Raw genomic sequence first — 56,920 nt, forward strand, 5'->3', positions numbered from 1 at the left:
TCAACGCCCACCGCTCCGGCACCGTGAAGGGCCTGGCCGCGGAAGTCGGCACCTCGGTCTCCTCCGGCGCCACGATCTGCGAAATCAAGGACTGAGTAACAGGATTCCGCTTGATCGGGCTGCGGAATTCTTGCACGGCCTGACAAAGCCCTGACACAAGCACCGTTGAAAACGCCTTACGGGCCTCGGATACTGAAATTGAATTGATGAGCAGTGAGGAGAGGGAAAGCATGCACAGCACTCTGATCGTGGCTCGTATGGACACCGCTTCCAGCATTGATGTCGCCAAGCTTTTCAGTGAGTTCGACGGCACCGAAATGCCTCACCGTATGGGTACGCGCCGGCGGCAGCTCTTCGAGTACCGGGGTCTGTATTTCCACCTGCAGGACTTCGACGAGGACCAGGGCGGACGGCAGATACAGGAGGCCCGGCACGACCACCGCTTCCAGCAGATCAGTGAGGACCTCAAGCCGCTGATCGAGGCGTACGACCCCGCCACCTGGCGTTCCCCGGCCGACGCGATGGCGAAGCGCTTCTACAGCTGGGAGGCCTCCGCGTGACCGGGCGACGCGTGGTCATCACCGGTATCGAGGTGCTCGCTCCCGGCGGCGTCGGGGCGAAGGCCTTCTGGGACCTGCTGAGTGACGGTCGCACCGCCACTCGGGGGATCACCTTCTTCGACCCGAGCCCCTTCCGTTCCAGGGTCGCCGCGGAGATCGACTTCGATCCCCGGGAACACGGCCTGGGGCCGCAGGAGATACGGCGCATGGACCGGGCCGCCCAGTTCGCCGTGGTGGCCGCGCGCGGTGCCGTGGCCGACAGCGGCATCGACCTGGAGGCCTACGACCCGTACCGCGTCGGGGTCACCATCGGCAGCGCCGTCGGCGCGACGATGGGCCTCGACGAGGAGTACAACGTTGTCAGCGACGGCGGCCGTCTGCACCTGGTCGACCACGAGTACGCGGTCCCGCATCTGTACAACTACCTGGTGCCCAGCTCCTTCACGGCCGAGGTCGCCTGGGCCGTGGGCGCGCAGGGCCCGAGCACGGTGGTCTCCACCGGCTGCACCTCCGGCATCGACTCGGTGGGCCACGCCGTCGACCTGCTCCGCGAGGGCTCCGTGGACGTGATGATCGCCGGTTCCTCGGACGCCCCGATCTCGCCGATCACGATGGCGTGCTTCGACGCGATCAAGGCGACCACCCCCAGGCACGACGACCCCGCGCACGCCTCGCGCCCCTTCGACGGCTCCCGCAACGGCTTCGTCCTGGGCGAGGGTTCGGCGGTCTTCGTCCTGGAGGAACTGGAGAGCGCGAAGAAGCGCGGCGCGCACATCTACGCCGAGATCGCCGGCTACGCCACCCGTTCCAACGCGTATCACATGACCGGTCTGCGTCCCGACGGCAAGGAGATGGCCGAGGCGATCGACACCGCCCTCGGCGAGGCGCGGATGAACCCGACCGAGATCGACTACATCAACGCGCACGGCTCGGGCACCAAGCAGAACGACCGGCACGAGACCGCCGCGTTCAAGCGGAGCCTGGGCGACCACGCGTACCGCACTCCGGTCAGCTCCATCAAGTCGATGGTGGGGCACTCGCTCGGGGCCATCGGATCCATCGAGATCGCCGCCTCCGCGCTGGCGATGGAGCACAACGTGGTGCCCCCGACGGCGAATCTGCACACCCCGGACCCGGAGTGCGACCTCGACTACGTACCGCTGGTGGCGCGGGAGCAGCTCACCGACGCGGTCCTGACCGTCGGCAGCGGCTTCGGCGGATTCCAGAGCGCCATGGTGCTGGCGCGCCCGGAGAGGAGTGCGGCATGACCACCTCAGTCGTAGTGACCGGCCTGGGCATCACCGCGCCCACGGGGCTCGGCATGCGGGACTACTGGGCCGCCACGCGGGCCGGTAAGAACGGAATAGGCCGGGTCACCCGGTTCGACTCCTCGTCCTACCCGGCGACCCTCGCGGGGGAGGTCCCCGGCTTCGCCGCCGAGGAGCTGCTCCCCAGCAGGATGCTGCCGCAGACGGACCGGATGACGCGTCTCGCGCTCGTCGCGGCGGAGTGGGCGCTCGCCGACGCCGGTGTGGACCCGAAGGGTCTGGCCGAGTACGACATGGGCGTGGTGACGGCCAGTTCGTCGGGCGGCTTCGAGTTCGGCCAGAACGAGCTGCAGAAACTCTGGAGCCAGGGCAGCCAGTACGTCAGCGCGTATCAGTCCTTCGCCTGGTTCTACGCCGTCAACAGCGGCCAGATCTCCATCAGTAACGGGCTCAAGGGCCCCAGCGGGGTGATCGTCAGCGACGAGGCCGGCGGCCTGGACGCCATCGCGCATGGCCGCCGGCTGATCCGCAAGGGCACCCGGATGATCGTCTCCGGTGGTGTCGACGCCTCCATCTGCCCCTGGGGCTGGGTGGCGCAGCTCGCCGCCAAGCGGCTGACCACCAGCGACGAGCCGACGCGGGCGTTCCTGCCGTTCGACGCGGACGCCTCCGGCTACGTCCCCGGCGAGGGCGGCGCGATCCTGATCATGGAGTCGGCCGATTCCGCCCGCGAACGCGGGGCGCGCGTCTACGGAGAGATCGGCGGCTACGGCGCGACCTTCGACGCCGCGCCGGGCAGCGGACGCGAGCCGGCGCTGCGCAAGGCCATCGAGATCGCCCTCGACGACGCGGGCGTGAGGCCGGAGGACGTGGATGTGGTCTTCGCCGACGCGGCCGGGGTTCCCGAGCTGGACCGGATCGAGGCCCAGGCTCTCGCGGACGTCTTCGGCGAGGAGGGCGTCCCGGTCACCGCGCCCAAGACGATGACCGGCCGGCTCTACTCGGGCGCGGCGCCGCTGGACGTGGCCACCGCCCTGCTAGCCATCGAGGAAGGCCTGATCCCCCCGACGGTCAACACGCGTCCGGCTCCCGAATACGGCCTCGACCTGGTCACCGAGAACCCGCGCACCGCCGATCTGCGTACGGCGCTGGTGGTGGCCCGCGGCTACGGCGGGTTCAACTCGGCCGTCGTCGTCCGTGCGGCGGACTGATCCGCCGTCGCACCCCATTGACCGCGCCCCCGCCCACGGGTTCATCCCCCGTACCCGCGGGCGGGGGCGCCCTTCTTCCCCCGTACGTGAACCGCCCCCCTCGAACCACCCGCACGGCCGGGCTCCGGCCCACTCACGCATGACCATGACGAAAGGACGATCCACATGACCACCAACGCTTTCACCCTGGACGACCTGCGGCGCATCCTCCTGGAGGGTGCGGGGGCCGACGAGCGCGTCGACCTCGACGGGGACATTCTCGACGTCCAGTTCGAGGCGCTCGGCTACGAGTCCCTCGCCCTGCTGGAGACCGGCAGCCGCATCGAGCGCGAGTACGGCATCGTCCTGGACGAGGACCTGCTCACCGACGCGGACACCCCGCGCGCGCTGGTCACGGCGGTCAACGAGCACCTCCTCGCGGTCCCGCGCGCCGCCTGAGACGGCCGGCGGCCGCATCTCCCCGCGTCCGGGCGGGGCGGAGACACGATCCGCCCCGCCCGGACGAACCGTCCCGACGAAACGCCAGGACGAACCACCCACGGAACATACGGAGAAGAGACATGTCGTTGCAGGAGAAGCGGGTCGCCCTGATCACGGGCGCGACCAGTGGCATAGGCCTCGCGAGCGCGCGGGCGCTGGGCGCCCAGGGACACCGGGTCTTCATCGGGGCGCGTGACGCCGCAAACGTCGCCGCCACCGTGAAGGAGCTACAGGCCGAAGGCATCGAGGCCGACGGAACGGTCCTGGACGTACGCGACTCCGCGTCGGCCGCCGCCTTCGTCCAGGCCGCGGTCGACCGGTTCGGGAGCGTCGACGTCCTGGTCAACAACGCGGGCCGGTCCGGTGGCGGTGTGACCGCGGACATCGACGAGGAGCTGTGGAACGACGTCGTCGACACCAACCTCAACAGCGTCTTCCGCCTGACCAAAGAAGCCCTCAACACCGGGGGCATGCGCCACAAGAGCCGCGGCCGCATCATCAACATCGCCTCCACCGCCGGCAAGCAGGGCGTGGTGCTCGGCGCCCCGTACTCCGCCTCCAAGCACGGCGTGGTCGGCTTCACCAAGGCGCTGGGCAACGAGCTCGCCCCCACGGGTATCACCGTCAACGCCGTCTGCCCCGGTTACGTCGAGACGCCGATGGCCCAGCGGGTCCGGGCCGGCTACGCCGCCGCGTACGACACCTCCGAGGACGCCATCCTCGACCGCTTCCAGTCCAAGATCCCGCTCGGCCGCTACTCCACCCCGGAGGAGGTCGCGGGCATGGTCGCCTATCTGGCCTCCGACACCGCCGCCTCCGTGACCGCCCAGGCCATCAACGTCTGCGGCGGACTCGGCAACTTCTGATCCGTACACCGAGGGTGCCGAGGCATCCGAAACCCCGAAGAGGAAGTCCCATGACAACCCGCGAGGTTGAGCACGAGATCACCATCGCCGCGCCCGCGCCGGACGTGTACCGGCTGCTGGCCGACGTCACCAACTGGCCGCGGATCTTCCCGCCCACGATCCATGTGGACCAGGTGGAGTCCGACGGCTCGCAGGAGCGGATCCGGATCTGGGCGACCGCCAACGGACAGCCGAAGAACTGGACGTCCCGCCGCGAGCTCGACCCGGACGGCCTGCGGATCACCTTCCGCCAGGAGGTCACAGCCGCCCCCGTCGCGGCCATGGGCGGTACGTGGATCATCGAGCCGCAGGCGGGGGAGTCAGCCCGGGTGCGGCTGCTGCACGACTACCGGGCCATCGACGACGACGCCCACGACCTGCTCTGGATCGACGAGGCGGTCGACCAGAACAGCCGCTCCGAGCTGGCGGCTTTGAAGGAGAACGTCGAGCGGGCCCACGCCACCGACGACGTCACCTTCTCCTTCGAGGACACCGTCCACATCAACGGATCCGCCAAGGACGCCTACGCCTTCATCGACGAAGCCGGACTCTGGCCCGAACGCCTCCCCCACGTCAGCACCGTCCACCTCACCGAGGACACCCCCGGCCTCCAGACCCTCACCATGGACACCCGCGCCAAGGACGGATCCGTCCACACCACCACCTCCCACCGCGTCACCTTTCCCCACCACCGCATCGCCTACAAACAGACCACCCTCCCCGCCCTCATGACCCTCCACACCGGCCTGTGGACCTTCACCGACACCGACAACGGCACCACCGCCACCAGCCAGCACACCGTCACCCTCAACACCGACAACATCACCAAAATCCTCGGCCCCCGAGCCACCACCCAAGACGCCCGCACCTACGTCCACACCGCCCTCTCCACCAACAGCCTCGCCACCCTCAACCACGCCAAAGACCACGCGGAGAAGAAGTACTGACATGGCAGCGGACCACCGGGGCGCCGCCCAGGACACCGCGCGGGCCCTGAGGACCGATGTCCTGGTGGTCGGGGCCGGCCCCGCCGGGCTCATGCTCGCGTGCGAACTCAGGCTCGGCGGGGCCGAGGTGCTGGTCCTCGACCAGCGACCCGGGCCCACCACGGAGTCGCGGGCCAGCACGCTGCACGCCCGCACCATGGAGATCCTCGACAGCCGTGGACTGCTGGCCGCCCTCGGCACGCCGCCGTGCGAGCCGCGCGGCCACTTCGGTGGCATCGGGCTCGACCTCACGCTGCCCAGCTCGCACCCCGGCCAGTGGAAGGTGCCGCAGGGCCGGACGGAGGAACTCCTCCAGGACCGGGCCGCGGAGCTCGGGGCGGACCTGCGCCGACGCCACCGGCTGACCGGACTGACCGCAGGACCGGACGGCGTGAGCGCCGACGCCGTCGGCCCGGACGGCCCGGTCAGGGTCTCCGCCCGCTATCTGGTCGGCTGCGACGGCGAGGAGAGCACCGTACGGCGGCTCGTCGGGGCGGACTTCCCCGGCCGGGACGCGGAACGCGAACTGCTGCGCGCCGACGTCGCAGGGATCCGCACCCCGGACCGGCGCTTCCTCCGGCTGCCCGGCGGCCTGGCCATCTCCGCCACCCGTGACGGCGTCACCCGGGTGATGGTGCACGAGTTCGGGGCGCCCGCACGCCGGCGTTCCGGCGCGCCGGACTTCGCGGAGGTCGCCGGGACCTGGAAGCGGGTGACGGGCGAGGACATCAGCCACGGCGTCCCGCTGTGGATCAACGCCTTCGGTGACGCCGCCCGCCAGCTCGACCGGTACCGCCACGGCCGGATCCTCTTCGCGGGGGACGCCGCCCACCGGCAGATGCCCAGCGGCGGACAGGCCCTCAACCTGGGTGTGCAGGACTCCTTCAACCTGGGCTGGAAACTGGCCGCCGAGGTCCGCGGCGACGCCCCCCGAGGACTCCTGGACAGCTACCACACCGAACGCCACGCGGTCGGCGCCGAAGTCCTGGCCAACATCCGGGCGCAGGCCCGGCTGCTGCTCGGCGGGCCGGAGATCGAACCGGTGCGCGCGATCGTGGCCGAACTGATCGCGCTCGACGACGTACGGATCCGCCTCGCGGGGACGATCAGCGGTCTGGCCGTCCGCTACGACCTGGCGGACGGCGGTGACCACCCGCTGCTCGGCCTCCGGCTGCCACCCGTCGAGCTGACGCGGAACACGGCCGGGGGCGGCGCCACGATCCGCACGGCGGAGCTGCTCCGCCGTGGCACGGGCCTGCTGCTCGACCTCGGCGCCGGGACAACCCCGGGCCCCGGCGGGACCTCCGGGGCGGCGTGGAGCGAGGACCGGGTCGCACGGGTCGCCGCACGGCCCGCCGCGGGCTCCCCGCTGCGCGCCGGCGAGGCACTGCTGGTGCGGCCCGACGGATACGTCGCCTGGGGCGGCCGGAACACCGGTGACCCCGCTCTGCGCACCGCGCTGCGCCGCTGGTTCGGGGAACCGGACCGTACGCGCACCGCCCACTCCACCGAAACCGCTGCCGCGCGCTGAGACGACGGCAGGAACCAGGAAGGCACACCCATGGATGCCGACGTCACGGACGCCGACGTAATCATCGCCGGCGCGGGGCCCACCGGGCTCATGCTGGCAGGGGAGCTGCGACTGGGCGGCGCGGACGTCATCGTCCTCGAACGCCTGGAGCGCCCCACCGGGCAGTCCCGGGGCCTGGGATTCACCGCACGCGCCCTGGAGTCCTTCGACCAGCGTGGCCTGGTCCCGAGGTTCGGGGGGCTGGAGACGAGCCCGATGGGCCACTTCGGCGGGGTGCAGTTCGACTTCACCGCGCTGGAGGACGCGCACTTCGGGGCGCGCGGCATCCCGCAGTCCCGCACCGAGGCGGTACTGGAGGAGTGGGCCCTTGAGCTCGGCGCCGGGATCCGGCGCGGCTGGGACCTGCTCGACCTCTCCCAGGACGCCGACGGGGTCACCGTCACCGCCGACACCCCGGACGGCGAACGCCGGCTGCGCGCCCGCTATCTGGTGGGTGCCGACGGCGGACACAGCCTGGTCCGAAGGACCGCCGGGTTCTCCTTCCCCGGCACCGACGCCACGCGTGGCATGTACCTCGCCGATGTCGTGGGCTGCTCGATCCCCCCGCGGTTCCTCGGCGAGCGGGTCCCGGCAGGCATGGTGATGGCCGCGCCGCTCGCCGAGGGTGTGGACCGGATCATCGTGTGCGAGCACGGCGCACCGCCCGCGGACCGTAGCCGGACGCCGGACTTCGCGGAGGTCGCGGCTGCCTGGCAGCGGCTGACCGGCGAGGACATATCCGGCGGCAGCGCCGACTGGGTCAGCTCGTTCAGCGACGCCACCCGGCAGGCGAGCGAGTACCGGCGCGGGCGTGTGCTGCTGGCCGGCGACGCCGCGCACATCCACCTGCCGGCCGGCGGCCAGGGGCTGAGCACCGGCGTCCAGGACGCCGTCAACCTGGGCTGGAAGCTGGCCGCGGTGGTGCGGGGCCAGGCCCCCGACGGTCTGCTCGACACCTACCACGACGAGCGGCACGCGGCCGGTGCGCGGCTGCTGGCCAACACCCTCGCGCAGGGCACGGTGTTCCTCGGCGGAGCCGAGTCGGAGCCGCTGCGGACCCTGTTCGCCGGGCTCATCGAGCTGGACCCGGTCAAGCGGTTCCTCGCCGGGGTGGTCAGCCACCTCGACGTCCGCTACGACCTGGGTGAGGGGGACCATCCGCTGCTCGGGCGCAGGCTCCCGCCGCGTGTCCTGGAGACCGCTTCCGGCCCTGTCGGCACCCCCACGCTGCTGCACTCGGCGCAGGGCCTCGTCCTCGACCTCGCCGACGACCCGGACGTACGGGAGGCGGCGGCGGGCTGGAAGGACCGGGTCTCCGTCGTCACCGGCACACTCCAGGATCCCGGCGTCTTCGCGGGTGCCGAGGCGGCCCTGGTCCGCCCCGACGGCTATGTCGCCTGGGCGGGCGCGAGCGCCTCGGAGCTCGGCGGCGCACTGCACCGCTGGTTCGGCGCCCCCGCCTGAACGGCCCCGCGCGCCACGGTTGTGCAGCCATTCCCAACAGGCACCAGGAGGAGAACATGAGCAGCGCCCCACATCTCACCCGCACGACCCGGGCCATGCCGTGAACGCGCCCGCCGTCGTGCCGGCCGCCGCACCCGCGATGTCGCCCGGGGTCCGCCCGGTCGTCCTGGAGGCCGGGCCCTGCCGGCTGTCCGCGCTGATCGCCCAGCCGCAGGGCACACCGCGTGCGACGGTCGTCGCGGTCCACGGCGGCGGCATGCGGGCGGGCTACTTCGACGGCCAGGCCCATCCCGATGTCTCCCTCCTCGCCCTCGGTGCCGCTCTCGGCTACACGGTCGTCTCGGTGGACAGGCCCGGATACGGCTTGTCCGCCGCCCAACTGCCGTACGGCCAGGACCTGTCCGGGCAGTCCGCCATGCTGGGCGCCGCGCTCGCCCACCTGGCCGGCCGCTATCCCACCGGCGCGGGGGTGTTCCTCGTCGCGCACTCGTTCGGCGGGAAGCTCGCCCTCACCTACGCGGCGGGCCAGGATGACGCCGCGCCGCCCCTCCTGGGGTTGGACGTCTCGGGCTGCGGCCGGGACTACGCCGTCGACACTGACGATCTGCGCGACCCCCACCAGCACGGCCACTGGAAGCGGAACTGGGGAGCCCTGCGCTTCTATCCGCCCAACACGTTCCGTGACGCCGCCGCCCTCGTCGCGCCCATGCCGGTGCGGGAGCGGGCGGAGGCGGCGCGCTGGCCCGCCAGTTTCACCGCGGCCGCCGCCCGGGTCCCGGTCCCGGTCCGGCTCACCTTCGCCGAGCGCGAACTGTGGTGGCGGCACAGCGAGGACGACCTCGCCGAACTCGCCGGTCTCTTCACCGCCTCGCCGTTCGTCACCGTCGACCGGCAGCCGGAGGCGGGCCACAACATCAGCCTCGGCTGGGCCGCCCGCGCCTACCACCTGCGGGCCCTGACCTTCCTGGAGGAGTGCCTGGCCCGTGCGGGTGCGCCCGCCTGAGCCGCGTACGGGCCACCCGGGGGTGAGGCCGCCGAAGACCGGCACCCGCCACCCGTGCACCGCCGATACAGACAGGAGACCCGCACATGCCGCCCGCGATATCCGACACACTCACCGAACGGCTCACCGGCCTGGAGTCCCGCAAGGACGAGGCCAGGCACGGTCTCGATCCCCGTGCCACCGAACGCCAGCACGCCAAGGGCAAACTGACCGCGCACGAGCGCATCGAACTGCTGCTGGACAAGGGCAGTTTCTCCGAGGTGGAGGCGCTGCGCCGGCACCGGGCGACGGGCTTCGGCCTGGAGGCCAAGAAGCCGTACGGCGACGGTGTGGTCACCGGCTGGGGCACGGTCGAGGGCCGGACGGTCTTCGTCTACGCGCACGACTTCCGGGTCTTCGGCGGGGCGCTGGGCGAGGCCCACGCCACCAAGATCCACAAGATCATGGACATGGCCATCTCGTCCGGCGCCCCGCTGGTGTCCCTCAACGACGGCGCCGGCGCCCGGATCCAGGAGGGCGTCTCCGCGCTCGCCGGATACGGCGGGATCTTCCAGCGCAACACCCGGGCCTCCGGGGTCATCCCGCAGATCTCGGTCATGCTCGGCCCCTGCGCGGGCGGCGCGGCCTACAGCCCCGCGCTGACCGACTTCGTCTTCGCGGTCCGGGACATCTCCCAGATGTTCATCACAGGACCGGACGTGGTCAAGGCGGTCACCGGCGAGGAGATCACCCAGAACGGCCTCGGCGGCGCCGACGTGCACGCCGGCAAGTCGGGCGCGGTCCACTTCGTCCACGACGACGAGGAGACCTGCCTGGCGGAGGTCCGGTACCTGATCTCCCTGCTGCCCTCCAACAACCGGGAACTTCCTCCCAAGGTGCTCAGCGGGGACGCGGCCGACCGCCCCGGCGACGCGCTGCTCGACCTGGTGCCCCTCGACGGCAACCAGTCGTACGACATCCGCGGCGTAGTCGAGGAACTCGTCGACGACGGCGACTACATGGAGGTGCACGCGGCCTGGGCGCAGAACATCGTCTGCGCGCTCGCCCGGATCGACGGACACACCGTGGGCATCGTCGCCAACCAGCCCGCCGCGATGGCGGGGGTCCTGGACATCAGGGCGAGCGAGAAGGGCGCGCGGTTCGTGCAGTTCTGCGACGCGTTCAACATCCCGCTGGTCACGCTGGTGGACGTGCCGGGCTTCCTGCCGGGCGTCGACCAGGAGCACGAGGGCATCATCAGGCGCGGCGCCAAGCTGCTGTACGCGTACTGCAACGCGACCGTGCCCCGGGTGTCGGTCGTGCTGCGCAAGGCGTACGGCGGCGCGTACATCGTCATGGACTCGCGGTCGATCGGCGCGGACATCGCGCTGGCCTGGCCGGCCAACGAGATCGCGGTGATGGGCGCGGAGGGCGCCGCCAACGTGGTCTTCCGCCGGGAGATCGCCGCGGCCGACGACCCCGAGGCCATGCGCCAGGAGAAGATCGAGCAGTACAGGCAGGAGCTCGTCCATCCGTACTACGCGGCCGAGCGTGGCCTGGTCGACGACGTCATCGACCCCCGGGACACCCGGTCGGTGCTGGCCCGCTCGCTGTCGATGCTCGTCGCCAAGCACGCCGACCTGCCGTGCCGCAAGCACGGCAACCCGCCCCAGTGAGCCGAGGAGCAGCCATGGACACGGATCCGGACATCCAGCCCGCCGGGCTCTCGTTGCGCGTCGTCAAGGGGAACGTCTCCCCGGAGGAACTGGCCGCCCTGACCGCGGTCCTGATGGCCCGTGCCGCCTCGGCGGGCGTCGAGCCGGACGACCTGGCCCGCCGCCACCAGGCGGTCGCCCTGTGGCAGCGACCGGACCGGGTCGCCGTCTTCGACGGCCCGCGCACCTGGCAGTCCGCCCCGCGACCGGTGGCCCGCGCGGCCTGAGCGCCTGTCGTGTGACCTCGACGGGCGGGCGTACGGCAGAAGCACCGAGGGGCCGGGGAGAAATCCCCCGGCCCCTCGGTGCTTCTGTGTGTCGCGCACCGGTGCTCAGGCCGCCCGTGTGCCGTCCCGGGTGCCGCCGACGACGTCGCGCAGCAGGGCGTGCAGGCCCGGCTCGACCGTGGCGATCCGGTCCGCGGCGTCACGGGCGTACAGGAGTGCTTCGGGTACGGACCGGATGAGGACGCGGCGGTCCCCGCTGCCCATGACCGCCACCGCGGCGATATGGCTCTCGCACAGCGGGAGATTGCCGACCACCCAGCCGTCGGGCCGGTGGCCGGTCCCGTACTCGCCCAGGTAGTCGAGATGGACACTTCGGCCCAGGCCGGTGCCCAGCCCCTTCAGATAGGCCTCCTTGCGTGTCCACAGCCGGCCGAACGCCCTGGTCCGTTCGGCGCCGGACATCCGGCCGAGCTCACCCCGCTCGGCCGGATGAAGGGACGGGAGAACGGCCTCGGCCGTCGCGTCGGACGGAAGACGCTGGACGTCGGCGCCCACCCGGGGTTCGGTCACCGCCACCACGGCGAGACCGTGGCTGTGCGAGAGGGAGAACTCCGGGGCGCCCGGCATCCCGAGCACCCGCGGCCGGCCGTGCCGGCCACCGGCCCCGTCGTAGCGCTCGCCCGCGATGGAGAGCAGCTGCGGCGCGATGCCGGTGTAGACGGCCAGCACGCGGCGCAGGCCCACGTGCGCGGCTGCGTACATCCGCTGGTTCTCGGCGGCGACGTACGCCGCGGCGCGCCGCTTCTCCAGCGCGTCGAGCTCGCCGATCGGTATGTCGCGGGGCGAGAGCGGCGGTGGCAGCAGCCACAGATGCAGCTCCCCCTCGCCGATGGACAGCACGTTGCCCACCGCCATCAGCGCTTCTCCGCGTGGTCTTTGGCGTGGTTGAGGGTGGCGAGGCTGTTGGTGGAGAGGGCGGTGTGGACGTAGGTGCGGGCGTCTTGGGTGGTGGCTCGGGGGCCGAGGATTTTGGTGATGTTGTCGGTGTTGAGGGTGACGGTGTGCTGGCTGGTGGCGGTGGTGCCGTTGTCGGTGTCGGTGAAGGTCCACAGGCCGGTGTGGAGGGTCATGAGGGCGGGGAGGGTGGTCTGTTTGTAGGCGATGCGGTGGTGGGGGAAGGTGACGCGGTGGGAGGTGGTGGTGTGGACGGATCCGTCCTTGGCGCGGGTGTCCATGGTGAGGGTCTGGAGGCCGGGGGTGTCCTCGGTGAGGTGGACGGTGCTGACGTGGGGGAGGCGTTCGGGCCAGAGTCCGGCTTCGTCGATGAAGGCGTAGGCGTCCTTGGCGGATCCGTTGATGTGGACGGTGTCCTCGAAGGAGAAGGTGACGTCGTCGGTGGCGTGGGCCCGCTCGACGTTCTCCTTCAACGCCGCCAGCTCCGCCGTGGCGCTGCCCGCGACCTCCTCGCCGGCCGTGTCCAGCTCCGCGTCGTCCCCTGACACCCGGAACTCGTGCAGCAGCCGCACCCGGGCGGACTCCTCCCCGAGCGGTTCGACGACCCATGCGCCGCCGAGGGAGGTGAGGGGTGCTTCGACGTGCAGCCTCTCGAAGTTGACGCGGAGTTCGGCGTCCTGGACGATCCGGCGCAGCCTGCGGGACCGCAGCGTTCCGCCGGCGGCCTCCCAGATGCGCAGGAGCTGCTCGCCCTCCGGTGCTTCGTCGTGCGCGACATGGACGGTGGCGGGGAACGTCCTCGGCCAGTTCTCCACATCGGCGATCAGCCGGTGGACCGTGGCGGCCGGGGCGGCCACGGTGATCTCGTGCGCCGTCCGGCGCACGCCCGCTTGACTCATGTTGGGACTCCTCGTCCTTGAAGGGCGCGGGGAGTACGGGCCGGATCACCCCATGGAGGCGTGGCCGTGGTCGCGTCGACTCGTGACAACGGCACGGCCCGGGGGAGCCCGGTGCCCGATACGCCCGCGAGGGAAAAACCCTGTACGTACGGTCCGTCCGGGAAGCCCGGCGGGCCGGAACCTGGACTGCCGCTGCCGGTCGGTGCCCGGCAGCGGCAGTGCGGGCGGTCTCGCTCGACGCCGCCCGAGGTGTACGTCTCCGTACGTGCGCCCGGCCGGAACTCCGGCCGGGCCGGCCGTCACTCGCCCGCGGCGCGGGTGTGGACGACGCGGTAGGTGTTGACGTCCTGCCAGGTCGACAGCGCGGCGACGCGGGCGTCGACCTTCTGACGCTCCGGGGCGCGGTCCGCCTCCGGCGCGTCACGGAAGGCGTCGTACGCCTCCTTGCTGTCCCACTGCGAGTACGAGACGACGAACTTGCCCTCGATGCCACGGGCGCGCAAGCCGCGCAGCACGGTGTGGGTGCGGTAGCCCGGCACGTCCTGGAGCCACTCCTGGGAGGATCCCAGCGCGTCGACGAGGTCCTCCTGCTCCTCCTCGGCCACGCCGAACAGCTCGATGGCGGTGTAGTCGTCGCGGTCCGGGGAGATCTCGGTGCCGTCCAGGCCGGGCTTCGACTGGGTGAAGGCGATCTCGTTCTGCAGCAGCCGGATCGAGGTGGTGATCTCGCCGAACAGCGGCAGCGTGCGGTGCTTGAACTCCTCGCCGGCGTAGCGGGCTTCGAGGTCCTCGCTGCTGTTCCACTGGATGAAGTTGGCGGTGCCCGGCTTGTCCTCGCCCGCGTGGACGGTGCTGGAGATCCAGCCCTGGTAGGCGGCGGAATCGACGATCTCACGCATCGCGGCGAGAAGCTTGACCTGCTTCTCGGGAGCGTCGGTCGAGAACAGGTTGAGAACAGTCAGATGCTGACCGTCGGCTGCAATCTTCGGCATTCTCTTCTCTTCCATTCGAGGAAAGGGGTTTGCGAACGGCCATAACCACTCGGGCCGGGTGTTCCCGTCACAGCCTGGCAGGGGAAAAGCGGGCCGGGAAAGGCCTCTCCCGTCATGATTCAGCGCGGTTCTGTCAAGTTTCCGGTTGCGCGCGTAAGATCTTCCGCATAATCGTCAGGTCTCTGAAAAGCGCCTTGGCCTGCCATTGGAATGGCGGCCATGCTCGGGTAATGCATCCAGGCCAGGCAATAGCCGACATACGTACGCTGCTTGACCGGTATCTCATCGGTCTCGACGACGAGGAACTGGACGACGCGTGGGCCGCCGCGCTGTTCACCCGTGATGCGCGGGTGGAGTTCCCCATGAGCGGCCACAAGGGCCTCGAAGGGCTCGCCGCCTACCACCGTGACTCGCTCGCGGCCTTCGCCGCCACCCAGCATCTGGGCTCGGCCGCGGTGGTGGACATCAAGGAGGAGGGGCGCGCGGTGCTGCGCGCCAACCTCGTCTCGACGCATGTGCACCGGCCCGGCGCCGCGGGCGGACCGCTGTTCACCGCCGGCACGCTGGCGACGGGCGAGGCCCGGCTGACCGGCGAGGGCTGGCGGCTCGCCGCGTTGTCGTTCCGGGTCCTGTGGACCGACGGCTCTCCGCCCGCTCCCCAGGAGTCCCGGTGAACGCATCGGCGGCCGGCGGCGTACAGGAGTCCACCCTCACGATGCTGCTGCTCGGCATCGGTGTGGTGCTGCTGGCCGGCGCCGCGCTCGGCCGGCTCGCCCAACGGCTGCGGCAGCCCGCGGTCGTCGGTGAGATCACCGCCGGCATCCTGCTGGGGCCGAGCGTTCTGGGGCTGCTGCCGGGCGACCTGCCCGGGCGTCTCTTCCCCGCCGAGGTGCGTCCGCTGCTGTCTGCGGTGGCCCAGGTCGGCCTGGTCCTCTTCATGTTCGTGGTCGGCTGGGAGTTCGAGAAGCGGCTGGTCCGGCCGCACGCCGGTCTCGCGGCCGGCGTCTCGCTGTCGTCGATCGTCCTGTCGTTCGGCCTGGGTGTCGCGCTCGCGCCCGTGCTGTACGACGAACACGCGACCGTGGCCGGCAAGGAGATCTCCTTCGTCGCCTTCGCCACCTTCCTCGGCACGGCCATGTCGGTGACCGCCTTCCCGGTGCTGGCCCGTGTCCTCTCCGAGAACGGGCTCCTGGGCACCCGGGTCGGATCGCTGTCCCTGGCCAGCGCCGCGGTCGACGACCTGCTCGCCTGGTGCCTGCTGGCGTATGTCTCCGCCCTGGTCACCTCGGACGGCGACTACTCCCAGCTGGCGCGCATCGGGCTGCTCAGCGTGGCCTACGTGGCTCTGATGTTCCTGGTCGTACGGCCGCTGGCGGCACGCCTGGTGTGGCGCTGGGCGGCGGCGGAGCGCTGGCCGACGCTGCTGGCGGTGCTGTGCGCGGGCGCGCTCGGATCGGCGGTGCTGACCTCGTGGATCGGCATCCACGCGATCTTCGGGGCGTTCCTCTTCGGCTTCGTGATGCCGCGCGAGCCCGCCCGCGTGCTGGCCGAGCACCTGCGCAAGCCGATGAGCAACGTCAGCACCGTCCTGCTTCCCGTCTTCTTCATCGTCACAGGCCTGGGCGTGAACCTCGGCGCGCTGACGAGGTCGGACTGCGTCGGGCTCGCCCTGATCATCGCCGTGGCCTGTGCGGGCAAGCTGATCGGCGCCATCGTGCCGGCCCGGCTGGCCGGCTTCTCGTGGCGGGACTCCAGGGACCTCGGGCTCCTCATGAACACCAGGGGCCTGACCGAACTCATCATCCTCAACGCGGCCGTCAGCCTCGGCGTCCTGGACGGGCGCATGTTCACCATGCTGGTGATCATGGCGCTGGTCACCACCGCGATGGTGGGCCCGCTGCTGTCCCGTCCCGCACCCCCGGCCGTACCCACCGCGCGCGGGCCGGAACCGGACGCACCGGAGAAGCAGCGCGTGCCGGAGGACGCCGCGCATCTCATCACCCCACGCACCTGAGAAAGGGCATGTCGTGATTCCTGTTCAGTCAGCAACCACCAAGAAACCGGCCCCGGTCGACGGACGCGCCCTGCGCGACGTGTGCGGGAACTTCGCCACCGGCGTCACGGTCATCACCTCCGGCTCCGGGCAGGAGGCGTCCGGCACCACGGTGAACTCGTTCACCTCGGTCTCGCTGGAGCCGCCGCTGGTGCTCATCTGCCTGCACCGCGCGTCCAGGCTGCTGCCGGTGGTCCAGGACGCAGGCGGCTTCGTGGTCAACTTCCTGACCCAGCATCAGCAAAGCCTGGCCTGGGCGTTCGCCGGCCGGAACTCGGCCCGGATGGACGACGTCGTCCACCACCGCTCGGAGGCCGGACTGCCGGTCCTCAGCGAGGCGCTCGCCTTCCTGGACTGCCGTCTGATCACCGAGTACGACGGCGGCGACCACGCCATCCTGCTCGGCGAGGTCGTCGAACTCGGGGCGCCCGCCACCGAGAAGGATCCGCTGATCTTCTTCCAGGGAACCATGCGGGAACTGGACGGCGATGCGGCAGCCGCACGGGCGAGCTGACGTGCCGGGCGCCGTGGTCCGCCGCCCGTCCGTCCGCTCGGCGACCGCGGCCGGAGGCCGTCTACTCCGCGGTGTCGAACTCCTGCCGCGCCTGCTCGACGCGCGGCAGGTTGTCCGCGGACCAGTCCGCGAGATGGGCGAAGAGCGGCGCCAGGCTGCTCCCGAGCTCGCTGATCTCGTACTCCACCCTGGGGGGCACCTCGGGGTGGTAGGTGCGCACCACCAGCCCGTCGCGCTCCATCTGCCGCAGACGCTGGGTGAGCACCTTCGGAGTGATGGTGCCGATGTTGCGCTGCAGCACGACGAAGCGCTGGCGGCCGAAGGCGTGGAGCGTCCACAGGATCGGCGTCGTCCACCGGCTGAAGACGATGTCGAGCACCGGAGCGATCGGGCACGCCTGCTCCGAGGTCACTCCGTGCACGGGGCCGGCTCCGGCGCCCGGCAGGGCGGTGCTGGTGTTCATGCGAACCCTCCAGGTAGTCACTTTCCTCTAGGTACCTACTTTACTCGGGATGCTAGCTTCCTGGAAGACGCCACAGAGCACCGCCGTCACCGGCCGTCAGCCATGCCGTTCTCCCCGCGCCACCAGGCTTTTTCCCAGTTCCAGAGGCTCAGGGCTCCGCCCCGGCTCCACCGGCTCCACCTGGTCCACCGGCTTCATCCGCTTTCCCTGTCCCGTCCCCTCATCCGTTCCGCGTTCTCCGAGGAGTTGTCATGTCAGTCCAAGAGTCCCCGATCACCTCAGCAGCGAAGCCGGACGGCGGGCCCGCCCGCCGCCCCGGCCTCATCCTGGCCTTCCTCTGCCTGGCCGGCTTCATGACGTTCCTCGACGTGTCGATCGTGAACGTCGCCCTTCCCACCATCGAGACCGAGCTCCACATCTCCCAGACGGCGCTGCAGTACGTCGTCACCACGTACGGCATGCTCCTCGGCGGTTTCCTGCTGCTGACCGGCCGGCTCGCCGACACCCTCGGACGCCGCCGGATGCTCCAGACCGGCCTGGTCCTCTTCGCCGTCTCCTCGCTGTTCGCGGGACTGGCGCAGAACTCGGCCATGCTGATCGGCGCACGTGGTGCGCAGGGTCTGGCCGCCGCCTTCATGGCCACCGCCGCACTCTCCCTGCTGACCAGCAACTTCGAGGAGGGCCCGGCGCGCAACAAGGCGCTCGGTGTGTGGGGCGCCCTCAGCGGCGTCGCCGCCGTCGCCGGTGTCACTCTGGGCGGGCTGTTCACCGACGGGCCGGGCTGGCGCTGGATCTTCTTCCTCAACGTGCCGATCGGTATCATCGGCGCCCTGGTCGCCCCGATGATCGTCGGTGAGAGCCGCTCCGCCGAGCGCACCCGCAGCTTCGACGTCGCGGGCGCCGTCGTCCTCACCGCCGGTCTGATCCTGCTGATCTTCACCCTCGGCCAGACCGTCGACGACTCCGATGTCCCCATGGCCCGTATCTACGGCGGGTTCGCACTCTCCGCCCTGCTGCTGGTCGGCTTCCTGTTCATCGAGCGCCGCGCCGCCGATCCGCTGATGCCTCTCGGCGTCTTCCGCAGGCCGTCCCTGCGTGCCGCCAACATCATCGCGATTCTGCTCCTGGGCACCTGCGTCAGCCTGTTCTTCTTCGCCAGCCTCTTCATGCAGCAGGTGCTCGACTACTCGGCCATCACCACCGGTCTCGCGTACGTCCCCCTCGCCCTGACCACCGCGGTCGGAGCGGGCATCGCCTCCCAGGTCGTCACCAAGGTCGCCGCCAAGCCCGTCCTGATGACCGGTCTGACCCTGGTCGGCACCGGCATGCTGCTGCTGTGGAGGGCGCCGTCCGACGCGGCCTACGCAATCGACCTGCTGCCCGCGTTCATCATCTGCGGCCTCGGCCTGGGTGCCTCCTTCGTGCCGCTCCAGATCTCCGCGTTCGCCGGCTCCGAGGAGCGCGAGTCGGGTCTGGCCGCCGGCCTCATCAACACCTCCCAGGAGATCGGCGGAGCCCTCGGCCTCGCCGTCGCCGCGACCTACGCCTTCCGCCGGATCGACGAGCTGGAGGCGCAGAGCAAGGGTGTGCCCGAGCTGGTCGACCAGGCCCGCACGACGGTCTTCCACGACGCCTTCCTCATCAGCGCCGGCTTTGCCGCGGCCGGCCTCCTGGTCACCCTGGTGCTGCTGCCCCTGACCCGGGCCAAGGACCTGCCGGCCGGCGCCCCGGTCGCCTGAGGAACGGAACATCCCATGGCACCGACACAGACACCGACGCCCGTACTGTCCGCCGAGGCACAGGCGTTCCTCACCGAGAACCACCTGTGCACCTTCACCACCCTCCGTCCCGACGGCAGCCCTCACACGGCGCCGGTGCGCTTCACCTGGGACAAGGACACGGGCCTGGCCCGGGTCATGACCGCGGTGACGCGGCGCAAGGCCAGGAACCTGCTGGCCTCGCCGGGCAGCCGGGTGTCGGTCTGCCAGATGGCCGGCTGGCACTGGATCACGCTGGAGGGCACGGCCGAGGTCTCCACCGATCCCGCCCGTGTCGCGGAGGGCGTGCGCCTCTACACCAAGCGGTTCTGGTCGCCGCCGCCCAGGCCGCCGGGTCTGGCGGTCGTCGAGATCCGGGTCGACCGGGTACTCGGCGCCTGATCCGAGGAACCGAGAGGGTGCCGGAAGCTGTGCTTCCGGCACCCTCCCGTGTCTCCCCGGAGCCGCTCCGGTCCACCGTCTGACACACATACCGGAGATCTGACGAACTTGTCAGAGCCCTGTACCGGCAACCGTTCAGCTTCCCCCGTCCCGTCGGAATACTGAAGAAAACACCAGCGGGAGAGGGAAGATGGACGACTTGAATGCCGATGTAATCGTTGCCGGAGCAGGTCCTGCGGGACTCATGCTCGCCGGCGAACTCCGCCTCTCGGGGCTTTCCGTCATCGTGCTCGACCAGCTCACCGAGCCCATGCAGCAGTCACGCGCCCTGGGATTCTCCGCCCGCACCATCGAGGAATTCGGGCAGCGCGGCCTCCTCGAGGAATTCGGTGAGCTGGACACCATTCCCGGAGGCCACTTCGGCGGCCTCCCCATCGACTACCGCATCGTCGAGGGCGGCAACTTCGGCGTACGGGGCGTCCCGCAGTCCCGCACCGAGGCCATCCTCCACAAGTGGGCCGCGGGGCTGGGAGCCGAGATACGCCGCGGTCACCAGGTCGTCGGCATGACCGAGAGCGCCGACGGCATCGAGGTCGACGCCGAGGGCCCCGAGGGTTCCGAGCGCCTGCGCGCCTCCTACCTGGTGGGCTGCGACGGCGCCCGCTCCATCGTCCGGCGGCTGGCCGGCATCGACTTCCCCGGCACCAACGCCACCATCGAGATGAAGATGGCCGACGTGACCGGCGTACCGCTGCGGATCCGCCCCACCGGTGAGGTCGGCGAGGCCGGCATGGTCGTGGTCCTGCCCCTCGGACCGCACGCCACCCGGGTCGTCGTCTTCGAGCGCGGGGCCGGGGTCCGCCCGTCCCAGGAGCCGCCCACCTTCCAGGAGGTGGCCGAGTCCTTCCAGCGGGTGACCGGCGAGGACATCACCGGCGCGACGCCGCTGTGGACCAGCTACTTCACCGACGCGAGCCGGCACGCCGCCGAGTACCGCAAGGGCCGGGTCTTCCTCGCGGGCGACGCCGCCCACATCCACCTGCCGATCGGCGCCCAGGGCATCAGCGCCGCCGTCGGCGACGTCGTCAACCTCGGCTGGAAGCTCGCGGCCGTGGTCAAGGGCCAGGCCCCCGACGGCCTGCTCGACACCTACCACGCCGAACGGCACCCGGTCGGCGCCATGATCGTCGCCAACACCCTGGTCCAGCGCTCGCTCTACCTCGGCGGCCCCGAAATGCAGCCGTTGCGCGACATCTTCGCCGACCTCGTCAAGATCGAGGAGGTGCGGCGTCACCTCGTCGGCCTGGTCACGGGCCTGGACATCACCTACGGCGCCGCGCCCGGCGACCACCCGCTGCTCGGCCGCCGCCTGCCCGACCAGGAGCTGATCGCCGGCGACGAGAAGACCACCACGTACGCACTGCTCCACCAGGGGCGTCCGGTCCTGCTCGACCTGCACGACAGCGCCGGACTGCGCGCGGCCGCCACCGGCTGGGCGGACCGCGTCGACATCGTCACCGCGTCCCGCGCCGACGCGGACGCCCCGGCCGCGAGCCTCCTGGTCCGCCCCGACGGCTATGTCGCCTGGGTGAGCACCGACGGCGCGCCCGACGGCCTCGAAGAGGCGCTCACCCGTTGGTTCGGCGTGGCTCAGCGCGCCGCCTGACCTCTACCGGACCGGCGCCACGTGAGCGCCCGTCGAACCCGAGAAAGAAGGAGTGCGGTCTTGTCCAGCAAGGATCAGGCAGTCAAGGCTCAGACGGTGAAAGAGGCCCCCGGGGCCGAAGAGTGGAACGAGTGCGACGTCCTGATCCTGGGATCGGGCCTCGCGGGCTCCATCACCGGCGCCATCCTGGCCCGTCAGGGGGCGAACGTCGCCCTCATCGACGCAGGCCAGCACCCGCGGTTCTCCATCGGTGAGTCGCAGAACCCGCAGCTCGTCGAGTGGCTGCACATACTCGCCGCACGCTACGACGTGCCAGAGATCAAGCACATGCTCGACGTGAAGGCGATCACCGAGCACATGGGGCCGCACCACGGCCGCAAGCAGAGCTTCGGCTTCGTCTCGCACCGGAAGAACCGCGAGCCGGATCCGCGCGAGGCCAACATGTTCGTGATCCCCAAGATGCTGACGGAGGCCGTCCACCTCTACCGGCAGGACACCGACTCGTACTACCTCAACGTCGCCGCGAAGTACGGCTGCACGCTGCGCCAGAACTGGCGCGCCACCGACCTGGACTTCGACGACGACGGCGTCACGGTCACGGGCACCAACGGCGAGGTCTTCCGGGCCAAGTACCTCATCGACGCGAGCGGCTTCCGCTCCCCGCTCGCCGAGAAGTTCGCCCTGCGCGACAACCCGCCCCGGCACAAGCACCACGCCCGTTCGCTGTTCACCCATTACGTGGGCGTCAAGCCGTACGACGACGTGTGCAACTACCCCGAGGCGCTGCGCCCGCCGGCCGAGTCGCCCTTCCACGGCGGCACCCTGCACCACCTCATCGAGCGCGGCTGGTTCTGGATCATCCCGTTCGACAACTACAAGGACTCCAAGAACCCGGTCTGCAGTGTCGGCCTCACCTTCGACGAGCGGCTGTACCCCAAGCCGAAGGACATGACGCCCGACGAGGAGTTCAACCACTACCTCGACATGTACCCGGCGGTGAAGCGCCAGTTCGACGGCGCCAAGCGGGTGCGCGAGTGGGTCTCGACCGACCGGATCCAGTACTCCTCCAAGCAGACCGTCGGGGACCGCTGGTGCCTGATGTCCCATGCCGCCGGCTTCATCGACCCGCTCTTCTCCCGTGGGCTGTCCAACACGTTCGAGGTGGTCGACGCCCTCGCCTGGCGCGTCCTGGACGCGCTGCGCGAGGACGACTTCAAGGCGGAGCGCTTCGAGTACGTGGAGCGGCTGGAGCAGGGGCTGCTGGAGTACAACGACAAGATCGTCAACAGCTCGTACATCGCCTTCAGCCACTTCCGTCTCTGGAACGCGGTCTTCCGCGTGTGGGCCTGCTTCACCACGCCGGCCACCATGCGGCAGATCCAGGCGCGCCAGGCCTTCGAGTTCGACGGCGACGACCGGCACTTCAAGGAGATGGAGAAGGCCCCCTACACCGGCCTCTGGTGGCCGGACAGCCATGCCTTCAAGCACCTCTTCGACATCACGGCCGAGACCTGCGAACGGTACGAGGCCGGGGAGATCGACGGGGACAAGGCGGCCGACATCGTCTTCGAGGCGATCCGCAACTGCGAGTCGGTGAACACTCCGTTCGGCTGGAAGGACCCCGAGGACCACCGGTTCTACCGCGCCACCACCCCCACGATGATGAAGTTCATGTGGTGGGCGAGCACCTCCGGCCCCAAGGAGATGCGCGACCTCGGCCGCTCCATGCTCAAGGGCGTCGTCAGGCAGGGCATGCGCGGCCGCAAGGTCTCCTGACCCGCCTGCCCCCTGTACGCGGCGCCGGGGCCGTCGGCCCCCTGGGGGTCCCGCACAGCGCGGGCCCCCGGGCCCTTCCCTCCCCCTGCGGGCCGGGAGCCGTGGCCCGGCGCCGCCCCCTCTCGCACGTCTCACCTCTTCCCAGTCCACCTCGACCCATGGGACACCCGTGATCACTCGCAGAGCACTTCTCGGTGCGGGCACGGCCGTCGCCGGCCTGGCCGCCCTGCCCAGCACGTCCGTCGCCGCCGCCACCAAGGGAGGCACGGCCCCCTGGGCCCAGCTCGCCCGTAACCTCAAGGGCACGCTGGTGCTCCCCGCCGACGCCTCCTACGGCGTGGCGAAGCAGCTGGAACTCGCACAGTTCGACGCGGTCGCGCCCAAGGCCGTCGCCTACTGCGCCGGTTCGGCCGATGTCTCCGTCGCCCTCCGGTTCGCCCAGGACAACTGCCTGCCCGCCGCCGTGCGCAGCGGCGGACACAGTTTCGGCGGCTACTCGACGACGCCGGGCCTGGTCATCGACGTATCCAGGATCAACGCGATCACCGTCGGGGACGGCTCGCTGAGCGTCGGCCCCGGTGCCAGGAACGTGGACATCCTGGGCGCGATCTCCCCGCACGGCCTCGTGGTCAGCGAGGGCGGCTGCCCGACCGTCGCGACCGGCGGTTTCGTGCAGGGCGGCGGTTTCGGCTTCCTGACCCGGTCGACGGGCATGGCCTGCGACGCCCTCACCTCGGCCGAGGTGGTCCTGGCCGACGGCCGGGTGGTGACCGCGTCCCCGACCCGGCACAGCGACCTGTTCTGGGCGATACGGGGAGGGGGCGGCGGCAACTTCGGCGTCGTCACCCGTTTCACGGTCACCCCGCACGTCGGCGACCAGATAGCCATGGCCAACCTCATCTTCCCGTACGACCGCGCGGCGGACGTCCTGGACGCCGCCTCCCGGTGGCTGGTCGACGCGCCCCGCACGATCGGCGGCGGCGGATACGTCGTGCAGCCGGACGCCGCCCCCGGCTCGGTGCCGAACGTCAACATCATGCTGGCCTCGCGCGGCACCCCGGCGGAACTGGCCGCGGAGACGGCCCGGCTGCTGTCCCTGACCGGTGCGCCCGTGAACCGCCAGGACGCGGTCATGACCTATCAGCAGCTGATGATGATGGTGTTCGGCTGCGGCGAGCTCAGCCAGGACGAGTGCCAGCGCTCCGGGAAGACCCCGACCGGGGTCCTGACCCGGCCGGAGTTCGGTCTGGAGCGGACCAGGATGGGCAGCACCCCGTACACCGCCGCCGGCTGGGCCGATGTGATGACGGCCTTCGACGCCGACCGGGCGGCGGGCCAGGCCCGCTACCTCGACCTGCACTTCTTCGGGGGAGCGGCCAACGACCCGGCCCGCACCGACACGGCCTACGTGCACCGCGACTCGCTGTTCTCGGTGAACTACCGGGCACTGATCAACGATCCGCAGCAGAACACCGCCGAGGCCAGGGCCGTCGCCACCCGCTGGGTGGACAACGGGTTCTCGGTCGTCGATCCGCTGTCCAACGGTGAGACCTACCAGAACTGGATGGACCCGTCCCTGACGGACTGGAAGCAGTCCTACTACGCCGAGAACTACTCACGGCTGGCCACGGTCAAGGCGGCGTACGACCCCGACCGGTTCTTCTCCTTCGCCCAGGGCATCGGATCGGCGGGCTGACCCCGGCCGCACCGGAAAGAGGGAAGGGCCGCCGTCACCGGACGGCGGCCCCTCCCCTCCGGTCCCGGTCAGGGACGGCGGCCGTACCAGCCCACCAGCTTGTCGATGTCGGGAGCGTCCTCGTGTACCTCGACCACCGGTCCGAACGGAACCTGTCCGCCACGCGGCTCGGCCGGCACGGCACGCTGCATGACGGCCAGCGGCGCCGCCAGCATCTCCGGGTCCCACTGCGGGCTCTGGCCCGTGGCCTTGGCCAGGTCCCAGATGTGCAGCACGAACTCGTTGGTGTAGATCACCGAGGCGACCGCCCCGGGGACAGGGCCCCACGGCAGAGCGATCTGCCGTCCCAGGACCGCGGGGTCGGACCACACGGCGTCGAACTCCTTGGCCGCCCCGGTCCAGGCCTCGGCCCAGGTGCCGTCGGCGACATCGGGGGCGAGGTTCGGGACGCTCATGAAGGAGCCGCCGCTGCCGAGCACGGTGACGCGTCGCAGGACCGAGACCAGGTGGTTGGAGAGGTCGCGGACCGAGTACTCCGGACAGGGAGTGCCCTGGTCGTACTGGTCGGGGCGGATGGCGGCGAGGACTCCGGTGGCCAGTTCGACGGCCTTGAAGAGGCCGCCACGGGGGTCGGCGGGCGGACGGGTGCCGGAAGCATTCGAGGTATCAGTCATAACTTCATCTTCCCTATAAAACAGGTCACCTCATGGCCTATTAGAAAGAGCTGGACAAAATGAAGGCAGACCGTCTGGTGGCTACCCTGCTCTTCCTCCAGGCGCGTGGGCGTGTGACGGTACGTCAGGTGGCGGAGGAGCTCGAGATCTCCGAGCGCACGGCCCGTCGCGATCTGGAGGCGCTGTCCACCGCCGGGGTCCCCGTCTACTCGCAGCGCGGGCGCGGCGGCGGATGGAGCCTGGTGGGCGGTGCCCGCACCGACCTCACCGGCTTCACGCAGCGCGAGATCGGGGCGCTGTTCCTGGCGGCCGGCCCGCTCTCCGCGTCCCCCGAACTCCGCGCCGCCCTGCGCAAACTGGTGCAGGCGGTCCCCGCCCCGATGCGGACGCACGCCGAGGCCGCGTCCAAGGCGCTGGTCGTCGACGGCCTCGACTGGTCACGCGCGGCGGTGCTCGCCGCGGGCGGACCGCACCACCACGCCCTGGAGCAGGCGGTGCTGGACCGGGTGCGCATCACCATCGGCTACGCGGACGAGGGCGCCCCGCGCCAGGAGCGGACGGTCGACCCGCTCGGCCTGGTCTGCAAGGCCGGCTGCTGGTACACGGTCGCCGCGGACGGGGAGGGGCTGCGCTCCTTCCTGCACACCCGGGTCACCTCCGTCACCGTCACGGGTGAGCCCGCCCGGCGGCCGGAGGGCTTCGACCTGGCCGAGGCCTGGCAGGGGCTCGCGGCCGAGACCGAACGCCGGCTGCGCGCCACGACCGTGCGCGCCGTCGCCGGGCCCGCCGCCGTGCCGGCCCTGCGTGAGCTGCTGGGGGGCCGGCTCCGGACGGGGGAGTTACGCCCCGACGGACGGTGCGACATCGAAGTGGACGGCCCGTCGGTCGATGTCCTGGTCGCGCAGCTTGCGGGCGCCGGAGCACATGTGGAGGTGCTCGGTCCGCCCGAGGCGCGCGCCCGTCTGGCGCTCCTCGGGCAGGAGCTCGCCGCCGCCCATGGCGGGGCTCCCCGAAGCGGCGCCGACACCTCCCTGGACACCCCCCCGGGTGCCTCCCTGGGCGCCTCCCAAAACGAAAGCCACTTTCCTCTAGGTACCTACTATGTTGAGGATGCTAGCGTCGACGGTGTCACGGCGAAGAGCACCGTGCGGCCGTCGCGGCGGCGTCCCCGAACAGCGGTTGTTTTCCCATCACGTCCCTTATCGAGGAGCTGTCTCATGATTGTTGTCACCGGATCCACCGGAAACGTGGGCCGCACGCTGGTCGCCGCCCTCACCGCCAAGGGCGAGGAGGTCGCTGCCGTCTCGCGGCGGCCGCTCCCCGTCGAGCTGCCCGAAGGCGCCCGCCATGTGCAGGCCGACCTGGGTGAGGCGGAGAGCCTGCGCGGTGTGCTGAAGGGCGCCGACGCGCTGTTCATCCTGCTGGCCGGCGAGATGCTGGCCGGCGGTGAGAGCGCGGAGACCCTGCTGGGCGTCGCCATGGAGGAGGGCGTGCGCAAGGTCGTCCTGCTCTCCTCGCAGATCACCGCGACCCGCCCCGAGGCGGGTTCGCACAACCGGCTGCGGGAGTTCGAGGACGCCGTCCGCGACTCGGGCCTGGAGTGGACGATCCTGCGGGCCGGCGGCTTCGCCTCCAACGCCTTCGCGTGGGCCGAGTCGGTGCGCGCCGAGCGCACCGTGCTCGCGCCGTTCGGCGATGTCGCCCTGCCGGTCGTCGACCCGGCGGACATCGCGGCGGTCGCAGCGGTCGTCCTGCGCGAGGACGACCACGCCGGGCAGATCTACGAGCTGACCGGCCCGGCCGCCGTCACCCCGCGCGAGCAGGCCGCCTCCCTGGCCGAACTCCTGGGCGAGAAGGTGACGTTCGTCGAGCTGACCCGCGAGGCCGCCTCCGCCCACATGTCGCAGTTCATGCCGGCGGGCGTCGTCGAGGGAACCCTCGACATCCTGGGCCTGCCGCTCCCGGCCGAGCAGCGCGTCAGCCCGGACGTCGAGAAGGTCCTCGGCCGCCCCGCCGCCCCCTTCAACGCCTGGGCGGAGCGCAGCCTCCCCGCCTTCCGGTAGAGGGTGCGCAGGCCTGCGGGCCGGCGGCCGCACCCCCCTCGGGGTCGCGGCGGCCGGCCCGTACGCATGTCCGCCGGACGGTAGCCGGTTGACGGGGGAGGGGCGCGGGCATAGCGTCGCCGCGTCGCTGAGCCAGTCCGCAGTGCGTCGAGAGGCCGTCCGTGCCGCACGCCGAACCCAGCATTCCGCCCGACCCGGCCGCCCTCGCCCGTATCGAGGCGTCGCTGACCGGCCCTGGGGCGCCCTTCGCCGTGGTGCGCGCCGAGCACGGGCCTCTCATCTACGCGAACGGCCCGCGCACCCTGCGCGAGTTCGTGGAGACCACCTGGGCGTTCGGCGACCAGCCGTTCCTGATCTCCGGGACGCGGACCTGTTCGTACGGCGAGTTCTTCGCGGCCGCCTCCTCGCTGGCCCGGCGGCTCACCGAGTCGTACGGACTCCGCCCCGGGGACCGTGCCGTGGTGGCGATGCGCAACCACCCCGAGTGGCAGATCGCGTTCTGGGCGGTGCAGCTGGCCGGCCTCGTCGCCGTACCGCTCAACTCCTGGTGGACCGAAGGGGAGTTCGCCCACGCCCTCGACGACTGCGAGCCGGCGGTGCTGCTGGTCGACGCGGAGCAGCTGCCGAAGACGGAGGGCTGGTGCCGCACGTCGGGGGCACGCCTCGTGGTCTTCCACGACGAGGGCGAGCTGCCGCCCGGGGCCGAGCGGTACGCCGACCTGCCGGAGCCCGATCCGTACGCGGCGCCGCCCGAGGTGGAGATCAGGCCCGAGGACGACGCCACGATCATCTACACCTCCGGCACCACGGGGCGGCCCAAGGGGGCGGTGGCCACCCATCTCGCGCAGGCGGGCGCGGCCCTCAACCCGCGCTACCAGGCGGCCGCCTCGGCGCTGAGCCGTGGAGTCGTCCCGGGTCAGGGGCCGGCACCGGTCACCCTGATGACGTTCCCGTTCTTCCATGTCGCCGCGTTCACCGGCCTGTACGCGGCGATGGCCGCGGGCGGCACCCTCGTCCTGATGCCGAAGTGGGACACCGGCGAGGCACTCCGGCTGATCCGCCGACACCGGGTCACCCACTTCGCGGGCGTCCCGGCCACCGCGCTCCAGCTGCTCGCGGAGGCGGAGCGCGCGGGCGACGGCCTGGAGAGCCTGAAGGGGCTGAACACCGGAGGCGCGGCGGCTCCGCCGGACCTGGTCGCCCGGCTCACGGCCCGGCACGGCGAGCGGATCGAGCCGCGCAACGGCTACGGCCTGACCGAGACCAGCGGCGGGGTGCTGGCCACCTTCGGCGCCGGGTACCGGGCGCACCCTGACTCCGTCGGCACCCCGACACCGGTCACCGAGGTGCGGATCGCCGGACCCGCGGGCGAGGCGCTCCCGGAGGGCGGGACCGGCGAGCTGTGGCTGCGCGGCCAGTCCCTGGTCCGTGGCTACTGGCGCGACGAGGCGGCGACGGCCGAGGCGTTCACCGGGGGCTGGTTCCGCACGGGGGACCTCGCCACCGTCCGGGACGGGCGGGTGTCCGTCGTGGACCGGATCAAGGACATGGTGATCCGGGGCGGCGAGAACGTGCACTGCGTGGAGGTCGAGGCCGCTCTGCACGACCACCCCGACGTCGAGGACGCGGCGGTGCTCGGCGTCCCGCATCCGGTGCTGGGCGAGGAGGTCGCGGCGGTCGTCAGGGTGCGCCCGGATTCCGGCGTCACGGCGGAGGCGCTGCGGGCCCATGTGGGTCTGGGGCTGGCCGCGTTCAAGGTCCCGGCCCATGTGCTGGTGACAGAGGAACCACTCCCACGGAACGCCACGGGGAAGATCCTCAAGCGGGAGCTCCGCGGCGTGGTCCAGGAGTACGCGCTCCAGGGCGGCCAGGCCTCTACGGGCGGGTGACCCGCACCCGGTAGTTCCCGTCGGCGTCCTTCTCCAGCACGGATATGCGTATGCCGTCGGCCCGGTCGGTGAACGTCTCGCCGGGTTCGAACGGGGCGTCGGAGAGCTCGGCGTGGACGTTCGGCCGCCGGGTGCAGCCGCCGCTGTCCTCGGTGCTGTCCTCGACGGAGACCGGACCCTGGCCGGTGTCCACGTCGGAGCTCACCTTGTAGATGAGGACGCCGGGCCGGCACACCGCTTCGTCGTTGCCCCCCTCGGTCCGCACCTCCACCGCGTAGCCGGACTCCGCGCTCACCGGCACGAAGGCCATCTTCGAGCCGCCCGTCGTGGCCAGCGGCCCGAGGGTGTGTTCGCTGGTGCCGGGCCTGGCGGCGCAGCTGATCTGGTCGTTGTCGAGCCAGCCGAGCTTCCACTTGTGCCAGCCCAGGAGGTCGTTGTTGGCCCCCCAGTCCTCGGACATGATGTCCCAGTGCCCCACGGAGCCGCCGCCCTCCATCGTGTAGAGGTCGGGAAGCCCGAAGACGTGGCCGTTCTCGTGGGGCAGGACCCGGTAGCCGGTCTCGGCGTACGAGCCCGATCCGTCGTCCTGGCGGCTGTAGACGAAGGACGTGTTGGCGAGCGGGGTGCCGTCGGCGAGCGGGGCGTCGTCATTGCCCGAGAAGGTCACCGACAGGACGGTGTCCAGCGCGGAGGGTCCGGCGTTCGGGGTGACCAGCACGTTGACCAGGTCGTACGCCGAGAAGTCGACCTTCGGATCGGCGACGGTCACGAGGTCCTTGACCATCTTGCGGTAGCCCGGTTCGTACGGTGAGCCGCGCTCGATCCCGTACTCGGAGAACGGCAGCGGCATCCGCAGCCAGTCCTTCACGGGTGTTTCGGGCAGGTAGGTGAGGCGGCCGTAGGAGCTGGTGCGGAACCAGTCGGAGGTCTGCGGGAAGAATTCCGCGAGCCGGTCCGCCGCGGGTTCCGTCGCCTGCGCGTCGGGGAAGTCGACCATCAGGTTGAGGGCTTTGATCCGGCCGGTGGAACGTGCGTAGCCGGGGGGCGTCGGCATGCCCTCCGACATCTGTACGCCCATGGCCGAGGGTATTCGGCACGGCGCGAGGCCCGTCCCCTGCGGTGTGGCAGCCGGTCCTGCGGAGGCGCGGCCGACGACGGGGAGGGTGGAGCTGGCCGATGCCATCGTGGCGATGACCAGGGCCGTCGCCCCGGCGAGCGCGAGGGGGCGACGGTATCCGCGTATCCGGTGGCGGGGCTGCTGCATAGGGCGTCGCCTTCGGTCCGCGGCAGTCGGCCGGCCCTGACTGCGCTCTGGCGATCAGCCTCTGCCGGGTGGTGGAGGACCGCTCGCTGGGTGCGCCGATGGAGGGTTTCTTCCGGACATGTCGTGTGATGCAGGTCACATAGGGCTGGGAAATAACCGGGGATCCTTTCCCCGTTTGAACCTGTGTCCCCGCTAAACGGGGAAACGGTCCCCGGTTGCACCGGAGGGCCGGTCACACGCCGGAAGGGAAGCCGTGAAGTCCGTCGCCGACATCGCCACCTGCGTGGCACAGCGCCGTACGCCCCGTCCGCGGGCCGACGCGCTGCGCAACCGGGAGCGGATCGTTTCGGCCGCGCGTGAGATGTTCGTCGAGTTCGGGCCGGATGTGCCGCTCGACGAGGTCGCGCGAAGGGCCGGCGTCGGCAACGCGACGCTCTACCGGAACTTCCCCGACCGGGCGGCTCTGGTCCACGAGGTCGTCCTCGCCGTCACCTCCCGCACCACGGACCGGGTGGAGGAGGCCGTCGCGGCCGAGTCCGACCCCTTCGCCGCCCTCAGCCGCTTCGTCCACGCGGCGGCCGACGAACGGATCGGCGCACTGTGCCCGATGCTGTCCGGCGGATTCGACACCGACCATCCCGAACTGCTCGCCGAGCGCCGTCGCCTCGAAGAGGCCGTCGAAGGGCTCGTGGAGCGTGCCATGTCCGCAGGGAGGCTGCGCACCGACATCGCCGTCGGTGACGTACTCGTCGCCCTCTCCCAGCTCACCCGGCCGCTGCCCGGCATCGCCTGCCCGGACATAGACCGGTTCACCCACCGCCATCTGCAGCTCTTCCTGGACGGTCTGGCAACACCGGCCCGCTCCGAACTGCCCGGATCGGCGGCGACCTTGGAGGACCTGCGCAGCGGGCGCTGACGCCCGCGCACCGGAGAACCGACCCACAAGCCCTCAGAAGGCAGCCTCCCGGCGGCCGCACCAGCCCTGACAGCCGGCCCGGACGTGACACGTCCGGCCGTCGGCACCGTTCGCCCTTTTTCGGTTTCGTGAGCGGGTCCGCTCATGGCCCGTTCACCGAACTCTTCGTGTCCTTAGGTGGCTACTCCCATGTCGAAAACAGCCGGAACCCTTCCGGATCCCAGCCGCTGGAAAGCGCTGGCCTTCATCGCCCTCGCCCAGCTGATGGTCGTGCTCGACGCGACCATCGTGAACATCGCCCTGCCGTCCGCCCAGACCGACCTGGGCATCTCCGACGGCAACAAGCAGTGGGTCATCACCGCCTACGCCCTCGCGTTCGGCGGGCTTCTCCTCTTCGGTGGGCGCATCGCCGACCTGTGGGGCCGCAAGCGCACCTTCGTCGTGGGCCTGATCGGCTTCGCCGCGGCCTCCGCGCTCGGCGGCGCGGCACAGGGCGAGGCGATGATGTTCGGTTCGCGTGCCCTGCAGGGTGTCTTCGGCGCACTGCTCGCGCCTGCTGCCCTCTCCCTGCTCGCCGTGATGTTCACGGACGCCAAGGAGCGCGCCAAGGCCTTCGGTATATACGGGGCCATCGCCGGTGGCGGTGGCGCGGTCGGCCTGATCCTGGGCGGATTCCTCACCGAGTACCTGAACTGGCGCTGGACCTTCGTCGTCAACATCCCGTTCGCGGTCATCGCCGCGGCCGGCGCCTACTTCGTCATCCGTGAGCCGGCCGGCGGCCGCAACCGCTCGCCGCTCGACATCCCCGGCGTCGTCCTGTCGACGCTCGGTCTGGTCTCCCTGGTGTACGGCTTCACCCGCGCCGAGTCGGCCGGCTGGTCGGACTCGCTGACCATCGGCATGTTCGTCGCGGCCGCTGTGCTGCTGCTGGCCTTCGTGGTCACCGAGTCGCGCGTGAAGTCGCCGCTGCTGCCCCTGCGCGTCCTGACCGAGCGCAACCGTGGCGGGGTCTACCTCTCGCTGGGCCTCGCCATCATCGCGATGTTCGGGCTCTTCCTCTTCCTGACGTACTACCTGCAGGTGGTCCAGGGCTACTCGCCGGTCAAGACCGGCTTCGCGTTCATGCCGATGATCGTCGGCATGATCACCGGTTCCACGCAGATCGGCGCCCGGCTGATGACCCGGGTCCCGCCGAGGCTGCTGATGGGCCCCGGCTTCCTGGCGGCGGCCATCGGCATGCTGCTGCTGACCCAGCTGGACATCAACACCTCGTACGCGGCCGTCATCCTGCCGGGCCAGCTGCTGCTCGGCCTGGGTATGGGCACGGCGTTCATGCCGGCCATGTCGCTGGCCACGCACGGCATCGAGCCGCGTGACGCGGGTGTGGCCTCCGCGATGGTGAACACCTCGCAGCAGGTCGGCGGGGCCATCGGCACGGCGCTGCTCAACACCATCGCCGCCGGTGCCACCACCGCCTACGTCGCCGATCACGTCGCCGGCGCGACCGACCCGAAGCTGCTCCAGCTGCAGGCCATGGTCGCCGGTTTCTCGAGCGCCATCTGGTGGGCGGTCGGCATCCTGGTCGCCGCCTCGGCCATCGCGGTGGCCCTGATCAACACCGGACGTCCGGGCACCGGTGCGGTGGACGGTTCGGGGGATGCCACGGACGGAGCCGAGGAAGAGCTCAGGATTCCGGTCGTCGCGCACTGAGTGGGACGACGAGCCGCCGGTCCGGACGCTCGTCCGGTCCGGACGCTCGTCCGGTCCGGCGCCGAGCCGCCCGGCGTGACGCCTGACGGCTGCTGACCGGCCCGTACGTCTGCCCTGGTTCCGCTCAGCGGAGCCAGGGCAGATCCGCGTCCGTGCCCTCCGGCTGTAGCCCGGCGGCGATGACCTGCATGATCTCGCCGAGGTTCTGTACCTGCTGCGGGCTGAGCCGGGCGAACATCGCCTGACGTACGGCTTCGACATGCCCCGGTGCGGACCGCGCCAGCATGGCGAGGCCGTCGTCGGTGAGGATCGCGTTCTGGCCGCGCTTGTCGGAGGGGCAGTCCTCCCGGCGTACCCAGCCGTTCTTCTCCAGCCGGGCGACGGCGTGCGAGAGGCGGGAGCGGGTGATCTTCGCGTCCTTGGCCAGCTCGGTCATGCGCTTCTGCCGTCTGGGGGACTGGGAGAGGTTGACGAGCAGTCCGTAGTAGACGTGCGGCATGCCGGCGTCGCGCTGCAACTGGCGGTCGAGGTGGTCCTCCATGAGCGTGGTGGCGTGGAGGTACGCGCGCCACACGCTCTGCTCTTCGTCCGTGAGCCACCGGGGCCCGCCGGGTGATGCCGTGGTCATGTACTCCACTGTACGACCTTTTCTTGAAAGTTGAACTAGATAAGGCTAAGGTCTCCGGTAGTTGGAACTTGAAAATTCAAGGACCTGGGTCCGAAGAGCCGGTCCGCCGGATCCCCGGTTCTCACGCAGGTGCCCGTTCCCGATGCCTGTAGAGAACACACATACCTTGATCGGCAGAGGAATGGGAGCGCCATGTCACTCACCGCGGAACGTATGCCCGCCCTCTACCTCTCCCACGGTGCGCCGCCGCTCGCCGACGACCCGGTCTGGCCCGGAGAGCTGGCCGCCTGGTCGGCGCGGCTGCCGCGCCCCAAGGCGGTCCTGATGGTGTCCGCGCACTGGGAGGAGGCCCCGCTCGCTCTCGGCGCCACCGAGGCCGTGCCGCTGGTGTACGACTTCTGGGGCTTTCCTTCGCACTACTACCAGGTGCGGTACGCCGCCCCGGGGGCCCCGGAGCTCGCGGACGACGTCCGCAAGCTGCTGCGTGGCGCCGGCACCCCCGTCCAGGACATCCCGGACCGCGGCCTCGACCACGGGGCGTACGTGCCGCTGGTCGAGATGTTCCCGGGTGCCGACATCCCCGTACTCCAGATCTCGATGCCGACGCTCGACCCGCAGAAGCTGATGGCCGTCGGGCGCAAGCTCGCCCCGCTGCGCGACGAGGGTGTGCTGATCGTGGGGAGCGGCTTCTTCACGCACAACCTGGCCGCGCTGAGGCACACCGGTGGCGGCGTCCCCGGCTGGTCGGCGGAGTTCGACGACTGGGGGCACCGGGCGCTCCAGGCGCAGGACGTCGACTCCCTGCTGGACTTCGAGCATGCGTCACCGGCGGGCAGGCTGGCGCATCCCCGTACCGAGCACTTCGCGCCGCTGTTCGTCACCCTCGGTGCGGCCGAGGGCGAGCTCGATCAGGGGCGCAGCGTCATCGACGGCTTCTGGCTGGGTCTGGCGAAGCGCTCCTTGCAGTTCGGCTGAGCAGCGGCTTCTCGTACCAGGCCACGTCCCAGTACCGGCCGAACTTCCGGCCCACCTCCGTGTAGGTGCCGATGTGCCGGAAACCGAAGGCGTGGTGCAGCCGGGCCGACGGCTCGTTCGGCTGCGCGATCCCGGCGTAGGCGCGGTGGAGGTCCTCGCCGGCCAGCGCCTCGAAGAGTGCCTTGTAGAGAAGCGTGCCGATGCCGCGCCCCGTGGCCTCGGGCGCGCAGTACACGCTCACCTCGACCGAGGTGCTGTAGGCGGCCTTGGGGCGGAACGGGCTGCTGGTGGCATAACCGAGGACATGCGGGGCGTTGTGCCGGGTATCCGGGTCCAGAGCAACCAGGAGCCGGTGGGGGCCGTCTTCCGGATGGGAGCGCAGCCACGGCAGGCGTTCGTCCGGGGTGAAGGCAGCCGTGTCGAAAGTGAGCGCGGTCTCACGGACGTAATGGTTGTAGATGTCCGTCAGGGCCTCCAGGTCGGCCTCCACACCGGGCCTGACCTGCACTTCTGTGGGTATCTGCACCTTGTGTCCTCGTGTTTTGGGGCGACAGGGTACTGCATGATCTCGAAAGTGAATGGCCCCCGTGGGAATTCTGTCCGGATTCCAGTCGTTGTTTCCATCGGATGCAGGGCACCCGGGAGGGTGTCGCGACCTACTCAGCAAGGGAGCACGCATGGCAACCCGTGCCGTCGCCCGTCGTTCGTCCGCCAGCACCGGCGGGACCGACCGGGCAAGCAGTGTTCGCGCCGTGGGCGGGGAGATCGCCGATCGCGACCTGGTCGGCATGTACCTGGACGAGATCGCTCGCACACCGCTTCTCGACGCCGCCAAGGAGGTCGAGCTGTCCCAGACGATCGAGGCGGGCGTCTACGCCCAGCAGATCCTCGACGGAGTCGTGGAGAGCGAGGCCGGCGGAGCGAAGCGTGAGGAGCTGGAGGCGCTGGTCGCCGAGAGCGAGCGCGCCAAGGACATATTCATCCGCTCCAACCTCCGTCTCGTCGTTGCCGTGGCCAGGCGCTACCCGAGGGCGGGCCTGCCCCTTCTCGACCTGATCCAGGAGGGGAACGCGGGCCTGGTGCGCGCGGTCGAGAAGTTCGACTACGCCAAGGGCTTCAAGTTCTCGACGTACGCCACCTGGTGGATCCGGCAGGCCATCACCCGCTCCATCGCCGATCAGTCCCGCACGATCCGGCTCCCCGTCCACCTCGTGGAGGAGCTGGGCAGGATCCGGCGTGTGCAGCGTGAGTTCAACCGTGAGCACGGGCGCGACCCGGACCACACGGAGATCGCCGCCGAGCTCGACTCCAACACCGAGCGCGTGGGCAACGTCCTGGACTGGGCCCGTGACCCGGTCAGCCTGAACATGTCCGTGGACGACGACGGCGACACACAGTTCGGTGACCTGCTGGAGGACACCTCCGCCGTGTCGCCCGAGCAGTCCGTGATGACGCTGCTGCGCAGCGAGGAGCTCGAGGAGCTCATCTCCAAGCTCGACAACCGCACCGCCTCCATCATCAAGATGCGGTACGGCATCGAGGACGGCCGCGAGCGGACCCTCACCGAGGTGGGCAAGCAGCACGGTCTGACGCGGGAGAGGATCCGCCAGATCGAGAAGCACGCACTGCTCGAATTGAAGCGAATGGCTCACGACACGGGTTTTGATGCTGCGGCGTGAGCCGATAGCCCGTAATCTCCCCATCAAGCCGGTTCGCACCGGCCCGACGACCGGTCTCCTTTCCGGTCCCCTGAGCTGAGTCCCGGCGCCCACCCCCCCCGGCGCCGGGGCTCATTCATGTCCGGCCCGGCGCTTCATATCCGTCCGCCGCCGGCCCGGGTGACGCGGCGCGCGTCAGACGAGCGCCCAGGCCGCTGAGGTGCTCCACCAGGTGCGCGGGTCCGTGCACATCGAACTCGCAGTCCACCAGCGCCAGCCGCAGCGCCACCCACTCCAGCGAGTCTGAGGAGGCCGTGCGCAGCCGGCAGCTCTGCTCACCCGTCGGTTCCACCGCGCCGAGCGTCGCGGGCAGCCGTTCCGTCACGAAGGGCGCCGGGGCCCGGAAGGTCACATCGAGGTGCAGCTCGGGCTGCGTACACGACATCGACCGGGCGAAGAACTCCGCCGCGTCCCCGCTCCCGGTGGGCAGCTCGCGCGGGGTGAAACGGGAACCGGTGGGGAACGGGGGATCGATGGTCGAACCGTCGCCGCGGGTGAGCGGCACGGTGGCGTTCTGCGGGGAGGAGGCCCGGTGCCGCAGCCGAGAGGGAAGTACCTGCTCCAGCTTGGCCGGCGCCCGCACGGATGCCTCGTCGACGCCGTCGAGCCGGACGGCCGCGCCCGGGTCAGCAGATCCGGGTGCGGTCCTCCATGGCCAGGCGCGCGGTCTGCTCGTCGTCGTACACCTCGCACATGTGCCGGCCGTCGGGGGTGGCCGTGTGCTCGACCTCCCACAGGCTCGTCTCGCTGCCGTCCAGGAGGAGGAAGGCGTGCTCGTAGAGCGTGAAGCCCGCGTCCCGTCCGTCGACGTGGTACTGGCGGCCGAAGACCTGGGTGATGTGGTGGGCGAAGGCGGCCCGCAGGAGTCCGGCCGTCGCGTCGCCCGGGCGGTCGCCGTTCTCCGCGCGGCGCAGGACGCGGCGGGCGTGGTCCGCCGAGTTGTCCGGGGCGTAGACGCGGGGCAGAGGGGCCGGAGGGACGGTCATGAGCAGGGTGAGCGCCTCCAGGTCCTCCCGCATGCTGTCGTCACCGAGCGCGGGGGTGTCCCAGAAGCTGCCGGCGAGGCGCGCGGCGGCGATCTGGGCGTCGCCCTCGTCGTCGTACAACTCGTGGCGGCGGGGGGCCGGGATGTCCCTGCCGCCGCCGTGCACCACTTCCCAGAGGGTGAGCGCGGTGCCGTCGGAGAGCAGGTAGGTGTGCCGGTAGGTCTCGCGGTGCAGCACGGCGCTGTGGTGGGACGAATGAAGGGCACTGCTGTGCGCCAGCGCCGTCCCGAGCCGGTCGACCGTGCTGTCGGACAGATCGAAGGAGTTGAGGGCGCATCGCAGGAGTCGCTCGAGGTGCTGCTCGGTTGTCTCGCACGGATCGCTCAAGGTGCTGTCTCCAGGCCGTCGCCGCGTGTTACCTGATGCGTGCATAACGTAGTCCCTGGGTCTGACATCAGGACCGGGGTTCGCGAAAAACGTACCGCACACGCAGAAAGTTCCCGGCTGACGGGGATCTCACGCAAGAGGTTCCCGGCCGCTCCGGGATGTGCCGTAGAGCTCGCTGTACGAGGGGAACGTGCCCCCGGGACCTTCGGCTCCCCGGGCCGCCCTGACGGCCTTCACGGTGGCGCGGGCCAGGGCGTCCGCCCCCGCCGCGAGGATGTCGTTGAGCGCGGCGGTGGGCTCCGGAGGCAACGGCAGCCGGCCGGTGGAGAGGGTGAAGACGGTGTCCCCGTCGGTGAGCAGGTGGACCGGCCGGACGGCGCGCGCCAGCCCGTCGTGCGCCGTGCCCGCGAGCTTCTGCGCCTGGGCGCGGGTGAGGGCGGCGTCGGTGGCGACGACGGCGATCGTGGTGTTGAAAACACCGCCCGTCTGTGCGTCGCCGGCCTGCGCCTCGTCCGTCCGTGCGCCGTCCCCGCCCGACGGGTTTCCGTGTGCGCCACGGATCTCCGCCAGCCGCCGGCGCGCGGCTTCGTGCACCGCGGGTGCGGGGTGCACGGGCGGCTCTCCCGCGCCGTACTCCCCGTACAGCACCCCGGTCACCGGATCGAGGACGGAACCCGCCGCGTTGACGACGGCGAGTGCGGCGACCGTGGCGCCGGAGGCCAGACGGAGGCTCGCCGTCCCGACACCGCCCTTGAGCTGCCCGGCCACTGCTCCCGTGCCCGCGCCCACCGTGCCCTCGGGAACCCGCGCACCCGGCTCGGAAGCGGCCGCGGCCTCCACGGCGGCACGGCCGGTCGAGGCGTCGGGGCGGGCCCGCCAGGCTCCTCCCCGGCCCAGGTCGAAGAGGCAGGCCGCCGGCACCACCGGCACCACCTGGGAGGGGTGCGGGCCGACCCGGACGCCACGCCCCTGTTCCTCGAGCCAGGCCATCACGCCGGACGCGGCGTCGAGTCCGTACGCGCTGCCGCCGGTCAGGACGACCGCGTCGATCCGCTGCACCAGGTTGCGCGGATCGAGCGCGTCCGTCTCCCTGGTGCCGGGCCCGCCGCCGCGTACGTCGACGGCCGCTACGGCCCCGCCCTCGGGGGCGAGGACGACGGTGGTCCCGCTCAGTGCGCCCTCACCGGGCACCCCGGCATGCCCGACGCGGATCCCCGCCACGTCCGTCAGCGCGTCCAGCGGGCCCCGGCCGGGCAGTTCCTCGGTCATGGAGAGCTCCTCGTGAGTGCCGTGTACCGCGAACGTACAGGCGGTCGGGGCAGGAGTCTCCCGGCACGGTTCGGGGGGATCCGGGTAGACTCGTCCCCATGGTCCGACCGTCCCGTGGCGACGCGCGCCCCGGGATGTGGCGGCGCGAGGTGGGCACCGTCGTGCGCCGGGTCGCACCGTTCCCCGAGCAGACGACCGCCCCGTTCGCCATCATCGCCGGGCTGCGGATTCCGAGCGTTCCCACGGAGTGGGCGCCCCACTCTCATTCTCTGCACGAGCTCGTCTGGGTCCGTGGGGGGACGCTGACGTCCCGGGTGGAGGGGCGTGTCTTCACCGTGTCCGAGGGGCACGGGCTGTGGATGCCGGCCGGCTTGGTGCACGGGGGCAGGGCGACGGCGGGCGCGAAGTTCTACGAAGCCTTCTTCGCCCCCGACCGCGCGCCGTTCGCCTTCGAGGAGCCGAGGGCGATCACGATGACGCCGTTGCTCGAGTCCCTGCTGACCCATCTGTCCCGCCCGGATCTCGACGCGGCGGCCAGGGTGCGGGCGGAGTCGGTCGTGTTCGACGTGCTCCAGCCTGCGGAGCGCCAGTTCGTGCTGCAACTGCCGGGCGACGCCCGGATCGACGCGATCGCCGAAGCGCTGCTGGACGATCCCGCCGACTGCCGCTCGCTGGAGGAGTGGGCGCGGCAGCTGGGGATCAGCGAGCGTACGATCACCCGCGCGTTCCGCCACGCGACAGGCCTGTCCTTCGCGCAGTGGCGGCAGGTGCTGCGGGTGCACCGGGCGCTGACGCTCCTCGCCGAGGGCCTCGATGTGACGTCCGTCTCCGAGACGCTCGGCTACGCCCAGCCCAGCACCTTCATCGCCTCCTTCCGGAGGGTCATGGGAACCACGCCGGGCGCGTACTTCGACGTGGACGAGGGCTTCCCCGGGGATGTCCGGAATCCCGTATTGCCTGTCCAAAACTCCTGATTGCCGACATGGCAAGCGGAACATACCCTTCTCGGAGTTAGGCGACCCTTAGTTCTTGCTTGCCGCGAACGGTGCTTCCGTGCGTGGGGAGTCCGCTGCCCGGCCGGTGAAAGCCGGGCGGAGGGTGCCGCAGTCCCTGCCCCTCCGAGCGTCCGGACCCACCGATGTTCACAAGCCCCTCCCGGCGCGCCGGTCGCTCCGTGGCCGACACCGCCACGCCGGCGGCCGCCCTCAACGGGCACGACCTGGTGCTGCGGTACAGCGGCACGCAGGTCGTCCACGGTGTCTCGCTGGCCCTGGAGCCCGGCCGTGCCACCGCCCTGGTGGGGCCGAACGGCAGCGGGAAGTCCACGCTGCTGCGCGCGCTCTCCCGGCTCCACCGGGTGGACGGCGGCCGGGTGACGCTCGGCTCCCCCGACGGACCTGACGGAGAGCCCGAGCGCGACACGGCCCTGCTCAGCGCACGTCAGTTCGCCCGCGAGGTCACGCTGTTCTCCCAGTCGAGGCCCGCGCCCCAAGGGCTGACGGTCTCGGAGGTGGTGGAGTTCGGGCGCCACCCGTACAGGCGTGGCTTCGCCGGGCCGGCCGCCGAGGACCGGAGCGCCGTCGACCGCGCCATGGGCGTCACCGGCGTGCGGGAGATGGCAGGCCGGCCGGTCGGGGAACTCTCCGGCGGGGAGATGCAGCGTGTCTGGCTCGCGGCCTGCCTGGCCCAGGACACCGGCGTCGTGCTGCTGGACGAACCGACCAACCACCTGGACCTGCGCTACCAGGTCGAGACGCTCGACCTGGTACGCGATCTCGTCGAGGACCACGGCATCGCGGTCGGGATCGTGCTGCACGACCTCGACCAGGCCTCCCGTGTCGCGGACACGCTGGTCCTGATGCGCGCGGGCCGCGTGCACGCGGCCGGAGCACCCGCCGACGTCCTCACCGCGCAGAACATCGGCGAGGTCTACGAGATCCGTGTCGACGTCGGCGTCGACCCGCGCACGGGCCGTCTCCGTATCGACCCGATCGGACGTCACACCGCCTGAGCGGCCGGACATCACCCCGCCCCAGCGACCGGACATCACGCGCCTGAAGCGGCACATCGGTCGCTGCAACTCACCGTAAGAAAGAGGATTTTTCATGAACCGTGCCCGTCGCCTGGCGGCCTCAGCCTCCACGGGGCTCATAGTCCTCGCCGCAACGGCCTGCGGCACGACCACCGTCGACAAGGCCGGCGCAGGCAGCAGCGCCTCCGCGTCGCCCGCGTCGGAGAGCTGTGCCCAGGACACCACGGCCACCTCGACGGGGCCGGTCTCCTTCAAGGACGGTGTGGGCCGGCAGGTGAAGCTCGACAAGCCCGCCGAGCGGATCGCGGTCCTGGAGTGGCAGCAGGTCGAGGACGCGCTGACCCTGTGCGTCACCCCCACCGCGGTCTCCGACGCGAAGGGGTACAGCACCTGGGTCAGCGCGGAGAAGCTGCCCGGTGGGGTGACCGACATCGGCACCCGTGAGGAGCCCGACCTCGACACCCTCTACGCGGCGAACCCCGACCTCATCGTCGTGGAGGCGTTCGACGCCGACGACGAGACCATCGCGAAGCTGGAGAAGAGGGGTGTCCCGGTGATGGCCACACGGGGGGCGAACCCGAAGGACCCGATCGGGAACATGCGGGAGGTGTTCAGCATGATCGGGAAGGCGACGGGGCGCACCGAACGGGCCGACCAGGTGCTCCAGGAGTTCGACGGCCACCTCGCGACGGCGAAGAAGAAGGTCACGAACGCCGATCTGCCGACCAAGGACTTCGTGTTCTTCGACGGATGGCTGGAGGGAGGCAACCTCACCGTCCGCCCCTACAGTGACGGCGCCCTGTTCACCGAGATCGGCAAAGAGCTCGGCATGAACCCCGCGTGGACCGACGACGTCAACAAGGCCCACGGTGACGGGGGCGTCGATCCCTCCTACGGTCTCGCGCAGACCGACGTGGAGGGACTCACCGCGGTGGGCGACGCCAACCTCTTCTACGCCAACGACGAAGGGGCCGGCGGATACGTCTCCGCAATGGAGAAGAACCCGCTCTGGAAGACCATCCCGGCCGTGAAGGAAGGGCGCGCGCACGCGTTCCCGGCACGGGTGTGGGGCGCAGGCGGTCCGCGCTCCTGCGCGCAGGCGATCGACGCCTACGTCGACGTACTCGACAAGAAGTGAGCACGACGCAGACATCGGCACCCCGGCGGGAAGCGCTGCCGCGCGCCGAGCACGGTGGCGGTCCCGCCGGGGTGGCCGTCCTCATGCTCCTTCTCGTCGTGACCGTACTGGTGGGCATGTGGCACCTGACGCAGGGGACATCGGGTGTCGGCTTCGGCGACCTGCTGCGGTACCTCGCCGGGGAACGGGAGAACACCGGCGGAGCGCCGGTCGGTGAGATCCTCACCGGGTCGCGCCTGCCACGCCTGTTCGCGGGCGTGGCGGTGGGCTTCGCTCTCGGATCGGCCGGCGCGCTGCTGCAGTCGGTCACGCACAACACGCTCGCCTCCCCCGACACCCTCGCGGTGACAGCAGGGGCCTACTTCACGCTCTCGCTCGTCGCCGCCTTCGGTATCGCCGTGCCGCTCTGGGCTTCGGGCGCCGTCGCCTTCGCCGGCGGACTGGCCGCGGCGGCGATCGTGCTGCTCCTCGCGGGCCGGGCGGCGGGCACCTCGGGGACCCGGCTCATCCTCGCCGGATCGGCCATCGCGATGGCCCTGGACTCGATGACCGCCATGGTCCTCATCCTGTTCAAGCAGAACACGACCGGCCTCTTCGCCTGGGGGAGCGGTTCGCTCGCCCAACTGAACATCGACGCGTCGATACGTGCCTTCCCTCTCGTGGCCGTGGTTCTGTGCGTCGCCCTGGCGCTGTCGCGGAAGCTCGACGTGATGAACCTCGGTGACGACGCCGCGTCCACCCTCGGGGTGCCGATCCGGGCCACCCGTGTGACCGCCGTGATCTGCGCGGTGCTCCTGAGCAGCACGGCGGTGACCCTCGCGGGCCCGATCGCCTTCGTCGGCCTCGGAGCCCCCGTCCTGGCCCGCCTGCTCGCGGGACGGGTCCGGGCACTGCGCCGGCATCTCCTCCTGGTGCCCGCGGCCGGGCTGCTCGGCGCGTTGCTCATCCTGCTCGCGGACGCCACGCTGCGCGCGGTGCAGGGTGCGGACGGGGCCGCCTCCATTCCCACCGGTGTGCCGACCGCGCTGCTCGGCTCCGTCGTGATCGTGGTCCTCGCGCTCCGCCTCCGTGACACGGGCGGGCTCCGGCAGCCACCGCACGCGCGGGTCGCCGTACGGTCGCGCCGCGCGTTCCTCCTGGTCGTGCTCGGCGCGGTGGTACTCCTGGCCGCGGCGGTCGTCGTGGCGGTCCTGGCGGGAAGCCTCTGGCTGCGTACGGGGGACATCGCGCTCTGGGCGCAGGGCGCCGCCCCCGAGCTGATCGGGCAGGCGCTCGACGACCGGGTCCCTCGCGTGGTGGCCGCGGTCCTCGCCGGCGCGGCACTCGGTCTGGCCGGATGCGTCGTACAGGGCGCGGTGCGCAATCCGCTGGCGGAGCCCGGTGTGCTCGGCATCACGGCGGGCGCAGGGCTGGGCGCGGCGGCCGTCGTCACATCGGGTCTGCCCGGCGGACGGCCTCTGCTCATCGTGGCGGCGATCGCGACGGGGCTCGCCACGTTCGGGTTGATCGCCCTGCTGTCCTGGCGAGGCGGCTTCCTGCCCGACCGGTTCGTGCTGATCGGCATCGGCTGCGGGTACGGCCTCAGCTCCGTCACCACCTTCCTCCTGCTGCGTGCCGACCCGTGGAACACGCCCCGGATCTTCACCTGGCTCTCCGGCACGACCTACGGGCGCACCTTCCCCGACGTCGTACCGGTCGCGGTGGCCCTGGCGCTCGCGCTCCCCGTACTGCTCGCCATGCGCGGCCGGCTCGACCTTCTCGCCGTCGACGAGGACACCCCGCGCATCGTCGGCGTCAGGCCGGCGCGGGTCCGCTTCGCCGCACTGACGATCGCCGCTGTGCTCGCGGCGCTCAGCGTGGTCGCCGTCGGTGTCGTCGGCTTCGTGGGGCTGGTCGCCCCGCACCTCGCCCGGTTGCTGGTGGGCGCCCGGCACGGGCGGTCGATACCGGTCGCGATGCTGTTCGGAGGAGTGCTGGTCTGTGTGGCCGATGCCCTCGGCCGCACGCTCGTCGCACCGGCGCAGGTGCCTGCGGGGCTGATGATCGCCCTGGTCGGTGCCCCGTACTTCGTCTGGGTGCTCCGGCGGTCCCGCGCATGACGCCGGGCGACGTGCCGCCCCCCATGTCCTTCGACCCGTCCTTCGATCCGCCCTTCGACCCGCCAGGAGCGCCGGAATGCCGTCCCCGCAGGAAACATCCGTGAAGAGTGTCGTCGTCGTCCCGTTCGACCGCGAGGCGTCGCCGGCCCCGCTGAGGCGGCTCGTGGACGAGGTGCCGGAGCGCTGGCACACGGTCGACCGTTCCGCCCACGCCCCCCACATCGTGGCCGTGCCGGGTGACGGCGAGGACTGGACCGCTGCCGCGCTCGTGACGGCACGCCCGCAGACGTCCTACCTGAAGATCGTGGATGCCGTCGGCGACGTCCAGGCGGCTGTGCGGGCCGTCGTCGCCCATGCGCGCGGCCAGGGGCTCGCGCAGGTCAAGTGGGAAGGATGGACGGCGAGCCCGGAGGCCGCCGCTGCCGCCGGCTTCGCCCCGCTGAGTCCTCCGCTCACGCCGGCGGAGGAAGGGGCGGGGCCCGATGCCGGTTACGTCCGCTGGCTTCGCGACGGCGCGGGAACGGAGCCCCCGTACTACGGGCAGACCACGCACTTCACGTGCGGAGCGGTCACCGCCCTGGTCGCTCAGGCGCACGCGGGGACGTTGCCGAGGGAGGCGCTCGACCGCCGGGCGGAGCTGACACTGTGGCGCGACGCGACCAACTTCCTCGCGTGTGAGCCCGTCGGACTGGGCGTCGCCGTGCGCCGGGCCTGGCCGTCTTCCCCCGTCACGGTCCACCTCGACACGGAGCGGCCCGTCCTGCTCGACCATCTGCCGGAGAAGGAACAGGAGTGGCGTGCTCTGCTCCAGCGCACCTCGCGTACGGAGGCCGGACGGACCGGCGTTCCGGTCGACCCGCGCCGACTCTCCCTGACCGCGGTCCGGAGCGCGATCGGCCGGCGGGAGCATGTGCTGCTCCTGGTCTCGCTCGCCGGGATGCAGGGGTTCGACGTGCCGCACTGGGTGCTCTGCCACGGTGTGGTGCCCGGCGCCGTCGTGATCGAGGACCCGTGGGCCCAAGCGGCCGCGGGGGACACCTGGGTCGACGCCCATCTGCTGCCGGTCCCCGACGCGTCCCTCGACACCATGTCGGTCATCTCGGCGGACCACTTCCGCGGTGCCGTGGTCATCGGCCGCCCGCAGCGGCCCGACGTCTCCTCCGGCGAACCTGCCGCCGGGTAGCTCGCGGGCCACCTGGGCGACGCGCTCACACCATCGGGGCGCATAACGGGACCGAACGCCCATTGCGGACCTACGGTGGCCGGGTGACCGAGCCACCAGAACCCGCCGCAGCCGAGCAGCCCGAGACCGGTGTCCGCACCGGCACGCCCGGCGGGACGGACGGCCGGCGACCAGGCCGGGGGCCCTCCGCCGCCGCGAGGGCAGCCCAGCGCCTCCCCCGATCCGTCTCCGGCCGCGCGGCCCTGGCCGGCGCCGTCGTCTCCTGCCTGCTGATCCTCGCGATCGTGTTCGGCAGCCGCCTTCTGCACGACTTCGACTCGGCGCTGCTCCCGTACGCCGTCGCCTCCGTCTTCCTGGCCTTCGGGGTCGCCTACCGCTACACGGTCTGGGTCTCGGCCCCCGGCGCCCGACGCCTCTTCAGGAACGGCTGGGGCAGCCTGTTCTCGACCGAGAACTTCCGCAGGACACCCACCGCCCTGCCGAAGATGATCGCCACCTACCTGGGCCTCCAGAAATTCCTCGGCGCCCGCTCCCACGCCCGCTGGGCAGCCCACCAGCTGATCTTCTGGGGCTGCATCCTCGCCGCGCTGATCACCTTCCCGCTGACCTGGGGCTGGTTCACCTTCACCTCCGGCACCGGGTCGGGGCCCGGCTACGAGATGCGCATCTGGGGCCTCAAGGTCCTCGGCTTCGACTCGCTGAACATCATCGGCTGGCTGATGTTCCACGGCCTGGACATCGCCGCGGTACTCGTCATCCCCGGTGCGGGGTACTTCCTGTGGCGCCGCATGAAGGACCGGGGGGCCATCACCGGACAGCGGTTCGCGTACGACATGGTGCCGCTGCTCGCACTGATCATCATCTCCGTGACCGGCCTGCTGCTCACCTTCTCCTCGATCTTCCTGCACGGCGGAGGCTACGAGTTCCTGGCGATCCTCCACATGGTGTCGGTGGTCTTCACCCTCATCTACATCCCGTTCGGGAAGTTCTTCCACATCGTGCAGCGCCCCGCAGCGGTCGGCATGCAGCTCTTCAAGTACACCGGGCGCCAGGACGACAAGGTCTTCGCCTGCCGCCGCTGCGGCGAAGCCATCGACACCGGCCCGTACGTCGAGAACCTGCGCGGCACCATGCGTGACCTCGAACTCGGCTTCGACGCATGGGCCGAATACTGCCCGCGCTGCAAGCGGGTACTGCGTGGCAACGCCTATCTCACCCAGGTCAAGAAGGGTTTCAAGTGACCGCGGATCCACGCGCAGCCGACGGCCGTACGTTCGTTCCCCTCGACCCCTCCCTCGCCCCGCCGGGCACCCGTGGCTTCCGGGACGCGGGAGGCATCCCGGCCGACCGGTGGCACGCCGACCAGAACGGCGAGACGCTCGTCCCCACCCACTGCTGCTTCTGCGGCGTCCAGTGCGGGATGTATCTCCGGGTGGACCGCGGCGGCAAGGTCTTCGGTGTGGAGCCCCGCAACCACGACATCAACCGTATGCGGCTCTGCCCCAAGGGCATCAACGCCTACCAGCAGGTCAACCACCCCGACCGGCTCACCGCCCCGCTCATGCGCCGCTCCCGCGACGAGGAACTGAGGGAGGTCTCCTGGGACGAGGCGCTCGACTTCACCGTCTCCGAGATCCAGCGCATCCAGCAGGAGCACGGGCGGGATGCCTTCGGGGTGCTCGGCGGGGCCAGCCTCTTCTCCGAGAAGACGTATCTGGTCGGCAAGTTCGCCCGGGTGGCGCTGAAGACCAGGCATGTCGACTACAACGGCCGGCTCTGCATGGTCAGCGCCGCCGGTGCCAACAAGCTCGCCTTCAACATCGACCGGGCCGGCAACCCCTTCTCCGACATCCTGCTCACCGACTGCCTCCTGCTCGCCGGGGCCAACGTCGGTGAGTGCTTCCCCGTGCTGACCCAGTACGTCTGGGGAGCCCGGGACCGGGGCGCCACCCTGATCGTGATCGACCCACGCGAGACGGCGGTCGCCCGCACCGCCGACATCCATGTCGCACTCAAGTCGGGAACCGACTCGGCCTTCTTCAACGCGGTGCTGAACGTGGTCATCGAGGAGGGCCTCACCGACGAGGCCTACCTCGCGGCCCATGCCACCGGCTGGGAGGAGGTCAAGGCCAAGGTCGCCCAGTACCCCCCGTCGCGCGCCGCCGAGATCTGCGGGATCCCCGCGGAGCAGGTCGTCCAGGTCGCCCGCGCCTTCGCCCGCGCCCCCAAGGCCATGGCCTTCCACGCCCGTGGCATCGAACACCACACGCAGGGCGTCGAGAACTGCCTCAGCGTGATCAACCTCTGTACCGCCACCGGTCACATCGGCAAGCCCGGCGCCGGCTACGGCACCCTCACCGGGCAGGGGAACGGCCAGGGGGGCCGCGAGCACGGCCAGAAGGCCGACCTCCTCCCCGGCGGGCGCTCGATCCTCAACGAGGAGCACCGCCGGCAGATCTGCGAGGTCTGGGGCATCGAGGAGTCCGAACTCCCCGCCGCCGGCACGTCGATGATGGAAATGGTCTGGCAGATGCAGCGCCAGGAGATCCGCGGCCTCATCGGTATCTGCAACAACCCCTTCGTGTCGCTCCCCAACTACGCCGTGGTCAAGGAGGGGTACGACACCACCGAGTTCCACGCCCAGTTCGACTTCTTCCTCTCCGAGACGGCGGCCAACGCGCACGTCGTCTTCCCCGTCACCATCTGGGCCGAGGACGAAGGAGTGATGGCCAACGCCGAGGCACGCGTCGTCAAGCACAACAAGGCGCAGGAACCGCCGGCCGGAGTGCGGACCGACACCTGGGTGATGTGCGAGATCGCCCGCCGTCTCGGAGCCGGGGACAAGTTCGCCTTCGGCAGCTCCCGTGAGGTCTTCGACGAACTGCGCAGGGCCTCCGCGGGAACGATCATCGACTACTCCGGCATCACCTACGAACGGCTCGAGGAGACCGGGGGGATCTCCTGGCCCTGCCCGTCCACCGACCACCCCGGCACCCCCCGCCTGTTCGAGGACGGCACGACCTACCACGCCGACGGCAGGGTCCACATGCAGGTCGTCGAGTGGCACCCGCCGGCGGACCCGTACGACGCCGAGCACCCGATGACGCTGACCACCGGACGCACCGTCGCCCACTTCCTCTCCGGCAACCAGACCCGCCGGCTCGGCGCCCTCGTCGAGCAGACCCCCCGGCCCTGGGCAGAGGTCCACCCCTCCCATGGATTCCACAACGGCGAACCCGTCCGCGTCGTCACCCGGCGCGGCAGCGAGGTCTTCCCCGCCCTGGTCACGGAGGCGATCCGGCCCGACACGGTGTTCATCCCCTACCACTGGCCCGTCCCGACGGCGGCCAACGCACTCACCATCGACGCCCTCGACCCCCGCTCCAAGATCCCCGAGTACAAGGTCTGCGCCTGCCGCATCGAGCACGCCGAAGCGATCGACGAGGTCCCCGCACCGCCCGTCGCCCCCGGCCACGTCGCCTACCCCGAGACCCAGGTCTCCCGCACCGACCCTCTGCCGCCCACGGCCCCGCAGGGCCGCGGCACCTCGGAAAGGAGCTGATGCCCGGATGATGGGCAGAACGATGTTCATCGACCCGGGGCGCTGCATCGGCTGTCAGGCCTGTGTCTCCGCCTGCCGGGAATGCGACTCGCACCGCGGCAAGTCGATGATCCACCTCGACTACACCGACGAGGGTTCCTCCGTCGCCTCCCTTCCCACTGTCTGCATGCACTGCGAGGACCCGGTGGCCCCCTGCGCCGAGGTCTGCCCGGCCGACGCGATCCTGATCACCGCCGACGGCGTCGTGCAGCAGGCGGACACCACCCGGTGCATCGGCTGCGCCAACTGCGTCAACGCCTGCCCCTTCGGCGTGCCGAAGATCGACCTCCAGGCGAAGCTGCAGATGAAGTGCGACCTCTGCTACGACCGCACCGCCTACGGACTGGCCCCCATGTGCGCCACCGTCTGCCCCACCGGTGCCCTCTACTACGGCACCCTCGAGGAGCTCCAGGCGGAACGCCCCGGTGTGCAGGTCGCCGACACGTTCGTCTTCGGCGAGAGCGAGGTCCGCACCGGTGTGGCCATGGTCGTGCCCGCGGAGCGGGTCCAGTGGCCGGTACCCGGCGGACTCCCCGTCGTCGAGATCAACGGGAAGGACGTCCGCCGATGAGCGTCACCGAACAGCAGCAGCCGGGCCCCGACCACGGCCCCGGGAGCGATCCCCGTGAAGCGCTGCACGACCGGATCGCCGCCGACTCGCTGACCACCCGGCGTGACTACCTCCGGATCGTCGCCACCGTGTCCGGCGGCCTCGCCGTGGGCGGGCTGGCCGTGGCGGGCGGCATCCTCCACCGGCACGGCGAGACGGAGGACGGGAAGGCGCCGGCCCCGAAGCGGGTCGCCGCGCAGCTGCTGCCCGGCGAGTCCCTCGCCTTCCGCTACCCCGGTGACGAGGACCGGGCGGTCGCCGCGCGGATGGACGACGGCACCCTGGTCGGCTACTCCGCCGTCTGCACCCATCTGGCGTGCGGCGTGCTCTGGCGGAAGGACCGCGGTACGGAGGGCGAGTTCTACTGCCCCTGCCACGAGGGAGTCTTCGACGCCCGCACCGGTGAGGTCACGGCCGGCCCGCCGCCCCGCGGGCTGCCCAAGGTGGTGCTGACCGAGCTGGATGACGGGAGTATCTGGGCCGTCGGGACCACCCGCTCGGGGGAGAGCGCCGAAGAAGGGCTGTGCCGCCAGCTCGGAGAGGACCGCCCCGATCTCGCCGGACGGATCGGCTGCCCCGGCACCGGAGGCGGCGCGGAGGCGCCGCCCGCGCCCGCGCCGTCCGGCGCCGCGACCACGGGGGCCCGGACATGACCGAGCCCCTGGACCCGGTCGAGCCGCCGCGGCCCCCCGACCCTTCCGGATCGGCGTATCCCGACTACCAGCCGGGCAGCGCGCGGGCCGAGCTGAACCGCCCCGTCCACGAGCGCTACCCCCAGATCCGGCCCACCAGCGGCTATGCCGATCCGCGGGTGCGTCACACCGGCCCGGGGCCGGGCGCGGGCTCCGAGCAGGAACCCGAGCGTTCCGCGAAGCTGACGGCCCGGCTGGTGCTGGCGATGAGCGTCGTCATCGGTCAGCTGTGGGCGCTGACGGAGGTCGTCAACGTGTGGATGGAGGGCGACACGGGCACAGCCTGGTGGGGCGCCGGCTTTCTGTGCCTGTCGTTCCTCGTCGTCCTGGGGCTGTGGCTGCTCGACCCCAAGGACCGCTGAGTCCGGCCGTACCCTGGAGGTATGAGTACCGCCCCCGCCCCCGGACCGCGAGAGCCGAAGCCGCCGGAGCCCCAGCAGCGGCCGTCGCAGGAGTCCGGGCCCAAGCCGCCGGCTCTGGTCTTCGACGATCCGCTGGACCGGCAGTCCGCGGACGACACGGACCAGGGGTGGGGCGAGCGGGCTCCGGCCGGCGGCGGCGCCGCCGACCTGGCCCGTTTCCTCGACGAGAAGCCGCCTCACCACATCTGACGCCGACGGCCGGAGACGATGCCGGCGGCGCGGAGACCACCTCAGGCCTGGCCCGCCTGGTCCGCTTGGTCCGCTTGGTCCGCCTGGCCCCGCTGGGCCACCAGCGCGTCCCGGATCTCCTTCAGCACCTCCAGCTCGCTCACCTCCAGCGTCTCCTGCACGCCCTCCTTCGCCGCCTGGGCGGCCGCGCGCCTGGCGAGATACTTCGCCATCGGCAGCACCATCAGGAAGTAGACGACGGCACCGGTGATCAGGAAGCTGAGGGCGGCACTGAGCACCGAGCCCCACAGGATCTCGATGCCGTCCATCCTGCCGGTCTCCGGATCCACCGCACAGGGACCCTGGAGGCAGTACGTGTACTTCTCCAGATCCTGGGTGCCGAAGGCCCCGACCACCGGATTGATGATCCCCTTCACGACCGCGTTCACCACGTTCGTGAACGCGGCACCGATGACGACGGCGACCGCCAGGTCGATCACATTGCCGCGCGTCAGGAAGGCTTTGAAGCCCTCCAGCAGGCCGGCCTTCTTCTCGCTCACAGGTGAGCCTTCCTCTGGTGTGCGTGCCGTAGGGGGAGCGAATCGCCCCGTCACACAAAGCGGCAGAGGGCCACACTGTCCAATCACGTACGTCGCACGGGTGAGTTGACGCGATACCAGTTCTATTCCGCATGGGACACCGCCACCGCGAGACGTCCCGACGCACCGGCACCCGCCAAGGCCGCCGCGGTGTCCCGCTCCACGGACAGGACCACCAGGGCGCCATGCCCCATGCCCGCCCCGCCGTCCCCTTCCGGGAACGGCGCCTCCCCGCCACCGGTGCCGCGCGGGACCTCCGCCACCCGCACGTCCCGTGCCACCACACCTGCCTCGGCCTCTCCGTCGGCCGCTGCGATCACATCGACGCGGTCGCCCGGCCGGAGCAGTCCGACCGTCGCCGCGTCGGCGATCCGCACCGGGGCGGACACCAGACGGACGGCCCGCCGCTCGGGCCCCGGTGGCGCGCCGTCGGCGACGGCGGCCGCTCCTCTCTCACCGACCGGCCCCGAAGCGGCGAGCACGGCGGAGGCCAGCGCGAAGCCCGCGGCCAGCGCCCGGCGCTGCCCGCGAAGCGCCCGCCGGATTCGCCGCCCGCCACCGCCCCGCACAAGCAGGGGCCCGAAGGGCGGGACCCCGCACGGGGCGGGAGGCGCGGGACGTGTATCGGGCACCGACGGGAACATGGCCAACACCACCTGCCGTGAGGGGAGTCCCGCGGGATCCCCCGCCGGACTCCCCTCACGATCCACTCTCCGCGGAAATCCCGCCGGCCCTGTGGACAACCCGGACGATGTGGAGAACCCGGTCACCCGTACGGGGCGGAGACAGGCCGCGCGGAGTCCCTGGCCAGGCTTCGAGCTCCGGCCGCCCGGTGCGCGTGCGCGTACTACGGCAGCGCGATCCCCGTGTCGAGCCCGTCCAGCGCGTGCGCGCACACACAGTCACGGTCCTTGTCCTCGGGCAGCGCGGCCACCGCGTCGAAGAGCACAGACCGCAGCCGGTCCACATTGGCCGCGAACACCTCGAGCACCTCCGTGTGGCTGACGCCCTCACCGGCCTCGGCCCCCGCGTCGAGGTCCGTCACCAGCGTCAGCGTCGTGTAGCAGAGGTTCAGTTCACGTGCGAGCACGGCCTCCGGGTGCCCTGTCATCCCGACGACCGACCAGCCCATCGCGGCGTGCCAGCGCGACTCCGCGCGGGTCGAGAAACGCGGGCCCTCGACGACGACCAGGGTCCCGCCGTCCACCGGCTCCCAGTCGCGGCCGCGCGCCGCGGCCAGGGCCGCCTTGCGTCCCTCGGGGCAGTACGGGTCGGCGAAGCCGAGATGCACCACGTTCGGCTGTGTCCCGTCGGGCAGGAGCTCACCGTCGTAGAACGTCTGCGTACGGGCCTTCGTGCGGTCGACCATCTGGTCCGGTACGAGCAGGGTGCCCGGCCCGTACTCCGGACGCAGACCGCCGACCGCGCACGGACCGATCACCTGGCGTACGCCGACGGAACGCAAAGCCCAGAGGTTGGCGCGGTAGTTGATCCGGTGCGGCGGGAGATGGTGTCCGCGTCCATGGCGCGGGAGGAAGGCCACCCGGCGGCCCGCGAGCTCACCCAGGAAGAGGGAGTCGCTCGGCGCCCCGTACGGGGTGTCCACCTGGACCTCGGTCACGTCCTCCAGGAAGGAGTAGAAGCCCGATCCGCCGATGACACCGATTTCCGCTGTACCCGTTTCTGCGTTCACCATGCGGTCACACTAACCGGGCGCGCACGACCGGGACCCCGCCGAGTCGATCAGCGGGGTCCAGGGTGGAACGTGTGGCGTACGAGGGTTGCCTCAGGCGGCCGACGTACCGCTCGACGACGTGGAAGAAGCCGAGGAGGAGGTCGAGGACGCAGCCGAGGCGGCCGGTTTGGCGTCCGGCTTCGCCGAGGACGATCCGCCGGACGAGTCGGACGTCTTGGGGGACGAGTCGGACGTCTTGGCGGACGGCGACGTGACCGGTGTGCTGCTCGACGAGGAGCTGCGGCTGTCGTTCCGGTAGAAACCGGATCCCTTGAACACGATGCCGACGGCCGAGAACACCTTCTTGAGGCGTCCCTCGCAGTTCGGGCACACGGTCAGGGCATCATCGGTGAACTTCTGCACCGCTTCGAGGCCCTCGCCGCATTCGGTGCACTGGTACTGATAGGTTGGCACTTGCTCCTCCTGGCACTCTCACTCAATGAGTGCTAACGACGTTCTATAGTGACCTATTCCGAGCGATCAGTCCACCGTGACCGGCTCGCGGTGACCGATCCCACGCGCCACCGTCCGTCCACCGGGCCGTGGCGTCAGCCGTGAACGCAGGGCCAGCAGGGTCGCCAGCGCCAGCGCCGTGCCGGCCAGCGGGACCACGAAGCCGGTGCTCGCGCCGTGGGCGTCCGCGAGCTGTCCGGCCACCGTGACGGCGGCCGCCTGGCCGAGCGCCACGGCACCCGTGAGCCAGGTGAAGGCCTCGGTCCTGGCGGACGCGGGCACCAGGGCGTCGACCAGGGTGTAGCCGCTGATCAGCGCGGGTGCGATGCACAGTCCGACCAGCAGCCCGAGTCCCGCCAGCAGCGGTACGGAATGCACGGCCCAGAGCCCGGACGCGGTCAGCGTCAGCGCCACGTAGCCGACGATCAGCCGGCGGCGCGGGCTGCTCTTCCAGGCGATGGCACCGCAGGCGATTCCGGCCAGCATGTTGCCGGCCGCGAAAACTCCGTACAGCAGCCCGTTCACGCCGGGCCGGCCGATCTCCTCGGAGAACGCCGTCAGGGACACCTGCATGCCGCCGAACACGGCGCCGATGCCCAGGAAGGTGACCGCGAGGACCCGCACACCGGGCACGGAGAGCGCCGAGCGGTGCGGTTCGGCGGCGGTCGCGGCGTTCCGGGTGGCGGGCTGGGTGGAGCGCCGGGCGGCGAACAGGAGGCCGCCGACGAGCGTCAGCGCGGCCTCGGCGATCAGTCCGGCCGCCGGGTGCACGCCGGTGCACAGCGCCGTCGCGAGCACGGGTCCGACGACGAAGGTGAACTCGTCCGTCACGGACTCGAAGGCGGCTGCCGTGGTCATGAGCGGGGAGGCCGGACGTCCGGGGGCGGCGCCGAGCCGGGCCGCCCAGCGGGCCCGCACCATCGGCCCGATCTGCGGGATGGAGGCCCCGGTGGGAACCGCCGCCAGGAACAGTGCCCACAGCGGCGCGTCGGCCAGGGCGAGTGCCGTGAGGGCACCGACGGAGGCGGCGTGCACCAGGACGCCGGGCAGGAGCACGGCGCTCTGGCCGAACCGGTCGGCGAGCCTGCCGCTCTGCGGTGCGAACAGGGCCATGGAGACACCGGAGACGGCGGCCACGGCACCCGCACTGCCGTACGAGCCGGTGGTGTGCTGAACCAGGAGCACGATGCCGATGGTCAGCATCGCGAAGGGCTGCCGGGCGGCGAAGCCCGGCAGGAGGAAGGTCCACGCACCCGGGGTGCGCAGCAACTGCCCGTAACCGGGGCGGTCGGAGACCGTGGACGCCACGGTCCATGCCTTTCTGCCGCCTGGTGGCCGTGCTCCCGGGCTGCCCGGCACCGGGGTGCGGGAGCGCGCGGGAGCTGCCGAGAGCTGTCCTCTTCGCGCGGGACTGCGGTAGATGCCGGGCGCTCGCTCCAGAGGCGAAGGCACCACGGCCGCCATACGGTCGCGCCAGCTCTGCGTCAGGCAGAGTTGGTCGATCAGATTCGAATCGTGTGGATCATGAGACCCAGTCCTTCATCTTACAGGTCCGGAACCCTGCGCTCCTGCGATTGCGGCAGATGCCGTTCAGGTCAGTGAGGGGTCCGGCTGTCGCGAGCCTTGTCTCCCGGGGTGCCCTCACCGCTCCTGCCCAGTTTCCTGGCCAGCTTCACGAGGTGCGGCATGTCAACCACCGGGGTGTCCGGCCGGTCCGTCCCGTCCGTGCCCAGCCAGCCGGCGAGCTTGCCGCCCTGGCCGACCGCCCGCAGCCGGGCCTCCGTCGCGTCGCGCACCGGGTCGGTCGCTACGACCAGCAGCTCGTCCCCGCGGCGCAGCACGGTCGAAGGCGCGGGCACGAAGCTTTTGCCCTCCCGGACGACGAGGGTGACCGCGGCTCCGGCGGGCAGCCGCAGCTCCGCCACCTCCACGCCGTGCATCTTGGACTTCCCGGGGACGGCGACGGACAGCAGATGGCCGCGCAGCCGTTCCAGGGGGGCCGACTCGATGCCGAGATCGGCGGTCTCCGACGGGTCGTCGGAGATCTTCAGGGTCCTCGCCAGCCAGGGCAGCGTCGGTCCCTGGATCAGCGTGTAGACGATGACGAGCACGAAGACGATGTTGAAGACCCGGGTGCTGCCGTCGATCCCGGACACCATGGGAATGGTGGCCAGGACGATGGGGACGGCGCCACGGAGGCCCGCCCACGACATCAGGGCCTTCTCGCGCCGTGGCAGCCGGAAGGGTGCCAGGCTGATGAAGACCGACAAGGGCCGGGCGACGGCGGTGAGGACCAGGCCGACGACCACGGCGGGCCAGAAGTCGTCGACCAGGTCGTGCGGGGCGACCAGCAGGCCGAGCAGGACGAACATGCCGATCTGCGCCAGCCAGCCGAGCCCGTCGGCGAAGCCCCGGGTGGCCGGCCAGTGCGGGAGCTTGGAGTTGCCGAGGACCATCGCGGCCAGGTAGACGGCCAGGAAGCCACTGCCGTGGACCATGGCGCCCGCGGCGTACGCCGACACCGCGATGGCCATCACGGCGATCGGGTAGAGCCCGGACGCGGGCAGTGCCACATGGCGGATCCCGTAGGCGCCGAGCCAGCCCACCGCGAGGCCGATCGCCGCGCCGATGGCCAGCTCCAGGGCTATCTCGCCGACCAGTACGTACCAGTGCTCCACGGGGCCGACCGCGGAGAACGCCACCACGAGGATGACCACGGGGGCGTCGTTGAAGCCGGACTCGGCCTCCAGGACACCGGTGATCCGGGAGGGGAGGGGCACCTTGCGCAGGACGGAGAAGACGGCGGCGGCGTCGGTGGAGGAGACGACGGCGCCGACGATCAGGGCCTGCCGCCAGTCGAGGCCGATGAGGAAGTGTGCGGCACTCGCGGTGACGCCCACGCTGATGCCCACGCCGACGGTCGACAGCATGGCTGCCGCAGGCAGGGCGGGTTTCACTTCTTTCCACTTCGTGCCCAGCCCGCCCTCGGCCAGGATGACGACCAGGGCGGCGTAACCGATCACCTGGGTCAGCTCGGCGTTGTCGAACTTGACGTCGAAGATGCCGTCCTGCCCCATGGCGATCCCGATGCCGAGGTACAGGAGCAGGCTGGGGAGCCCGCTGCGGGACGAAATGCGTACGGCCGCCACAGCGACCAGCAGGACGAGTG

General features: G+C 71.1%; 51 protein-coding genes and 3 pseudogenes. 37 read left to right on the plus strand and 17 right to left on the minus strand.

Features of this window, described 5'->3' with window-relative positions; all coding sequences use genetic code 11:
• Nucleotides 1-230: 230 nt before the first annotated feature.
• The 11 genes from ACIREO_RS29435 to ACIREO_RS29485 all read left to right on the plus strand — a co-directional run bounded on the left by ACIREO_RS29435 (nt 231) and on the right by ACIREO_RS29485 (nt 11,368).
• Complete coding sequence (locus tag ACIREO_RS29435; RefSeq protein WP_404115639.1) at nt 231-560, plus strand: TcmI family type II polyketide cyclase; 330 nt, start codon at nt 231-233, stop codon at nt 558-560.
• Nucleotides 557-1,828, plus strand: coding sequence for a beta-ketoacyl-[acyl-carrier-protein] synthase family protein (locus ACIREO_RS29440; protein WP_404115641.1), 1,272 nt, complete (start codon nt 557-559; stop codon nt 1,826-1,828). Before ACIREO_RS29435 ends, ACIREO_RS29440 begins: the two co-directional genes overlap by 4 nt.
• Complete coding sequence (locus tag ACIREO_RS29445; protein ID WP_404115643.1) at nt 1,825-3,039, plus strand: ketosynthase chain-length factor; 1,215 nt, start codon at nt 1,825-1,827, stop codon at nt 3,037-3,039. Before ACIREO_RS29440 ends, ACIREO_RS29445 begins: the two co-directional genes overlap by 4 nt.
• Nucleotides 3,040-3,204: 165 nt before the next feature.
• Nucleotides 3,205-3,477 carry an acyl carrier protein gene (locus tag ACIREO_RS29450; protein ID WP_404115645.1) on the plus strand — a complete coding sequence of 91 codons (273 nt, stop codon included), beginning with the start codon at nt 3,205-3,207 and terminating at the stop codon, nt 3,475-3,477.
• A 122-nt stretch (nt 3,478-3,599) separates the two neighbouring features.
• A complete protein-coding gene (gene fabG, locus ACIREO_RS29455; protein WP_404115647.1) occupies nt 3,600-4,385 on the plus strand; it encodes a 3-oxoacyl-ACP reductase FabG in 786 nt (261 codons plus the stop codon).
• 50 nt (nt 4,386-4,435) lie between these two features.
• Entirely contained in the window at nt 4,436-5,371 is a 936-nt protein-coding gene (locus tag ACIREO_RS29460) for an aromatase/cyclase (RefSeq protein WP_404115649.1), read from the plus strand.
• 1 nt (nt 5,372) lies between these two features.
• Nucleotides 5,373-6,941 (plus strand): FAD-dependent monooxygenase, encoded by a 1,569-nt coding sequence (locus ACIREO_RS29465; RefSeq protein WP_404115651.1) that lies wholly within the window; start codon nt 5,373-5,375, stop codon nt 6,939-6,941.
• A gap of 30 nt (nt 6,942-6,971) precedes the next feature.
• Nucleotides 6,972-8,444 carry an FAD-dependent monooxygenase gene (locus tag ACIREO_RS29470; RefSeq protein WP_404115653.1) on the plus strand — a complete coding sequence of 491 codons (1,473 nt, stop codon included), beginning with the start codon at nt 6,972-6,974 and terminating at the stop codon, nt 8,442-8,444.
• A gap of 139 nt (nt 8,445-8,583) precedes the next feature.
• Nucleotides 8,584-9,447 carry an alpha/beta hydrolase gene (locus ACIREO_RS29475; RefSeq protein ID WP_404116054.1) on the plus strand — a complete coding sequence of 288 codons (864 nt, stop codon included), beginning with the start codon at nt 8,584-8,586 and terminating at the stop codon, nt 9,445-9,447.
• 86 nt (nt 9,448-9,533) lie between these two features.
• Nucleotides 9,534-11,102, plus strand: a complete 1,569-nt coding sequence (locus ACIREO_RS29480) for an acyl-CoA carboxylase subunit beta (RefSeq protein WP_404115655.1) — start codon at nt 9,534-9,536, stop codon at nt 11,100-11,102.
• A 14-nt stretch (nt 11,103-11,116) separates the two neighbouring features.
• Nucleotides 11,117-11,368: an acyl-CoA carboxylase subunit epsilon gene (locus ACIREO_RS29485; protein WP_404115657.1), complete on the plus strand. Its 252-nt coding sequence runs from the start codon at nt 11,117-11,119 to the stop codon at nt 11,366-11,368.
• Between the two features lie 105 nt (nt 11,369-11,473).
• Here the strand turns inward: ACIREO_RS29485 and ACIREO_RS29490 are convergent, their stop codons facing one another.
• From ACIREO_RS29490 to ACIREO_RS29500, 3 genes are all read right to left on the minus strand, one after another.
• On the minus strand, nt 11,474-12,283 hold the full coding sequence (locus ACIREO_RS29490) for a 4'-phosphopantetheinyl transferase family protein (RefSeq protein ID WP_404115659.1): 810 nt from the start codon (nt 12,281-12,283) through the stop codon (nt 11,474-11,476).
• On the minus strand, nt 12,283-13,221 hold the full coding sequence (locus ACIREO_RS29495; RefSeq protein WP_404115661.1) for an aromatase/cyclase: 939 nt from the start codon (nt 13,219-13,221) through the stop codon (nt 12,283-12,285). The genes ACIREO_RS29490 and ACIREO_RS29495 overlap by 1 nt, the downstream gene beginning before the upstream one ends.
• Nucleotides 13,222-13,520: 299 nt before the next feature.
• The gene (locus ACIREO_RS29500; protein WP_404115663.1) at nt 13,521-14,213 is read right to left on the minus strand and encodes an antibiotic biosynthesis monooxygenase family protein; all 693 of its coding nucleotides are present in this window, start codon (nt 14,211-14,213) and stop codon (nt 13,521-13,523) included.
• Nucleotides 14,214-14,443: 230 nt separating this feature from the next.
• On the opposite strand from ACIREO_RS29500, the gene ACIREO_RS29505 reads away from it, so the two are divergent.
• Genes ACIREO_RS29505 through ACIREO_RS29515 form a run of 3 tightly spaced genes read left to right on the plus strand, consistent with a single transcriptional unit; the run spans nt 14,444 to nt 16,780 of the window.
• Nucleotides 14,444-14,887: a nuclear transport factor 2 family protein gene (locus ACIREO_RS29505; protein WP_404115665.1), complete on the plus strand. Its 444-nt coding sequence runs from the start codon at nt 14,444-14,446 to the stop codon at nt 14,885-14,887.
• Complete coding sequence (locus tag ACIREO_RS29510) at nt 14,884-16,227, plus strand: cation:proton antiporter (protein ID WP_404115667.1); 1,344 nt, start codon at nt 14,884-14,886, stop codon at nt 16,225-16,227. The genes ACIREO_RS29505 and ACIREO_RS29510 overlap by 4 nt, the downstream gene beginning before the upstream one ends.
• 13 nt (nt 16,228-16,240) lie before the next feature.
• Nucleotides 16,241-16,780 (plus strand): flavin reductase family protein, encoded by a 540-nt coding sequence (locus ACIREO_RS29515; protein ID WP_404115669.1) that lies wholly within the window; start codon nt 16,241-16,243, stop codon nt 16,778-16,780.
• Between the two features lie 61 nt (nt 16,781-16,841).
• Here the strand turns inward: ACIREO_RS29515 and ACIREO_RS29520 are convergent, their stop codons facing one another.
• Nucleotides 16,842-17,243, minus strand: coding sequence for a winged helix-turn-helix transcriptional regulator (locus tag ACIREO_RS29520; protein WP_404115671.1), 402 nt, complete (start codon nt 17,241-17,243; stop codon nt 16,842-16,844).
• A gap of 251 nt (nt 17,244-17,494) precedes the next feature.
• Between ACIREO_RS29520 and ACIREO_RS29525 the strand changes: the two genes are divergently transcribed.
• From ACIREO_RS29525 to ACIREO_RS29545, 5 genes are all read left to right on the plus strand, one after another.
• A complete protein-coding gene (locus ACIREO_RS29525) occupies nt 17,495-18,982 on the plus strand; it encodes an MFS transporter (protein WP_404115673.1) in 1,488 nt (495 codons plus the stop codon).
• 15 nt (nt 18,983-18,997) lie between these two features.
• Entirely contained in the window at nt 18,998-19,402 is a 405-nt protein-coding gene (locus ACIREO_RS29530; RefSeq protein ID WP_404115675.1) for a pyridoxamine 5'-phosphate oxidase family protein, read from the plus strand.
• A gap of 190 nt (nt 19,403-19,592) precedes the next feature.
• Nucleotides 19,593-21,068: an FAD-dependent monooxygenase gene (locus ACIREO_RS29535; RefSeq protein WP_404115677.1), complete on the plus strand. Its 1,476-nt coding sequence runs from the start codon at nt 19,593-19,595 to the stop codon at nt 21,066-21,068.
• Nucleotides 21,069-21,128: 60 nt separating this feature from the next.
• Nucleotides 21,129-22,844: an NAD(P)/FAD-dependent oxidoreductase gene (locus tag ACIREO_RS29540; RefSeq protein WP_404115679.1), complete on the plus strand. Its 1,716-nt coding sequence runs from the start codon at nt 21,129-21,131 to the stop codon at nt 22,842-22,844.
• A gap of 169 nt (nt 22,845-23,013) precedes the next feature.
• Nucleotides 23,014-24,540 (plus strand): FAD-binding oxidoreductase, encoded by a 1,527-nt coding sequence (locus tag ACIREO_RS29545; protein ID WP_404115681.1) that lies wholly within the window; start codon nt 23,014-23,016, stop codon nt 24,538-24,540.
• A gap of 68 nt (nt 24,541-24,608) precedes the next feature.
• Here ACIREO_RS29545 and ACIREO_RS29550 read toward each other — a convergent pair whose 3' ends face one another.
• Complete coding sequence (locus tag ACIREO_RS29550; protein ID WP_404115683.1) at nt 24,609-25,214, minus strand: TIGR03086 family metal-binding protein; 606 nt, start codon at nt 25,212-25,214, stop codon at nt 24,609-24,611.
• A 59-nt stretch (nt 25,215-25,273) separates the two neighbouring features.
• On the opposite strand from ACIREO_RS29550, the pseudogene ACIREO_RS29555 reads away from it, so the two are divergent.
• The 3 genes and pseudogenes from ACIREO_RS29555 to ACIREO_RS29565 form a co-directional block, all read left to right on the plus strand.
• A pseudogene (locus ACIREO_RS29555) lies at nt 25,274-26,188 on the plus strand (helix-turn-helix transcriptional regulator); the annotation flags it as partial.
• 243 nt (nt 26,189-26,431) lie between these two features.
• Nucleotides 26,432-27,277: an NAD(P)H-binding protein gene (locus ACIREO_RS29560; protein ID WP_404116056.1), complete on the plus strand. Its 846-nt coding sequence runs from the start codon at nt 26,432-26,434 to the stop codon at nt 27,275-27,277.
• A gap of 161 nt (nt 27,278-27,438) precedes the next feature.
• Nucleotides 27,439-29,166 (plus strand): class I adenylate-forming enzyme family protein, encoded by a 1,728-nt coding sequence (locus ACIREO_RS29565; protein ID WP_404115685.1) that lies wholly within the window; start codon nt 27,439-27,441, stop codon nt 29,164-29,166.
• Here ACIREO_RS29565 and ACIREO_RS29570 read toward each other — a convergent pair.
• Nucleotides 29,153-30,430 (minus strand): M6 family metalloprotease domain-containing protein, encoded by a 1,278-nt coding sequence (locus ACIREO_RS29570; RefSeq protein WP_404115687.1) that lies wholly within the window; start codon nt 30,428-30,430, stop codon nt 29,153-29,155. The genes ACIREO_RS29565 and ACIREO_RS29570 overlap by 14 nt on opposite strands.
• Before the next feature lie 253 nt (nt 30,431-30,683).
• On the opposite strand from ACIREO_RS29570, the gene ACIREO_RS29575 reads away from it, so the two are divergent.
• Together ACIREO_RS29575 and ACIREO_RS29580 are read left to right on the plus strand one after the other, a co-directional pair.
• Nucleotides 30,684-31,346, plus strand: a complete 663-nt coding sequence (locus tag ACIREO_RS29575; protein ID WP_404115689.1) for a TetR/AcrR family transcriptional regulator — start codon at nt 30,684-30,686, stop codon at nt 31,344-31,346.
• 189 nt (nt 31,347-31,535) lie between these two features.
• The gene (locus ACIREO_RS29580) at nt 31,536-33,056 is read left to right on the plus strand and encodes an MFS transporter (RefSeq protein ID WP_404115691.1); all 1,521 of its coding nucleotides are present in this window, start codon (nt 31,536-31,538) and stop codon (nt 33,054-33,056) included.
• A 124-nt stretch (nt 33,057-33,180) separates the two neighbouring features.
• On the opposite strand, the gene ACIREO_RS29585 is transcribed toward ACIREO_RS29580, so the two are convergent.
• A complete protein-coding gene (locus ACIREO_RS29585; protein WP_404115693.1) occupies nt 33,181-33,693 on the minus strand; it encodes a MarR family winged helix-turn-helix transcriptional regulator in 513 nt (170 codons plus the stop codon).
• 183 nt (nt 33,694-33,876) lie between these two features.
• Here ACIREO_RS29585 and ACIREO_RS29590 point away from each other — a divergent pair, with 183 nt between their 5' ends.
• Nucleotides 33,877-34,659 (plus strand): dioxygenase, encoded by a 783-nt coding sequence (locus ACIREO_RS29590; RefSeq protein ID WP_404115695.1) that lies wholly within the window; start codon nt 33,877-33,879, stop codon nt 34,657-34,659.
• Here the strand turns inward: ACIREO_RS29590 and ACIREO_RS29595 are convergent.
• Nucleotides 34,607-35,185 carry a GNAT family N-acetyltransferase gene (locus ACIREO_RS29595; protein WP_404115697.1) on the minus strand — a complete coding sequence of 193 codons (579 nt, stop codon included), beginning with the start codon at nt 35,183-35,185 and terminating at the stop codon, nt 34,607-34,609. The two genes, ACIREO_RS29590 and ACIREO_RS29595, sit on opposite strands and share 53 nt — an antisense overlap.
• Nucleotides 35,186-35,336: 151 nt before the next feature.
• On the opposite strand from ACIREO_RS29595, the gene ACIREO_RS29600 reads away from it, so the two are divergent.
• Complete coding sequence (locus ACIREO_RS29600) at nt 35,337-36,338, plus strand: sigma-70 family RNA polymerase sigma factor (RefSeq protein ID WP_404115698.1); 1,002 nt, start codon at nt 35,337-35,339, stop codon at nt 36,336-36,338.
• 115 nt (nt 36,339-36,453) lie between these two features.
• Here the strand turns inward: ACIREO_RS29600 and ACIREO_RS29605 are convergent.
• The 3 genes and pseudogenes from ACIREO_RS29605 to ACIREO_RS29615 all read right to left on the minus strand — a co-directional run.
• A pseudogene (locus tag ACIREO_RS29605) lies at nt 36,454-36,999 on the minus strand (transcriptional regulator); the annotation flags it as partial.
• 4 nt (nt 37,000-37,003) lie between these two features.
• Nucleotides 37,004-37,750 carry a DUF6227 family protein gene (locus ACIREO_RS29610; protein ID WP_404115700.1) on the minus strand — a complete coding sequence of 249 codons (747 nt, stop codon included), beginning with the start codon at nt 37,748-37,750 and terminating at the stop codon, nt 37,004-37,006.
• Nucleotides 37,751-37,879: 129 nt separating this feature from the next.
• Entirely contained in the window at nt 37,880-39,019 is a 1,140-nt protein-coding gene (locus ACIREO_RS29615; protein WP_404115702.1) for a P1 family peptidase, read from the minus strand.
• A 98-nt stretch (nt 39,020-39,117) separates the two neighbouring features.
• Here ACIREO_RS29615 and ACIREO_RS29620 point away from each other — a divergent pair, with 98 nt between their 5' ends.
• From ACIREO_RS29620 to ACIREO_RS29670, 11 genes are all read left to right on the plus strand, one after another.
• Entirely contained in the window at nt 39,118-39,993 is an 876-nt protein-coding gene (locus ACIREO_RS29620) for a helix-turn-helix domain-containing protein (RefSeq protein WP_404115704.1), read from the plus strand.
• A 164-nt stretch (nt 39,994-40,157) separates the two neighbouring features.
• Nucleotides 40,158-41,030 carry an ABC transporter ATP-binding protein gene (locus ACIREO_RS29625; RefSeq protein WP_404115706.1) on the plus strand — a complete coding sequence of 291 codons (873 nt, stop codon included), beginning with the start codon at nt 40,158-40,160 and terminating at the stop codon, nt 41,028-41,030.
• A 94-nt stretch (nt 41,031-41,124) separates the two neighbouring features.
• Nucleotides 41,125-42,189: an iron-siderophore ABC transporter substrate-binding protein gene (locus ACIREO_RS29630; RefSeq protein WP_404115708.1), complete on the plus strand. Its 1,065-nt coding sequence runs from the start codon at nt 41,125-41,127 to the stop codon at nt 42,187-42,189.
• Nucleotides 42,186-44,288 (plus strand): iron ABC transporter permease, encoded by a 2,103-nt coding sequence (locus ACIREO_RS29635; RefSeq protein ID WP_404115710.1) that lies wholly within the window; start codon nt 42,186-42,188, stop codon nt 44,286-44,288. The genes ACIREO_RS29630 and ACIREO_RS29635 overlap by 4 nt, the downstream gene beginning before the upstream one ends.
• 76 nt (nt 44,289-44,364) lie before the next feature.
• Nucleotides 44,365-45,471: a peptidase C39 family protein gene (locus ACIREO_RS29640; protein WP_404115712.1), complete on the plus strand. Its 1,107-nt coding sequence runs from the start codon at nt 44,365-44,367 to the stop codon at nt 45,469-45,471.
• 83 nt (nt 45,472-45,554) lie between these two features.
• Nucleotides 45,555-46,712, plus strand: a complete 1,158-nt coding sequence (locus ACIREO_RS29645) for an MFS transporter (protein ID WP_404115714.1) — start codon at nt 45,555-45,557, stop codon at nt 46,710-46,712.
• Entirely contained in the window at nt 46,709-49,033 is a 2,325-nt protein-coding gene (locus ACIREO_RS29650; RefSeq protein ID WP_404115716.1) for a molybdopterin oxidoreductase family protein, read from the plus strand. The genes ACIREO_RS29645 and ACIREO_RS29650 overlap by 4 nt, the downstream gene beginning before the upstream one ends.
• 7 nt (nt 49,034-49,040) lie before the next feature.
• Entirely contained in the window at nt 49,041-49,643 is a 603-nt protein-coding gene (locus tag ACIREO_RS29655; protein WP_404115718.1) for a 4Fe-4S dicluster domain-containing protein, read from the plus strand.
• A complete protein-coding gene (locus ACIREO_RS29660) occupies nt 49,640-50,335 on the plus strand; it encodes a ubiquinol-cytochrome c reductase iron-sulfur subunit (protein ID WP_404115720.1) in 696 nt (231 codons plus the stop codon). Before ACIREO_RS29655 ends, ACIREO_RS29660 begins: the two co-directional genes overlap by 4 nt.
• Entirely contained in the window at nt 50,332-50,736 is a 405-nt protein-coding gene (locus tag ACIREO_RS29665) for a hypothetical protein (RefSeq protein WP_404115721.1), read from the plus strand. Before ACIREO_RS29660 ends, ACIREO_RS29665 begins: the two co-directional genes overlap by 4 nt.
• Nucleotides 50,737-50,757: 21 nt before the next feature.
• On the plus strand, nt 50,758-50,985 hold the full coding sequence (locus ACIREO_RS29670; RefSeq protein ID WP_404115723.1) for a hypothetical protein: 228 nt from the start codon (nt 50,758-50,760) through the stop codon (nt 50,983-50,985).
• A gap of 45 nt (nt 50,986-51,030) precedes the next feature.
• On the opposite strand, the pseudogene ACIREO_RS29675 reads toward ACIREO_RS29670, so the two are convergent.
• The 6 genes and pseudogenes from ACIREO_RS29675 to ACIREO_RS29700 form a co-directional block, all read right to left on the minus strand.
• Nucleotides 51,031-51,524, minus strand: a pseudogene (locus ACIREO_RS29675) (MscL family protein); the annotation flags it as partial.
• Nucleotides 51,525-51,646: 122 nt separating this feature from the next.
• Entirely contained in the window at nt 51,647-52,207 is a 561-nt protein-coding gene (locus ACIREO_RS29680) for an RcpC/CpaB family pilus assembly protein (protein WP_404115725.1), read from the minus strand.
• A gap of 203 nt (nt 52,208-52,410) precedes the next feature.
• Nucleotides 52,411-53,259, minus strand: a complete 849-nt coding sequence (locus tag ACIREO_RS29685; RefSeq protein WP_404115727.1) for an S-methyl-5'-thioadenosine phosphorylase — start codon at nt 53,257-53,259, stop codon at nt 52,411-52,413.
• 90 nt (nt 53,260-53,349) lie between these two features.
• Nucleotides 53,350-53,712: an FmdB family zinc ribbon protein gene (locus ACIREO_RS29690; protein WP_404115729.1), complete on the minus strand. Its 363-nt coding sequence runs from the start codon at nt 53,710-53,712 to the stop codon at nt 53,350-53,352.
• Between the two features lie 66 nt (nt 53,713-53,778).
• Nucleotides 53,779-55,059, minus strand: a complete 1,281-nt coding sequence (locus tag ACIREO_RS29695) for an MFS transporter (RefSeq protein ID WP_404115731.1) — start codon at nt 55,057-55,059, stop codon at nt 53,779-53,781.
• A gap of 287 nt (nt 55,060-55,346) precedes the next feature.
• Entirely contained in the window at nt 55,347-56,900 is a 1,554-nt protein-coding gene (locus ACIREO_RS29700; RefSeq protein ID WP_404115733.1) for a potassium/proton antiporter, read from the minus strand.
• Nucleotides 56,901-56,920 lie beyond the last annotated feature (20 nt).

Source organism: Streptomyces sp. NPDC102441, from assembly GCF_044765585.1.
Lineage (GTDB): Bacteria > Actinomycetota > Actinomycetes > Streptomycetales > Streptomycetaceae > Streptomyces.

Excerpts from the sequence above, each read along its gene's own strand:
- ACIREO_RS29435 (WP_404115639.1), top strand. The coding sequence starts at position 231 with ATGCACAGCACTCTGATCGTGGCTCGTATGGACACCGCTTCCAGCATT.
- ACIREO_RS29445 (WP_404115643.1), top strand. The coding sequence starts at position 1,825 with ATGACCACCTCAGTCGTAGTGACCGGCCTGGGCATCACCGCGCCCACG.
- ACIREO_RS29450 (WP_404115645.1), top strand. The coding sequence starts at position 3,205 with ATGACCACCAACGCTTTCACCCTGGACGACCTGCGGCGCATCCTCCTG.
- fabG (WP_404115647.1), top strand. The coding sequence starts at position 3,600 with ATGTCGTTGCAGGAGAAGCGGGTCGCCCTGATCACGGGCGCGACCAGT.
- ACIREO_RS29460 (WP_404115649.1), top strand. The coding sequence starts at position 4,436 with ATGACAACCCGCGAGGTTGAGCACGAGATCACCATCGCCGCGCCCGCG.
- ACIREO_RS29465 (WP_404115651.1), top strand. The coding sequence starts at position 5,373 with ATGGCAGCGGACCACCGGGGCGCCGCCCAGGACACCGCGCGGGCCCTG.
- ACIREO_RS29470 (WP_404115653.1), top strand. The coding sequence starts at position 6,972 with ATGGATGCCGACGTCACGGACGCCGACGTAATCATCGCCGGCGCGGGG.
- ACIREO_RS29475 (WP_404116054.1), top strand. The coding sequence starts at position 8,584 with ATGTCGCCCGGGGTCCGCCCGGTCGTCCTGGAGGCCGGGCCCTGCCGG.
- ACIREO_RS29480 (WP_404115655.1), top strand. The coding sequence starts at position 9,534 with ATGCCGCCCGCGATATCCGACACACTCACCGAACGGCTCACCGGCCTG.
- ACIREO_RS29485 (WP_404115657.1), top strand. The coding sequence starts at position 11,117 with ATGGACACGGATCCGGACATCCAGCCCGCCGGGCTCTCGTTGCGCGTC.
- ACIREO_RS29490 (WP_404115659.1), bottom strand. The coding sequence starts at position 12,283 with ATGGCGGTGGGCAACGTGCTGTCCATCGGCGAGGGGGAGCTGCATCTG.
- ACIREO_RS29495 (WP_404115661.1), bottom strand. The coding sequence starts at position 13,221 with ATGAGTCAAGCGGGCGTGCGCCGGACGGCGCACGAGATCACCGTGGCC.
- ACIREO_RS29500 (WP_404115663.1), bottom strand. The coding sequence starts at position 14,213 with ATGCCGAAGATTGCAGCCGACGGTCAGCATCTGACTGTTCTCAACCTG.
- ACIREO_RS29505 (WP_404115665.1), top strand. The coding sequence starts at position 14,444 with ATGCATCCAGGCCAGGCAATAGCCGACATACGTACGCTGCTTGACCGG.
- ACIREO_RS29520 (WP_404115671.1), bottom strand. The coding sequence starts at position 17,243 with ATGAACACCAGCACCGCCCTGCCGGGCGCCGGAGCCGGCCCCGTGCAC.
- ACIREO_RS29525 (WP_404115673.1), top strand. The coding sequence starts at position 17,495 with ATGTCAGTCCAAGAGTCCCCGATCACCTCAGCAGCGAAGCCGGACGGC.
- ACIREO_RS29530 (WP_404115675.1), top strand. The coding sequence starts at position 18,998 with ATGGCACCGACACAGACACCGACGCCCGTACTGTCCGCCGAGGCACAG.
- ACIREO_RS29535 (WP_404115677.1), top strand. The coding sequence starts at position 19,593 with ATGGACGACTTGAATGCCGATGTAATCGTTGCCGGAGCAGGTCCTGCG.
- ACIREO_RS29550 (WP_404115683.1), bottom strand. The coding sequence starts at position 25,214 with ATGACTGATACCTCGAATGCTTCCGGCACCCGTCCGCCCGCCGACCCC.
- ACIREO_RS29560 (WP_404116056.1), top strand. The coding sequence starts at position 26,432 with ATGATTGTTGTCACCGGATCCACCGGAAACGTGGGCCGCACGCTGGTC.
- ACIREO_RS29570 (WP_404115687.1), bottom strand. The coding sequence starts at position 30,430 with ATGCAGCAGCCCCGCCACCGGATACGCGGATACCGTCGCCCCCTCGCG.
- ACIREO_RS29580 (WP_404115691.1), top strand. The coding sequence starts at position 31,536 with ATGTCGAAAACAGCCGGAACCCTTCCGGATCCCAGCCGCTGGAAAGCG.
- ACIREO_RS29590 (WP_404115695.1), top strand. The coding sequence starts at position 33,877 with ATGTCACTCACCGCGGAACGTATGCCCGCCCTCTACCTCTCCCACGGT.
- ACIREO_RS29600 (WP_404115698.1), top strand. The coding sequence starts at position 35,337 with ATGGCAACCCGTGCCGTCGCCCGTCGTTCGTCCGCCAGCACCGGCGGG.
- ACIREO_RS29615 (WP_404115702.1), bottom strand. The coding sequence starts at position 39,019 with ATGACCGAGGAACTGCCCGGCCGGGGCCCGCTGGACGCGCTGACGGAC.
- ACIREO_RS29620 (WP_404115704.1), top strand. The coding sequence starts at position 39,118 with ATGGTCCGACCGTCCCGTGGCGACGCGCGCCCCGGGATGTGGCGGCGC.
- ACIREO_RS29625 (WP_404115706.1), top strand. The coding sequence starts at position 40,158 with ATGTTCACAAGCCCCTCCCGGCGCGCCGGTCGCTCCGTGGCCGACACC.
- ACIREO_RS29630 (WP_404115708.1), top strand. The coding sequence starts at position 41,125 with ATGAACCGTGCCCGTCGCCTGGCGGCCTCAGCCTCCACGGGGCTCATA.
- ACIREO_RS29640 (WP_404115712.1), top strand. The coding sequence starts at position 44,365 with ATGCCGTCCCCGCAGGAAACATCCGTGAAGAGTGTCGTCGTCGTCCCG.
- ACIREO_RS29655 (WP_404115718.1), top strand. The coding sequence starts at position 49,041 with ATGATGGGCAGAACGATGTTCATCGACCCGGGGCGCTGCATCGGCTGT.
- ACIREO_RS29660 (WP_404115720.1), top strand. The coding sequence starts at position 49,640 with ATGAGCGTCACCGAACAGCAGCAGCCGGGCCCCGACCACGGCCCCGGG.
- ACIREO_RS29665 (WP_404115721.1), top strand. The coding sequence starts at position 50,332 with ATGACCGAGCCCCTGGACCCGGTCGAGCCGCCGCGGCCCCCCGACCCT.
- ACIREO_RS29670 (WP_404115723.1), top strand. The coding sequence starts at position 50,758 with ATGAGTACCGCCCCCGCCCCCGGACCGCGAGAGCCGAAGCCGCCGGAG.
- ACIREO_RS29680 (WP_404115725.1), bottom strand. The coding sequence starts at position 52,207 with ATGTTCCCGTCGGTGCCCGATACACGTCCCGCGCCTCCCGCCCCGTGC.
- ACIREO_RS29685 (WP_404115727.1), bottom strand. The coding sequence starts at position 53,259 with ATGGTGAACGCAGAAACGGGTACAGCGGAAATCGGTGTCATCGGCGGA.